Origin of the sequence: Paraburkholderia sp. EG304 (genome assembly GCF_046543485.1) — a bacterium.
Classification (GTDB): Bacteria; Pseudomonadota; Gammaproteobacteria; order Burkholderiales; family Burkholderiaceae; genus Paraburkholderia; species Paraburkholderia youngii.
In genome coordinates this window covers 1-55014 of record NZ_JBKGUA010000041.1, presented here as the reverse complement: position 1 = coordinate 55014, position 55014 = coordinate 1, and the positions used below count along the sequence as shown (strand labels likewise).

52 protein-coding genes, 2 tRNA genes and 1 pseudogene (1 of these 55 only partly in view) are annotated in these 55014 nt (G+C 65.3%); 35 read left to right on the top strand and 20 right to left on the bottom strand.

Annotation, left to right across the window (positions count from 1 at the left end; genetic code table 11):
- The 9 genes from ACLFKU_RS32650 to ACLFKU_RS32610 form a co-directional block, all read left to right on the top strand.
- Positions 1–1110, top strand: the 3' portion of a protein-coding gene (locus ACLFKU_RS32650; RefSeq protein ID WP_410851867.1) for an MFS transporter. It extends 156 nt beyond the left edge of the window; only the last 1110 of its 1266 coding nucleotides appear in the window; its start codon lies off the left edge, out of view; the stop codon is at positions 1108–1110.
- A 213-nt stretch (positions 1111–1323) separates the two neighbouring features.
- A complete protein-coding gene (locus ACLFKU_RS32645; protein ID WP_410851866.1) occupies positions 1324–2382 on the top strand; it encodes a MurR/RpiR family transcriptional regulator in 1059 nt (352 codons plus the stop codon).
- Positions 2379–3368 carry an isoaspartyl peptidase/L-asparaginase family protein gene (locus ACLFKU_RS32640; RefSeq protein WP_368584982.1) on the top strand — a complete coding sequence of 330 codons (990 nt, stop codon included), beginning with the start codon at positions 2379–2381 and terminating at the stop codon, positions 3366–3368. Before ACLFKU_RS32645 ends, ACLFKU_RS32640 begins: the two co-directional genes overlap by 4 nt.
- A 70-nt stretch (positions 3369–3438) precedes the next feature.
- Complete coding sequence (locus ACLFKU_RS32635) at positions 3439–5361, top strand: dipeptide ABC transporter ATP-binding protein (RefSeq protein WP_410851865.1); 1923 nt, start codon at positions 3439–3441, stop codon at positions 5359–5361.
- A 138-nt stretch (positions 5362–5499) separates the two neighbouring features.
- Complete coding sequence (gsiB, locus tag ACLFKU_RS32630) at positions 5500–7062, top strand: glutathione ABC transporter substrate-binding protein GsiB (RefSeq protein ID WP_368584980.1); 1563 nt, start codon at positions 5500–5502, stop codon at positions 7060–7062.
- Between the two features lie 79 nt (positions 7063–7141).
- A complete protein-coding gene (gene gsiC / locus ACLFKU_RS32625; protein WP_368584979.1) occupies positions 7142–8062 on the top strand; it encodes a glutathione ABC transporter permease GsiC in 921 nt (306 codons plus the stop codon).
- Between the two features lie 7 nt (positions 8063–8069).
- Positions 8070–8975 (top strand): glutathione ABC transporter permease GsiD, encoded by a 906-nt coding sequence (gsiD, locus tag ACLFKU_RS32620; RefSeq protein WP_368584978.1) that lies wholly within the window; start codon positions 8070–8072, stop codon positions 8973–8975.
- On the top strand, positions 8972–10057 hold the full coding sequence (locus ACLFKU_RS32615; RefSeq protein ID WP_410851864.1) for a P1 family peptidase: 1086 nt from the start codon (positions 8972–8974) through the stop codon (positions 10055–10057). Before gsiD ends, ACLFKU_RS32615 begins: the two co-directional genes overlap by 4 nt.
- The gene (locus ACLFKU_RS32610; protein WP_368584976.1) at positions 10054–10887 is read left to right on the top strand and encodes a M55 family metallopeptidase; all 834 of its coding nucleotides are present in this window, start codon (positions 10054–10056) and stop codon (positions 10885–10887) included. The genes ACLFKU_RS32615 and ACLFKU_RS32610 overlap by 4 nt, the downstream gene beginning before the upstream one ends.
- A gap of 40 nt (positions 10888–10927) precedes the next feature.
- Here the strand turns inward: ACLFKU_RS32610 and ACLFKU_RS32605 are convergent, their stop codons facing one another.
- Positions 10928–11758, bottom strand: coding sequence for an alpha/beta fold hydrolase (locus ACLFKU_RS32605; RefSeq protein WP_410851863.1), 831 nt, complete (start codon positions 11756–11758; stop codon positions 10928–10930).
- 261 nt (positions 11759–12019) lie between these two features.
- Between ACLFKU_RS32605 and ACLFKU_RS32600 the strand changes: the two genes are divergently transcribed.
- The 5 genes from ACLFKU_RS32600 (at position 12020) to ACLFKU_RS32580 (ending at position 17196) form a co-directional block, all read left to right on the top strand.
- On the top strand, positions 12020–13402 hold the full coding sequence (locus tag ACLFKU_RS32600; RefSeq protein WP_410851862.1) for an amino acid permease: 1383 nt from the start codon (positions 12020–12022) through the stop codon (positions 13400–13402).
- A 121-nt stretch (positions 13403–13523) separates the two neighbouring features.
- Positions 13524–14789, top strand: coding sequence for a glycosyltransferase family 87 protein (locus ACLFKU_RS32595; protein ID WP_410851861.1), 1266 nt, complete (start codon positions 13524–13526; stop codon positions 14787–14789).
- Between the two features lie 257 nt (positions 14790–15046).
- Positions 15047–15598 (top strand): hypothetical protein, encoded by a 552-nt coding sequence (locus ACLFKU_RS32590; RefSeq protein WP_410851860.1) that lies wholly within the window; start codon positions 15047–15049, stop codon positions 15596–15598.
- Positions 15599–15634: 36 nt separating this feature from the next.
- Positions 15635–16363 carry a hypothetical protein gene (locus ACLFKU_RS32585; protein ID WP_410851859.1) on the top strand — a complete coding sequence of 243 codons (729 nt, stop codon included), beginning with the start codon at positions 15635–15637 and terminating at the stop codon, positions 16361–16363.
- Positions 16364–16377: 14 nt separating this feature from the next.
- Positions 16378–17196 carry an ankyrin repeat domain-containing protein gene (locus ACLFKU_RS32580; protein WP_410851858.1) on the top strand — a complete coding sequence of 273 codons (819 nt, stop codon included), beginning with the start codon at positions 16378–16380 and terminating at the stop codon, positions 17194–17196.
- 20 nt (positions 17197–17216) lie between these two features.
- Here ACLFKU_RS32580 and ACLFKU_RS32575 read toward each other — a convergent pair.
- The 3 genes and pseudogenes from ACLFKU_RS32575 to hemN form a co-directional block, all read right to left on the bottom strand.
- Positions 17217–17370: pseudogene (locus tag ACLFKU_RS32575) on the bottom strand (integrase); the annotation flags it as partial.
- A 256-nt stretch (positions 17371–17626) separates the two neighbouring features.
- Positions 17627–17711, bottom strand: a tRNA-Leu gene (locus tag ACLFKU_RS32570).
- Positions 17712–17832: 121 nt separating this feature from the next.
- Positions 17833–19218: an oxygen-independent coproporphyrinogen III oxidase gene (gene hemN / locus ACLFKU_RS32565; RefSeq protein ID WP_410851857.1), complete on the bottom strand. Its 1386-nt coding sequence runs from the start codon at positions 19216–19218 to the stop codon at positions 17833–17835.
- Positions 19219–19397: 179 nt separating this feature from the next.
- Between hemN and ACLFKU_RS32560 the strand changes: the two genes are divergently transcribed.
- From ACLFKU_RS32560 to ACLFKU_RS32550, 3 genes are all read left to right on the top strand, one after another.
- Positions 19398–19700: a YkgJ family cysteine cluster protein gene (locus ACLFKU_RS32560; RefSeq protein ID WP_410851856.1), complete on the top strand. Its 303-nt coding sequence runs from the start codon at positions 19398–19400 to the stop codon at positions 19698–19700.
- 83 nt (positions 19701–19783) lie between these two features.
- On the top strand, positions 19784–20377 hold the full coding sequence (locus ACLFKU_RS32555) for a DUF1439 domain-containing protein (protein ID WP_018434505.1): 594 nt from the start codon (positions 19784–19786) through the stop codon (positions 20375–20377).
- A gap of 90 nt (positions 20378–20467) precedes the next feature.
- Positions 20468–21304: an undecaprenyl-diphosphate phosphatase gene (locus tag ACLFKU_RS32550; protein WP_410851855.1), complete on the top strand. Its 837-nt coding sequence runs from the start codon at positions 20468–20470 to the stop codon at positions 21302–21304.
- A 69-nt stretch (positions 21305–21373) separates the two neighbouring features.
- Here ACLFKU_RS32550 and trmB read toward each other — a convergent pair whose 3' ends face one another.
- Together trmB and ACLFKU_RS32540 are read right to left on the bottom strand one after the other, a co-directional pair.
- A complete protein-coding gene (gene trmB, locus ACLFKU_RS32545) occupies positions 21374–22180 on the bottom strand; it encodes a tRNA (guanosine(46)-N7)-methyltransferase TrmB (protein WP_410851854.1) in 807 nt (268 codons plus the stop codon).
- 126 nt (positions 22181–22306) lie between these two features.
- Positions 22307–22380 (bottom strand) — tRNA-Gly (locus ACLFKU_RS32540).
- Between the two features lie 224 nt (positions 22381–22604).
- Here ACLFKU_RS32540 and ACLFKU_RS32535 point away from each other — a divergent pair.
- Positions 22605–24329 (top strand): methyl-accepting chemotaxis protein, encoded by a 1725-nt coding sequence (locus tag ACLFKU_RS32535; protein WP_410851853.1) that lies wholly within the window; start codon positions 22605–22607, stop codon positions 24327–24329.
- Positions 24330–24462: 133 nt separating this feature from the next.
- Here ACLFKU_RS32535 and ACLFKU_RS32530 read toward each other — a convergent pair whose 3' ends face one another.
- The 3 genes from ACLFKU_RS32530 to ACLFKU_RS32520 form a co-directional block, all read right to left on the bottom strand.
- The gene (locus ACLFKU_RS32530; protein ID WP_368584966.1) at positions 24463–25026 is read right to left on the bottom strand and encodes a YggT family protein; all 564 of its coding nucleotides are present in this window, start codon (positions 25024–25026) and stop codon (positions 24463–24465) included.
- Between the two features lie 156 nt (positions 25027–25182).
- A complete protein-coding gene (locus ACLFKU_RS32525) occupies positions 25183–25503 on the bottom strand; it encodes an EthD family reductase (RefSeq protein WP_410851852.1) in 321 nt (106 codons plus the stop codon).
- A gap of 96 nt (positions 25504–25599) precedes the next feature.
- Positions 25600–26535 (bottom strand): Rossmann-like and DUF2520 domain-containing protein, encoded by a 936-nt coding sequence (locus ACLFKU_RS32520; RefSeq protein ID WP_410851851.1) that lies wholly within the window; start codon positions 26533–26535, stop codon positions 25600–25602.
- 216 nt (positions 26536–26751) lie between these two features.
- Here ACLFKU_RS32520 and ACLFKU_RS32515 point away from each other — a divergent pair, with 216 nt between their 5' ends.
- The 3 genes from ACLFKU_RS32515 to ACLFKU_RS32505 all read left to right on the top strand — a co-directional run bounded on the left by ACLFKU_RS32515 (position 26752) and on the right by ACLFKU_RS32505 (position 28842).
- Positions 26752–26967, top strand: coding sequence for a hypothetical protein (locus ACLFKU_RS32515; protein ID WP_368584993.1), 216 nt, complete (start codon positions 26752–26754; stop codon positions 26965–26967).
- A 387-nt stretch (positions 26968–27354) separates the two neighbouring features.
- A complete protein-coding gene (locus tag ACLFKU_RS32510) occupies positions 27355–27669 on the top strand; it encodes a hypothetical protein (RefSeq protein WP_368584963.1) in 315 nt (104 codons plus the stop codon).
- A 207-nt stretch (positions 27670–27876) separates the two neighbouring features.
- Positions 27877–28842 carry a threo-3-hydroxy-L-aspartate ammonia-lyase gene (locus ACLFKU_RS32505; RefSeq protein ID WP_410851850.1) on the top strand — a complete coding sequence of 322 codons (966 nt, stop codon included), beginning with the start codon at positions 27877–27879 and terminating at the stop codon, positions 28840–28842.
- Between the two features lie 71 nt (positions 28843–28913).
- Here ACLFKU_RS32505 and ACLFKU_RS32500 read toward each other — a convergent pair whose 3' ends face one another.
- Both ACLFKU_RS32500 and ACLFKU_RS32495 read right to left on the bottom strand, forming a co-directional pair.
- Positions 28914–29594, bottom strand: coding sequence for a LysE family translocator (locus ACLFKU_RS32500; RefSeq protein ID WP_410851849.1), 681 nt, complete (start codon positions 29592–29594; stop codon positions 28914–28916).
- Between the two features lie 47 nt (positions 29595–29641).
- Entirely contained in the window at positions 29642–31216 is a 1575-nt protein-coding gene (locus ACLFKU_RS32495) for a UbiD family decarboxylase (RefSeq protein WP_410851848.1), read from the bottom strand.
- A gap of 616 nt (positions 31217–31832) precedes the next feature.
- Between ACLFKU_RS32495 and ACLFKU_RS32490 the strand changes: the two genes are divergently transcribed.
- Positions 31833–33041 carry a transglycosylase SLT domain-containing protein gene (locus ACLFKU_RS32490; RefSeq protein WP_410851847.1) on the top strand — a complete coding sequence of 403 codons (1209 nt, stop codon included), beginning with the start codon at positions 31833–31835 and terminating at the stop codon, positions 33039–33041.
- A 96-nt stretch (positions 33042–33137) separates the two neighbouring features.
- Here ACLFKU_RS32490 and ACLFKU_RS32485 read toward each other — a convergent pair whose 3' ends face one another.
- From ACLFKU_RS32485 to ribBA, 4 genes are all read right to left on the bottom strand, one after another.
- Positions 33138–34334 carry a pyridoxal phosphate-dependent aminotransferase gene (locus ACLFKU_RS32485; protein ID WP_410851846.1) on the bottom strand — a complete coding sequence of 399 codons (1197 nt, stop codon included), beginning with the start codon at positions 34332–34334 and terminating at the stop codon, positions 33138–33140.
- A gap of 161 nt (positions 34335–34495) precedes the next feature.
- Positions 34496–34930 (bottom strand): transcription antitermination factor NusB, encoded by a 435-nt coding sequence (nusB, locus tag ACLFKU_RS32480; protein ID WP_013090229.1) that lies wholly within the window; start codon positions 34928–34930, stop codon positions 34496–34498.
- A complete protein-coding gene (ribH, locus tag ACLFKU_RS32475; RefSeq protein ID WP_368584956.1) occupies positions 34927–35439 on the bottom strand; it encodes a 6,7-dimethyl-8-ribityllumazine synthase in 513 nt (170 codons plus the stop codon). Before ribH ends, nusB begins: the two co-directional genes overlap by 4 nt.
- 48 nt (positions 35440–35487) lie before the next feature.
- Positions 35488–36621, bottom strand: coding sequence for a bifunctional 3,4-dihydroxy-2-butanone-4-phosphate synthase/GTP cyclohydrolase II (gene ribBA, locus ACLFKU_RS32470; protein WP_410851845.1), 1134 nt, complete (start codon positions 36619–36621; stop codon positions 35488–35490).
- Between the two features lie 268 nt (positions 36622–36889).
- Between ribBA and ACLFKU_RS32465 the strand changes: the two genes are divergently transcribed.
- From ACLFKU_RS32465 to ACLFKU_RS32420, 10 genes are all read left to right on the top strand, one after another.
- Positions 36890–38011 (top strand): enolase C-terminal domain-like protein, encoded by a 1122-nt coding sequence (locus ACLFKU_RS32465; protein ID WP_410851844.1) that lies wholly within the window; start codon positions 36890–36892, stop codon positions 38009–38011.
- Positions 38012–38039: 28 nt separating this feature from the next.
- Entirely contained in the window at positions 38040–39044 is a 1005-nt protein-coding gene (locus ACLFKU_RS32460; RefSeq protein ID WP_410851843.1) for a hypothetical protein, read from the top strand.
- Positions 39041–39706: a gluconate 2-dehydrogenase subunit 3 family protein gene (locus ACLFKU_RS32455; protein WP_368584952.1), complete on the top strand. Its 666-nt coding sequence runs from the start codon at positions 39041–39043 to the stop codon at positions 39704–39706. Before ACLFKU_RS32460 ends, ACLFKU_RS32455 begins: the two co-directional genes overlap by 4 nt.
- Positions 39696–41339, top strand: coding sequence for a GMC family oxidoreductase (locus ACLFKU_RS32450; RefSeq protein WP_410851842.1), 1644 nt, complete (start codon positions 39696–39698; stop codon positions 41337–41339). The genes ACLFKU_RS32455 and ACLFKU_RS32450 overlap by 11 nt, the downstream gene beginning before the upstream one ends.
- 31 nt (positions 41340–41370) lie before the next feature.
- Positions 41371–41568 (top strand): hypothetical protein, encoded by a 198-nt coding sequence (locus ACLFKU_RS32445; RefSeq protein ID WP_410851841.1) that lies wholly within the window; start codon positions 41371–41373, stop codon positions 41566–41568.
- Positions 41569–41771: 203 nt separating this feature from the next.
- Positions 41772–42908, top strand: coding sequence for a muconate/chloromuconate family cycloisomerase (locus ACLFKU_RS32440; protein ID WP_410851840.1), 1137 nt, complete (start codon positions 41772–41774; stop codon positions 42906–42908).
- 27 nt (positions 42909–42935) lie between these two features.
- The gene (gene catC, locus ACLFKU_RS32435) at positions 42936–43226 is read left to right on the top strand and encodes a muconolactone Delta-isomerase (RefSeq protein ID WP_410851839.1); all 291 of its coding nucleotides are present in this window, start codon (positions 42936–42938) and stop codon (positions 43224–43226) included.
- Positions 43227–43304: 78 nt separating this feature from the next.
- Positions 43305–44240 carry a catechol 1,2-dioxygenase gene (gene catA / locus ACLFKU_RS32430; protein ID WP_410851838.1) on the top strand — a complete coding sequence of 312 codons (936 nt, stop codon included), beginning with the start codon at positions 43305–43307 and terminating at the stop codon, positions 44238–44240.
- A 103-nt stretch (positions 44241–44343) separates the two neighbouring features.
- Entirely contained in the window at positions 44344–45600 is a 1257-nt protein-coding gene (locus ACLFKU_RS32425; protein ID WP_410851837.1) for a GTPase, read from the top strand.
- The gene (locus ACLFKU_RS32420; protein WP_410851836.1) at positions 45597–47180 is read left to right on the top strand and encodes a dynamin family protein; all 1584 of its coding nucleotides are present in this window, start codon (positions 45597–45599) and stop codon (positions 47178–47180) included. The genes ACLFKU_RS32425 and ACLFKU_RS32420 overlap by 4 nt, the downstream gene beginning before the upstream one ends.
- An 8-nt stretch (positions 47181–47188) precedes the next feature.
- Here ACLFKU_RS32420 and ACLFKU_RS32415 read toward each other — a convergent pair whose 3' ends face one another.
- The 5 genes from ACLFKU_RS32415 to ACLFKU_RS32395 all read right to left on the bottom strand — a co-directional run bounded on the left by ACLFKU_RS32415 (position 47189) and on the right by ACLFKU_RS32395 (position 52296).
- The gene (locus ACLFKU_RS32415) at positions 47189–48430 is read right to left on the bottom strand and encodes an energy transducer TonB (protein WP_410851835.1); all 1242 of its coding nucleotides are present in this window, start codon (positions 48428–48430) and stop codon (positions 47189–47191) included.
- Between the two features lie 81 nt (positions 48431–48511).
- Positions 48512–49147, bottom strand: a complete 636-nt coding sequence (locus ACLFKU_RS32410) for a riboflavin synthase (protein ID WP_368584947.1) — start codon at positions 49145–49147, stop codon at positions 48512–48514.
- 15 nt (positions 49148–49162) lie between these two features.
- Complete coding sequence (gene ribD, locus ACLFKU_RS32405) at positions 49163–50314, bottom strand: bifunctional diaminohydroxyphosphoribosylaminopyrimidine deaminase/5-amino-6-(5-phosphoribosylamino)uracil reductase RibD (RefSeq protein WP_368584946.1); 1152 nt, start codon at positions 50312–50314, stop codon at positions 49163–49165.
- Between the two features lie 63 nt (positions 50315–50377).
- On the bottom strand, positions 50378–51661 hold the full coding sequence (gene hemL, locus ACLFKU_RS32400) for a glutamate-1-semialdehyde 2,1-aminomutase (protein WP_410851834.1): 1284 nt from the start codon (positions 51659–51661) through the stop codon (positions 50378–50380).
- 158 nt (positions 51662–51819) lie between these two features.
- Positions 51820–52296 (bottom strand): hypothetical protein, encoded by a 477-nt coding sequence (locus ACLFKU_RS32395; RefSeq protein ID WP_176105314.1) that lies wholly within the window; start codon positions 52294–52296, stop codon positions 51820–51822.
- Positions 52297–52498: 202 nt separating this feature from the next.
- Here ACLFKU_RS32395 and ACLFKU_RS32390 point away from each other — a divergent pair, with 202 nt between their 5' ends.
- From ACLFKU_RS32390 to ACLFKU_RS32380, 3 genes are all read left to right on the top strand, one after another.
- Complete coding sequence (locus ACLFKU_RS32390) at positions 52499–53716, top strand: Bcr/CflA family multidrug efflux MFS transporter (protein ID WP_368584944.1); 1218 nt, start codon at positions 52499–52501, stop codon at positions 53714–53716.
- A gap of 215 nt (positions 53717–53931) precedes the next feature.
- Complete coding sequence (locus ACLFKU_RS32385) at positions 53932–54162, top strand: hypothetical protein (protein ID WP_410851833.1); 231 nt, start codon at positions 53932–53934, stop codon at positions 54160–54162.
- A 75-nt stretch (positions 54163–54237) separates the two neighbouring features.
- Positions 54238–54642, top strand: a complete 405-nt coding sequence (locus ACLFKU_RS32380; RefSeq protein ID WP_410851832.1) for a RidA family protein — start codon at positions 54238–54240, stop codon at positions 54640–54642.
- Positions 54643–55014: the final 372 nt, after the last annotated feature.

Genomic DNA, 55014 nt, shown 5'->3' with positions numbered 1-55014 from the left:
AACGCGCGCGATACCGGTCTGCTGCAAACCGCGCAGACGCTGCCGTTCCTGTTGCTGTCGATGCCGCTCGGCGTCTGGGCCGACCGCCGCTCGCGCCGCGTGCTGATGACGCTCGCCGAGAGCGTGCGAGTCTGCGCGATGCTGTGCGTGCTGCTGCTGGTGCTCACGCATGCGCTGAACCTGCCGCTGCTCGCCGCGCTTGGCTTCGTCGCCGCGACGGGCACGGTTGCCTACAACGTCGCGGCGCCTTCGCTGGTGCCGTCGATCGTGCCGCGCGAAGCCTTTGCAAGCGCGAACGGCCGGCTCGAACTGGCGCGCAGCGTCGCGTATTCGGCGGGTCCGGCGCTGGGCGGCGTGCTGGTCGGCTGGATCGGCGCGGGCTGGGCGTATGGCGCCGCGGCGGGATTGTCGGCGCTCGCCGTCGCGTTGCTCGCCGGATTGCGCAAGCCGCCGCGCGCGGCCGCGCCGCGGCGGCACTTCATGCTGGAGCTGCGCGACGGCACCCGCTTCGTGCTGCGCGATCCGCTGCTGCTGCCGATCCTGCTGACCGCCGTGTTCTTCAACCTCGGCTTCTTCATCCTGCAGGCGGTCTATGTGCCGTACGCGGTGCACCGGCTCGGGCTCGACGCATCGGCGGTCGGCGTGACGCTCGGCGCGTACGGCGTCGGCATGGTGTGCGGTGCGCTCGCGGCGCCCGCGGTCGCGCGGCGTGTCGCGTTCGGCCGTCTGCTGATCATCGGGCCGTCGTGCGGGCTGCTCGCGTCGCTCGTGATGGTCGCGACGCTCGTCGCGCCATCCTTCTGGCTCGCGCTCGCGAGTTTCTTCCTGCTCGGCGCGGGACCGATCCTGTGGGTCGTCGCCTCGACCACGCTGCGTCAGGCGATCACGCCCGAACGGATGATCGGCCGCGTGTCCGCGCTGATCAGCACGGCCACCTATGGCGCGCGGCCGGTGGGCGCATTGCTGGGCGCCGCGCTCAGCGCGCGCTGGAGCATCGACGTGTGTCTGGTTGCGGCGGCGTTTGCGTTTCTGGTGCAGGCGCTGATCATCGTGATGTCGCCGGTGGCGCGGCTGATGGACATTCCCGAGCGGAGCGCGGCGGCGTGTTGAGCGCGGCGCCAGGCGCGCGTTGAAAGCTTCCGGTCGCCCCGATGAAAATGCATTTTCCTCGGGGCGCAGCATATCGCGGATGTTGAACTCCTTGCCTGAAGGGCCTCGGTCGGTGAAAACCCTCAAATATGAAAATGAATTTTTTTCGGCGCGGGTTTCATGTAAATATGTTTTCATCGAGTCCACCTCGCAAAGCCGCGCCTGTCCGCTCGCATGATCCACCACCCGTCCGCTGTGTCGAACCCCGCCGAGCAGGCCATTGCCGCGCGCATCTCCGCCGCGCTGCCGACGCTCACGCCGATCCACCAGCGCATGGGCGAGTACGTGCTGGCCAACCTGTTCCGCGCGGCGACGATGCGCATCGACGAACTCGCGAGTGTGGTTGGCGCGTCGGTGGCGAGCGCGAATCGCTTTGCGCGCGCGCTCGGCTTCGACGGTTACCCGCAGTTTCGCGAGGCGCTCGTGCGCGGCTTCGAGGCGACGCTCGCGCCGGTCGAACGGCTGCGCAGCGCGCAGGAAACGCTCGCGGCCGATGACGACCTGATCGACGCGTCGCTCGAGCAGGCCGCCAATAATCTGCACGCAACGCGTACATCGATCGATCGCGCGACCGCCGATGCCGCCGTCGACGCGATCATCGCCGCGCGCCGCGTATTCGTGATCGGCTTCGGCGCCAGCGCGTTTCTCGCGAGCCTGATGGAGCACGGCCTGCTGCCGTATCACGACAACGTGCATTCGCTTGCGCTGAGCGGCGGGCCGTCGCATGCGGCGCGGCATCTCGTGCGTTCGGGCGCGGGCGATCTCGTGATCGGCATCGCGTTTCCGCGCTATGTCGAAGACACGATCGAGCTTGCGCGCCGCGCGTCCGAACGCGGTGCGCGCGTGCTCGCGCTCACCGACGGTCCACGCTCGCCGCTCGTGCGTTTCGCGGACCTGGCGCTGTATATCCGGACCGACCGGCGTCTCGCATCGAATGCCGATTCGGCCGTGCTCGCGGTCATCGAGGCGTTGTGCGACGCGGTCGCGTATCGCGCGCAACGCTCGGTCAAGGCGGCCGCCGAGGTCAGCGAGTTCGTGCTGCCGTGGCTGTTCGATCCGCAGTCCGGCGCGGCCGGCGCTGCGCAGGAACCGGCGCGCGCCGCGAGCAAAACCGCGCGCGCAAAGGCCGACGGCAGCCAGACCAAAGGCATCAAAGCAACGGATACCGAAGCAAAAGCCACCCCGGCAGTCCGCACTCCCCGAACCAACCGCACTCCACGATTCAAACGATGAACTCCAACGCAGTCATTGCCATTCACGGCGGGGCAGGGACGATCCTGCGCACGTCGATGTCGGCCAGCGCCGAAGCCGAATATCACGCGGCGCTCAACGCGGTACTGAGCGCCGGCCAGCGCGTGCTCGCCGACGGCGGCAGCGCGCTCGACGCGGTCAGTGAGGCGGTGCGGCTGCTCGAAGACTGCGCGCTCTTCAATGCGGGTCACGGCGCGGTCTACACGGCGGCCGGCACGCACGAACTCGACGCCGCGATCATGGACGGCCGCACGCTCGACGCGGGCGCGATCTGCTGCGTGAAGCGCGTGCGCAATCCGGTTCTCGCCGCGCGCCGCGTGCTCGAGCGCAGCGACCACGTGCTGTTCACCGGCGAAGGCGCGGAAGCTTTCGCGGCCGCGCAGGGGCTCGAGTTCGTCGATAACAGCTACTTCGATACCGACGCGCGCTATCGCCAATGGCAACTGGCACGCGAGCAGCAGCGTCCGATGCTCGATCACGACGCCGCGACGCTCGCGTCCGCGTCGCCGAACAACGACGACCCGATGGCGCACGAGCCGATCGATCCGAACCGCAAGTTCGGCACCGTCGGCGCGGTTGCGCTCGACCGTCACGGACATCTGGCCGCCGCGACCTCGACCGGTGGCGTGACCAACAAGCAGGTGGGCCGTGTCGGCGACACGCCGCTGATCGGCGCCGGCTGCTATGCGGACGACGCGACCTGCGCGGTGTCGACCACCGGCTCCGGCGAAATGTTCATGCGCATGGTCGCCGCCTACGACGTCGCTGCACAGATGGCCTATCGCCAGGTGTCGCTCGAACAAGCCGCGCACGACGTCGTGATGAACCGCTTGCCGAAGATCGACGGACGCGGCGGACTCGTCGCCGTCGACGTGCATGGCAACGTCACGCTGCCGTTCAATACCGAAGGCATGTACCGCGGCTTCGCGCGGTTGGGCGAAGCGCCGGTGACGGCGATCTATCGCTAGGCGCGGGCGCGTGTCGCCACACTGCTGAAGCTCCGTTAGCCGCGTTCGAATTCAAAGCAAAGGAATCACCGTGCCGACTTCCTCGCACACCGCCGGTCCGCTCATCGAAACCCTGCCGCCGCAGCGCGTGCTCGCGGTCGACGATCTGACGGTCGCGTTCCGCCGCGGCGACTCAACGTTCAACGCGGTGCGCAATCTGTCCTTTACGGTCGAGCGCGGCGAAACGCTCGCGATCGTCGGCGAATCGGGCTCGGGCAAGTCGGTCACGTCGCTGGCGCTGATGCGGCTGATCGAGCATGGCGGCGGGCGACTTGCCGGCGGCAGCATCGCGTTCCGGCGGCGCGACGGCAGCGTGCTCGATCTCGCGAAGACGTCTTCCGGCACGATGCGCACGGTGCGCGGCGCCGATATCGCGATGATCTTCCAGGAGCCGATGACCTCGCTCAATCCGGTGTTTACGGTCGGCGACCAGATCAGCGAGGCGATCGCGCTGTACCAGGGCAAGAGCCGCGAGGCCGCGCGCGCCGAAACCTTGCGTTTGCTCGAACTGGTGCGGATTCCGGAGGCGCGGCGCGTCGCCGCGCGTTATCCGCATCAACTGTCGGGCGGGATGCGCCAGCGCGTGATGATCGCGATGGCATTGTCGTGCAAACCCGCGCTGCTGATCGCCGACGAGCCGACCACCGCGCTCGACGTGACGATTCAGGCGCAGATTCTGCAACTGATCCGCGGCTTGCAGGACGAGATGAACATGGGCGTGATCTTCATCACGCACGACATGGGCGTGGTCGCCGAAGTGGCCGACCGCGTGCTCGTGATGTATCGCGGCGAGAAGGTCGAGGAGGGCGCATCCGATACGCTCTTCGCCGCGCCGTCGCATCCGTACACGAAGGCGCTGCTCGCGGCGGTGCCCCGGCTCGGCTCGATGCACGGCACCGATCAGCCCGCGCGCTTCCCGATCCTGAGCGTCGAGCAGGCCGGCGCGAACGGCGCCGATGCCGCGGTGCAGCCGGCCGCGGCCGTCGCCGAGGAGGCGCAGCCGCTGGTGCGCGACGACACGCCGCCGATTCTGCGCGTGCGCGATCTGGTCACGCGCTTTCCGGTGCGTAGCGGCCTGTTCGGCCGCATGACGGGCCGCGTGCATGCGGTCGAAAAAGTCAGCTTCGATCTGCGGCCCGGCGAGACGCTCGCGCTGGTCGGCGAATCGGGCTGCGGCAAGTCGACCACGGGCCGCTCGCTGCTGCGGCTCGTCGAAAGTCAGAGCGGCTCGATCGAATTCGCTGGCAAGGAAATCAGCTCGCTAAGTGGGCCCGCATTGCAGGCGCTGCGCCGCGATATCCAGTTTATTTTCCAGGACCCGTTCGCGTCGTTGAATCCGCGCTTGACCGTCGGCTTCTCGATCATGGAGCCGCTGCTCGTGCACGGCGTCGCGCAGGGTGCCGAAGCGCAGGCGCGCGTCGCGTGGCTGCTCGAGAAAGTCGGCTTGCCGGCCGAGGCCGCGCGCCGCTATCCGCATGAGTTTTCGGGCGGGCAGCGTCAGCGGATTGCGATTGCCCGCGCGCTCGCGCTGAATCCGAAAGTCGTGATCGCCGACGAGTCGGTGTCCGCGCTCGACGTCTCGGTGCAGGCGCAGATCGTCAATCTGATGCTCGATCTGCAGCGCGAACTCGGCGTCGCCTATCTGTTCATATCGCACGACATGGCGGTGGTCGAGCGCGTCAGTCATCGCGTCGCGGTGATGTATCTCGGCCAGATCGTCGAGATCGGCCCGCGCCGCGCGGTGTTCGAGGCGCCGCAGCATCCGTACACGAAGAAGCTGATGAGCGCGGTGCCGGTCGCCGATCCCGCGCGCCGTCACGCGAAACGCCTGCTCGCCGCCGACGATATTCCGAGCCCGATCCGCGCGCTGCACGACGAGCCGGTGGTCGCGCCGCTCGTCGCGGTGGGACCGGATCACTTCGTCGCGCAGCATCGCGTCGGCGGCGCTTATTGAGCGAAGCGCCGCCTCGCGTTGAAGCAGAAAGACCCGAAGCAAAGCCGCAGCACCGGCAACCGCAGCACAAAGCCACTGAAGCGCAAGCCAACCATAAAGACCGTGTCACACCCTTAACTCGCAGCCTGGAGCAATCTCATGAACCTGCTGTTCCCGTCCTCTCCGTTTCGTTTGCGCGCGCTCGTCAGCGGCGGCGCGGTGGTGTTCGCGATGCTCGCGGGCAATCTGGCGCACGCCGAAACCACGGCCGTGATGGCCGTCGCGTCGACCTTCACGTCGCTCGATCCGTACGACGCGAACGACACGCTGTCGCAGGCGGTCGCGAAATCGTTCTACCAGGGGCTGTTCGGCTTCGACAAGGACATGAAGCTCGTCAACGTGCTGGCCGACAGCTATGAAGCGAGCCCCGACGCGCGCGTCTATACGATCAAGCTGCGCCATGGCGTGAAGTTCCAGGACGGCACCGACTTCAATGCGGCCGCCGTGAAGGCGAACTTCGACCGCGTGACCGATCCGGCCAACAAGCTGAAGCGCTACAACATGTTCAGCCGCATCGAGAAGACCGAAGTGGTCGATCCGTACACGGTGCGCGTCACGCTGAAGGCGCCGTTCTCGGCGTTCATCAATGTGCTCGCGCATCCGTCGGCGGTGATGATTTCGCCGGACGCGCTGAAGAAGTACGGCAAGGACATCGCGTTTCATCCGGTCGGCACGGGTCCGTTCGAACTCGTCAAGTGGGACCCGGCCGGCGACCTGACCGTGAAGAAGTTCGGCGGCTACTGGAAGAAAGGCTATCCGAAGATCGACGCGATCGACTGGAAGCCGGTCGTCGACAACAACACGCGCGCCGCGCTGATGCGCACCGGCGAAGCGGACTTCGCGTTCCAGGTGCCGTTCGAGCAGGCCGCGCAACTGCAGTCGAGCCCGAAGGTCGATCTGATCGCGGCGCCGTCGATCATCGAGCGCTACATCAGCATGAACATGAACCAGAAGCCGTTCGACAACCCGAAGGTACGTGAAGCGCTGAACTACGCGGTCAACAAGGAAGCGCTGACGAAGGTCGCGTTCGCCGGTTACGCGACGCCGGCCGACGGCGTGGTGCCGGAGGGCGTCGACTATGCTGTCAAGCTCGGGCCGTGGCCGTACGATCCGGCGAAGGCGCGCGCACTGCTGAAGGAAGCGGGCTATCCGAACGGTTTCGAAACGACGCTGTGGTCCGCGTATAACTACTCGACCGCGCAGAAGGTGATCCAGTTCGTGCAGCAGCAGCTCGCGCAGGTCGGCATCAAGGCGAGCGTCGAGGCGCTCGAAGCGGGGCAGCGCGTCGCCAGGGTCGAAAGCGCGCAGGACCCGGCGACCGCGCCGGTGCGCATGTACTACGCGGGCTGGTCGTCGTCGACCGGCGAGGCGGACTGGGCGATCAGCCCGCTGCTCGCGGGCTACTCGATGCCGCCGAAGATGGTCAACACGTCGTACTACAAGAGCGACGCGGTCGACAACGATCTGAAGCAGGCGCTCGAAACCACCGACCGCACGCAGAAGGCCGCGCTCTACACCGACGCGCAGAAGCGCATCTGGGCCGACGCGCCGTGGATCTTCCTCGTCAAGGAGAAGGTCGTGTATGCGCGCAGCAAGCGTCTGTCGGGCGCTTACGTCGCGCCGGACGGCTCGTTCAACTTCGACGAGATCGCGATCAAGTGATGAGCTGACGAGGCGGCACACGTTTCGTCGTGGCCCGCCTCGTTTCACACATTCGCCGCTCATTTGCCGGACTGGTTTCATGCTGAACTTCCTCGTCAAACGTCTGCTAGGCCTGCTGCCGACGCTTTTCATCGTCGCCGTGCTGGTGTTCCTGTTCGTGCATCTGCTGCCGGGCGACCCGGCGCGGCTCGCCGCCGGTCCCGAAGCGGACGAAGCGACCGTCGCGCTGGTGCGCGCCGACCTCGGGCTCGACAAGCCGATGCCGCAGCAGTTCGTCCGTTTCTTCTGGCGCATGGCGCACGGCGACTTCGGTATTTCGACGCGCAGCAAGCGGCCGGTGAGCCAGGAGATCGCGGAGCGCTTTTTCCCGACGCTGTGGCTGACGATCGCGAGCATGGTGTGGGCGGTCGTGATCGGCATGGCGATCGGCATCGCCTCGGCGGTGTGGCGCAACCGCTGGCCCGATCGGCTGGGCATGACGCTCGCGGTGTCGGGCATTTCGTTTCCCGCGTTCGCGCTCGGCATGCTGCTGATGGAGATTTTTTCGGTGCAGTTGGGCTGGCTGCCGATCGTCGGCGACGGTTCGTGGCGCAGCTACGTGCTGCCGTCGCTGACGCTCGGCGCGGCGGTCGCGGCCGTGATGGCGCGCTTCACCCGCGCCTCGTTCGTCGAGGTGCTGCACGAGGACTTCGTGCGCACCGCGCGCGCGAAGGGCGTGCCCGAGCGGCTCGTGATCATCAAGCACTGCCTGCGCAACGCGCTGATTCCCGTCGTCACGATGATGGGTCTGCAGTTCGGCTTTCTGCTAGGCGGCTCGATCGTCGTCGAAGTGGTGTTCAACTGGCCGGGCCTCGGGCGCCTGCTCGTCGATGCGGTGTCGATGCGCGACTATCCGATCATCCAGGCCGAGGTGCTGTTGTTCTCGCTCGAATTCATCATCATCAATCTGATCGTCGACGTGATGTACGCGGTGATCAACCCGACCATCCGTTTCAAGTGAGGCCCGCATGAGCACCACTGCCACCGGGCCGAACGCGGCCAATCCCGCGGTCGCCGAACGCGCGATCCGCACGCCGTGGAGCGAGTTCTGGCGCAAGTTCCGCAAGCAGCATGTCGCGCTGGCCGCCGGCGTGTTCGTGCTGCTCTTGATCGTGATCGCGATCATCGCGCCGCATATCGTGCCGTACGACCCCGAGAACTTCTTCGACTACGACGCGCTGAACGCGGGGCCGTCGGCCGCACACTGGTTCGGCGTCGATTCGCTGGGCCGCGATATTTTCAGCCGCATCCTCGTCGGTTCACGCATTTCGCTCGAAGCGGGCTTTCTGTCCGTTGCGATCGGCGCGGTGATCGGCACGTTCTTCGGTCTGCTTGCCGGTTACTACGAGGGCTGGTGGGATCGCATCACGATGCGCGTGGCCGACGTGCTGTTCGCGTTTCCCGGCATTCTGCTCGCGATCGGCGTGGTCGCGATTCTCGGCAACGGCATGATCAACGTGATCTGCGCGGTCGCGATCTTCAGCATTCCGGCGTTCGCGCGGCTCGTGCGCGGCAATACGCTGATGCTCAAGCAGCTCACCTATATCGAAGCGGCGCGCAGCATCGGCGCGTCGGACTGGACCATCATCGTGCGGCACATTCTGCCGGGGACGATTTCATCGGTCGTCGTGTATCTGACGATGCGTATCGGCACCTCGATCATCACGGCGGCGAGCCTGTCATTTCTCGGCCTGGGCGCCCAGCCGCCGACGCCGGAGTGGGGCGCGATGCTCAACGAAGCGCGCGCCGACATGGTGACCGCGCCACATATCGCGCTGTTTCCGAGCCTCGCTATTTTCCTGACCGTGCTCGCGTTCAATCTGCTCGGCGACGGTCTGCGCGATGCGCTCGATCCGAAGCTGGATCGGCCATGAGCATGAGCAACGATCATTCGGATGAGCGCGCACCGCATATCGGCGGGTTGCCGGCCGGAGCGCTCGGCACGATCGCCGACGTGGACGGCGTCAGCGTCGGTCATTGCACGCTGGCCGAACGCGCGTTGCAAACCGGCGTGACCGTGATCCGGCCGCATCGCGGCGATCCGTTCGTCGACAAGGTGCCGGCCGCCGCGTCGGCGATCAACGGCTTCGGCAAGAGCGTCGGGCTCGTGCAGCTCGACGAACTCGGCACGCTGGAGACGCCGATCGCGCTGACCAATACGTTCGGCGTCGGTACGGTCGCGCAGGCGCAGATCCGCGCGGCGATTCGCGCGAATCCGCGCATCGGCCGCGAATGGTCGACGGTCAATCCGCTCGTGTTCGAATGCAACGACGGCTACCTGAACGATATTCAGGCGCTCGCCGTGACCGAACAGCATTTCAACGAAGCGTTCGATGCAGCAAGTACCAATGTCGCGAGCGGTGCGCTCGGCGCCGGGCGCGGCATGTCGTGCTTCGATCTGAAGGGCGGCATCGGCACTGCGTCGCGTGTAGTCAGCGCGTCGGGCCGTGACCATACCGTCGGTGCGCTCGTGCTGGCCAACTTCGGCCGTCTGCCGATGCTGACGATCGACGGCACGCCGCTCGGCCGCGTGCTGGCCGAACGCGCGGCTGCCGCTGATGCAAGCTCCGGCAAACCCGAGCAAGGCTCGATCATCATGATCGTCGCAACCGATGCACCGCTCGACGCGCGCCAGTTGAAACGCCTGTCGTTGCGCGCGGCGGCGGGTCTCGCGCGCACCGGCTCGGTGTACGGTCACGGCAGCGGCGATATCGCGTTGGCGTTTTCGACCGCATACACGGTGCCGCACGGCGCGGACTTCGTCGCGCTGCCGCCGCTCGTCGCCGATCATTGCCTCGACCCGCTGTTTCGCGCCTGCGCCGACAGCGTCGAACAGGCGATCGTCGATGCGTTGTGGAGCGCCGAGTCCGTCATCGGTCGCGATGGCCATCGGCGGCTGTCGCTGCGCGACAGCGTCCCCGACCTTGCCCAACTTCTGAGGAACTCCGCGCGATGAAAGTCCTGATCTCCACCGACATCGAAGGCATCGCCGGCGTGTTCCATGCCGAGCAGACGCGCGCGGGCAACGGCGAATACGAAGCCGCGCGACGCTGGATGACACTCGAAGCCAATGCCGCCATCGAAGGCGCGTTCGCCGGCGGCGCGACCGACGTATGGGTCAACGATTCGCACGGCGGCTTTCGCAACCTGCTGCCCGATCTGCTCGATCCGCGCGCGCAGGTCGTGCTCGGCAAGCCGCGCACGCTCGGCATGATGGCCGGGCTCGAATACGGCGCGGCACTGGTCTTCATGATCGGCTATCACGCGAAGGCGCAAACGCGCGGCATCCTCGCGCACACGATCAACAGCTTCGCGTTCGCGCGCGTCGCGTTCAATGGCGTGGAGCTCGGCGAAGCGGGGCTGTACGGCGCGCTCGCTGAAGAATATGGCGCACGTGTCGCGCTTTTATCGGGTGACGACGTGTTCGCCGAGGAAACCGCGCCGCGTTTTCCCGGTGCGCGTTTCGTCGTGACGAAAACTGCGACCGGCCAGGCAAGCGGCGTCACGCAGTCGCCCGCGAGCGTGCGCGAGGCGCTGCAAGCCGCCGCGCGCGACGTGGTGCGCCAGCATATCGAAGCGGGCCGCGCGCCTGCCGCGACGCGCGCGGAGCCGCGAGCAATTGACTGCGAACTGCGCGTGCAAACGAGCGGGCTCGCCGATCTGTTCTGCCAATGGCCGACGCTCACGCGGGTCGATGGCGTGACGTTGCGTTTCAGTGCGGCGTCGGCCGAGCATGCGGTGCGGATGCTGAACTGTCTGTCGGCGATGTCGTTCATGCTGCGCTGAGCCGCCGCTCGCCGAGCCGCTGACAGCTTATCGCGGTGACCTACTGCTGCTGCCGGCTCAACTCGCGCGCCGCGTGATCGATCGCGTCGGCCACGGCCCTGGCGTGCGACACCGGCGCAAGATGGCTCGACGAAACAGGCACCACTTTCGCGCCGATGCGCGCGGCGATCGTCTTCTGCAGTTCGGGCGACACCGCGTGGTCTTTAGTCGTCAGCACGTACCACGATGGTTTGTCTTTCCAGCCGATCTGATCGACCGGTTCGTCGAATGCGCTCGCGGCGATCGGCACCTGCGCGGCGGCGAGCACGCGGGTGACGGTCTCGGGCACGTCGGCGGCGAGGTCGGCGTGATAGCGCGCGCGGTCGATCCACAAGAATCCGTTCGCGTCCTTGCTGATGCTCTGGCCGGCCGGCATCGGCCCGCCGGCCTTCATCACGTCCATCGCCGATTCGTTCAACTGCGGCGCGAGCGCGGCGACATACACGAGCCCGGCAACGTTCGGCGCATTGCCGGCGACCTCGGTGATCACCACGCCGCCCCACGAATGCCCGACCAGCAGCACCGGGCCGTTCTCGCGATCCAGCACGCGGCGGGTCGCGGCAACGTCGTCGGCGAGCGACGTCAGCGGGTTCTGCACCGAGCTCACGTGATAGCCCTTTTGCTGCAGCTTCGCGACCACGCCGTTCCAGCTCGATCCGTCGACGAACGCGCCATGCACGAGCACGATGTTGCGCACCGGGCCGCCGAGGGCGGCGGCAGGCGGCGCGCTGGCGGTAGCGGGGCCGGCCGCCGTCTGGGCAAGCACGGACGTACCGACGCCCGCGAAACAGAGACACAACACAGCGGCGCAAAGCAAACGTTTGGGCAACATGTCGAAGCTCCGCAGCTTGAAAAGTGGACTCCGGCAACATACTCGCGTGCCATCCCCGTGACAATCACAATCCGCGCGCTTAAGTGCGGCGCACAACGAAGGCGGGCGGCTTCGAACGTCAGAGGAATATCGGTCGGGTAAAATTGTCGGTTTTGCCGGACCGGAACGTGCTTTCCGGCCGTGCAATCGGCCACAGCGCTGCCTTCGACGGCGTTCTACGCGCAGCGGCCACACGCAGCGATCTCCACACAGCAGGGCGTAATGAATAGTGCAAAGCAGCAAGAGGGCCTGAAGCGCGGGCTCAAGAATCGTCACATCCAGTTGATCGCGCTGGGTGGCGCGATCGGCACGGGCCTCTTTCTCGGCTCCGCCAGCGTGCTGCAGGCCGCGGGTCCGTCGATGATCCTCGGCTACGCGATCGGCGGCATCATCGCGTTCATGATCATGCGCCAGCTCGGCGAGATGGTCGCCCAAGAGCCGGTCGCCGGCTCGTTCAGCCACTTCGCATACAAGTACTGGGGCGATTTCCCGGGCTTCCTGTCGGGCTGGAACTACTGGGTGCTCTATGTGCTCGTCAGCATGGCCGAGCTGACCGCGGTCGGCACGTACGTGCATTTCTGGTGGCCGGGCGTGCCGACATGGCTGTCGGCGCTGGTGTGCTTCGCGATCATCAACGCTATCAATCTCGCCAACGTAAAGGCCTACGGCGAAACCGAGTTCTGGTTCGCGATCGTCAAGGTCGCGGCGGTGATCGGCATGATCGTATTCGGCGGCTATCTGCTGATCAGCGGTCACGGCGGCCCGCAGGCGACGGTCGCGAACCTGTGGAGCCACGGCGGCTTTTTCCCGCACGGCTTTCACGGCCTGTTCATGATGCTCGCGGTGATCATGTTCTCGTTCGGCGGCCTGGAGTTAATTGGCATTACGGCGGCCGAGGCCGCCGAGCCGCAGAAAAGCATCCCGAAGGCCGTGAACCAGGTGATCCTGCGGATCCTGATTTTCTATATCTGCTCGCTCGCGGTGCTGCTGTCGCTGTATCCGTGGAACGAGGTGGCGGCGGGCGGCAGCCCGTTCGTGATGATCTTCTCGCAGATGGGTTCTTCGCTGACCGCCAACGTGCTGAACGTGGTCGTGCTGACCGCGGCGCTGTCGGTGTACAACAGCGGCGTCTACGCGAATAGCCGCATGCTGTACGGTCTCGCCGAACAGGGCAACGCGCCGCGCGCGCTGCTGAAGGTCGACCGGCGCGGCGTGCCGTATCTGGCGATCGGTCTGTCCGCGCTCGCGACGTTCGCATGCGTGATCATCAACTACGTGATCCCGGCCGAAGCGCTCGGTCTGCTGATGTCGCTGGTAGTCGCGGCGCTGGTGCTGAACTGGGCGCTGATCAGCCTCACGCATCTGAAGTCGCGCAAGGCGATGGTGGCCGCGGGCGAGACGCTGGTGTTCCGCTCGTTCTGGTTTCCACTGAGCAACTGGATCTGCCTCGCGTTCATGGCGCTGATCCTCGTGATTCTGGCGCTGACGCCGGGCTTGTCGGTCTCGGTGTGGCTGGTGCCGGCATGGCTCGTGCTAATGTGGGGCGGCTACGTGATCAAGCGGCGTCGCGAGGTGGCGCGCGCTGGCGCCGGGGTTGCGAGCTGATCTTCACGCGCCGAAGTTCCCCGCATAGGTCGCTCCCGTGTGGGCGAGCGCACAGATCGTTTTTTGCGAACCGGTAATCTCTGTCCGGTCGTCCGGCACGAAGCCGGCACGGAGAGACACGATGTTCAACGCAGCTGCCGTACGGACCAGGTCGAACTTCGGCGCGGGCGCCGCGCTCCTTCTGCTGATTGCGGTAGCCTGCCTCGCGCTGCGCATCCTGCACGTCGTCGCGAAGTTTCGTGGCGACGTCCCCGACGCCTTCGGCGATTTCAATTTCTATCTGTACGCGTTCCACGTCGTATTGCATGACCCGGCGCGCCTGTACGACCACGACGCACTGATCGCGTTTTTGCAGGGCATCGGCGCGCGCTCGACCGGCGACGACATCTTCTACGCCTACCCGCCGCAGTTCTCGCTAGCGTTTGCGCCGCTCGCGCTGCTGACGCCGCTCGCCGCGAAAATCGTCTGGGTGAGTGCGTCGATCGTGTTGTTCGCGCTGGCTTTGTATCTCGTCGTCACGATGGCGTACCGCGGCACGGAGCGTAGCGTCAACCTGCTGCTGGTGGCGGTCGCGCTGCTGAGCTTTCCGCTCGTCGAAGACACCTACGACGGCCAGTCGAACGAACTACTGTTCTTCCTGCTGATTGCGACCTTCGCGCTGATCGAGCGTGGCAAAGGCTATGCCGCGGGACTCTTTCTCGGCTTCGCGATCGCGATCAAGCTCACGCCTCTCGCTGTCGCCGGTCTGCTGTTGCTGCGCCGCGAATGGCGCACGTTCGTGATGGCGAGCGTGGTTGCGATTGCCTTCACACTGATTACCGGAGCGCGGCTCGGCTTCGACGTTCTGTGGCACTACTTCGTGTCGGACATGCCGCGCCTGAACGGCATGGCAATGGCGATGAGCGGAGGCGGCGCGCCGATGAACAACGCCGTGCGGGGCGCATTGCAGACGCTATCGACGACGCTCGGCATGTCGGTGTCCGGTACGTTGCTGTCGATTGTGTCGCACGGGTTGGTGCTGGCAGCTTGCCTGTTGTCGGCATGTCTTGTGTTTCGCCGCCATCGGGACAGCCGCATCGACTACGCGCTCGCCTCGATGACGATGCTCGTGGCTTACCCGATCCTCGAGCCGATCCACATGATGCTCGCGTCGATCCCGTTGCTGATTCTGCTGGGCACCGCATTCGAAGCGCGCGACGGGCAACTGTCGGCACTCGGTCCGAGACTGGAGATGCTGCTGGTCGCGGTCGTCGTGGTCTTGCTGTTCTTTGCGGCGCGGTTTGTGTCGTACACGGTCGCGGCGCTCGTCATTTACGGACTCTGTGTTGCAAGGTACTTTCCACCGTCAGAAGTGGGATCGCGAGAGCGGGCTTACCAGCCTGGATGAACGATCCCGGTGTGGCGCGGCTCCTCATAAGGGCTTCGCATGAAGGTGCAATGGGTATCAGAGAATTGCTCGCGGAGCAGGATGCAAAGTTCGTGAGCCTGCGGGCGCGGAGCCTCCATGTTCTTGCGGGGGCTTTTCTGTTTCTTCGGAAGGCGGACATTTTGGGCGGTCGCCCATGTACGGACTGCCTGTCGCACGGTAATTATCTGACTGCTGCCAACTCCGGCAGCGACTTCAGATAGACCAACGACACACCCATGTCCCTGTCCGTATTTGAGATGCACTCAGTGGAGCTGTTCTGCCAGCGGCCACTGGGTGCCTGTTATGTCATCTGTGACGAGTGGCACTATAAAGCGTGCCTTGGCAAGGCAGCAGACCGTCAGAAGGCCAGGGCGGAGACCCGGGAATTTCTCGAGATTGCCGCACTGAATCACAGGAAGTGGGAGGAGGACCGGAAGCTGGTCAGGCGTATCCAGAAGACTGGCTGGCTGTTTTTCCATAGCGCGCGGTACCGTAACCCCGACACCGATGGATGGTGGGTCATCGTTGCTCTTCTCGAAGAGGTTCGCCGGGGCAAACTGCTTGCCATTAGAGGTCCGCGTAATGGCCTGTTTCCGTCACCTTACCGCAGCACGCCGCTAAGGAATCCCGTAGCGAGGACCGGCAGTCATCCGGACGGCGAACCCATTCGGTCCGTCGAGTATGATCCGGCCACCTGGCAAGCCCAGTTAGCCGCTGCGCGCGCAGCCAGGGCGACACCGCCACACATCGAGATACCACAGGCACTGACCAAGGCGCAGCGGTGGTAGACGCGCAAGGCGCTGATTGCGACGGGCAATGCGGCCATGTCCGGGCGCGTGCGGGCGGCGGCTGAACGGCTCGCACGCAACAATGTCGCGGCGGAGAAGGCCAGACTCTCCGATCAGGTCTACGAGCCGTCCGGGCCGGTGCCCGAAGGGTGGGCGAACCGCAGCGGGGATAGGGGATTTCTGGATCAATATCGACTTGATCCGCTTGATCTGAAAATAGAAGGTTCAAATTTCCGGGCGCAGCTATATGAACCCGATCCTGATGTCTTCGGCGGAGAGATGAAGCCCACACTCGCGTTCAAGGGAACCGAAATGACGAGCCTGAGCGACTGGTCGAACAACTTTAACCAGAGCGTGGATTGGAAATCGCCTTACTATGAGCGTGCCGTAGATATTGGATGGAAGATGCGCCGCACGCAGGCGCCAATTGATATTGCCGGACACTCGCTAGGTGGCGGTCTGTGCTCTGCCGCTTCTTTGGCCAGCGGCAAGGACTGCTGGAGCTTCAACGCCGCCGGTCTGCACCCGAAGACGGTCGAACACTACGGCGGCCAGGCCACGCCATCGAACATCAATGCCTACCATGTGAACGGCGACATTCTGACCGTCGCACAGACGTGGACGCCCCTGCCCGGTGCAGCCGGTACTCCCTATCTCCTTCCCGGCAGCGGCTCGCCCGTGTCGCGGCACTTCATCGCGCAGGCAATTGACGGCATCGAGCAGCAGAAGGCGGACGACATCACCGTACTTGAAACACTGTCATAGCGAGGCTGAAAGCGATGAAAACACTCAGCCGAATCCTTATCGTGCCGGTGCTGTTACTGGCGCTATCTCCTGTGGTTCATGCAATGAAAAAATTTCCCGCCACTGATTTTTTTAGCGGCCCGCAACTCGAACTGGCGCAGGCCATCGAACGCGGCGACATGGAGCAGGTCCGGCGACTGGCACCAACGACCGATCTGAACACGCCGGGACGCAAGAACATGACGATGCTGTTTTTTGCGTTTCAGGAAGCATTGCAGCGCGACCCGCATCGGCTTGCGGTTGCGTCGGAGGTGGTGAGGGCCGGGGCCGATCCTTTGCAGACCGTACCGGATTTTGGTAGTCCCCTCGGAGTGGTGCTCAACAGCTCGCACCCGGAATTCCTGAGCGCGATGCTGGACGGCGGGGTTGACCCCAACACCATGATCGAGGGCCGCAGACCCATCATTTTCTTTGTTGCAAGAGAGTCGACATCCGACTCACTCAAGCTGCTGGTCGAGCGTGGCGCGGATGTGCACCGACGCGATTCGTTGCGCAATTCAGTGCTGTATGAAGCGCTGGCAAATCGCGCACTGGATCAGATTGACTACCTGCTGGATCATGGGGCAAAGCCCAACACCTACAACATTAACGGCGAGTCATTCCCATTAGGGATCTGGGACGACCTTAATACCTTCGCGCCTGATTCACCGGCCTACAGGAAGCTGGTCCGAATTCGGGACCGCATCATCAGCATGGGCGTGAAATGGCCTCCCGAGACTCCGGAACAGATCAACGCACATTGGGGAGCCAATCCTCCGCGCCGGCTCGATGACAGCAAGCTTCCGCTGCCTTGAGGCAGGAACGGAAAGGGCTATTTCAGTTCTTCATGCAGGATCGTGCGCGCCATCGCCCGGAAGCGGTGGCCGGTGATCTTCCGTGCGCGCGTCGTAGCCAAGCCGCCGAAGCGCGGCATTGATAGCCGCTTCACTCATCGGGTGCTTGATATCGCGTGCGCTGGGGAACCCGTAGCTTTCCGGCAAAACGGTACTTGAAAATGCATCGCTTGTTGCTCGTTGGCGTGACGAGCAGCAGCCCGCCGCCGTACAGCTTCTGCAGTTTTTCACCCGGCTTCGTGTTACGGATCGTGGCAACGCGCCAAACGGCCCCTGATGGGGGTTGTAATCGCTGGTGAAACCTTGGAGACCACAGCAAACAAAAACCCCGCTCAGCGCTGGCTGTCGGGGCTTCGTGGGAACCGTTGAAACCGGTTGAAGAGTGTTTGTTTGGTGCCCAGGGCCGGAATCGAACCGGCACGCCTTGCGGCGGGGGATTTTGAGTCCCCTGCGTCTACCAATTTCACCACCTGGGCAGATACTGCGGCGCGCTTCAGAAGTTCAGCGCGCGAGGAAGACGCAGATTATGGCCGAAAATCGGTCGACGGGCAAGCCGATTACCTTCACCCGCCGCAGCGCGTGCGCGGCGAGCAGTGCTCAAACCGTGCGCGAGAACCGTGTGAGCGTCTGCTCGCCGAGATAGCGGTCGAATACCATCGCGAGATTGCGCACGAGCATGCGGCCGGCCATCCGCACTTCGAGCTTGCGCGCGCCGAGCGAGATCAGCCCGTCGTCCTCGAATGCACGCAAGCGCGCGAGTTCCGGCGCGAACGTGTCGGCGAAGCGGATGCCGTACGCCGCCTCGAATTCGTCGAAACGCAGTTCGAGGTTGCACATCAGCTGCGTGATCACGTCGCGCCGCAGACGGTCGTCGGCGGAAAGGCGGATGCCGCGCGCGATCGCGAGCCGGCCCGCATCGATCGCGTCGGTGTAGGCGGGCAGCTCTCGCGCGTTCTGCGCGTACACGTCGCCGACCTTGCCGATCGACGAGGCGCCGAAGCCGATCAGATCGCACTCGGCCCGCGTGCTATAGCCCTGGAAATTGCGATGCAGCGTGCGCTGCGCCTGCGCGCGCGCGAGATCGTCGGTGGGCAGCGCGAAGTGATCCATGCCGATGTACACATAACCCGCCTCCGTCAGCCGTTCGACCACTCGTTGCAGCAGCGCGAGCCGCTCCTCGCTCGACGGCAGCGTCGCGGCATCCATTTGCCGCTGCATCTTGAAGAGCTGCGGCATGTGCGCATACGCGAACACCGACAGCCGGTCCGGCGCGAGTTCGAGCATCGTGTCGAGCGTGCGGCTGAAGCTCGCGACCGTTTGATGCGGCAGGCCGTAAATCAGATCGACGCCGATCGAATGAAAACCGTGTGCGCGCGCCGCTTGCATCACCGATGCGGTCATCTCGAACGGCTGGATGCGATTGATCGCCTGTTGCACGCGCGGATCGAAGTCCTGCACGCCGAGGCTCAGCCGGTTGAAGCCGAGATGGCGCAGCAGCGCGATCGTGTCGGGCGACGCCTCGCGCGGATCGACCTCGATCGAATATTCGGCTTGATCGTCGGGCAGCAGATTGAAGTGCTCGCGCGTTGCGGCCATCAACTCGCTCATCTCATGATGCGACAAAAACGTCGGCGTGCCGCCGCCCCAATGCAGTTGCGACACGGGCCGCTGCGTATCGAAACACGCTGCCTGAAAGCCGATTTCGCGTTTGAGCCGCTCGAGGTACGGCCGCGCATGCGCGCGATTTTTCGTCACGACCTTGTTGCAGCCGCAGTAGAAGCACACGGTGTCGCAAAACGGAATATGGAAGTACAGCGACAGATCGGTCGACGCGGCGCCCGGGTCGGCGGCGGCGCGGCGGTAGTCGGCGGTGTCGAACGATTCGCGGAACTGCGGCGCGGTCGGATAGGACGTATACCGGGGACCATTCGCGCTGTAGCGCGCGAGCAGGTCGGGGCGGAACAGGGTGTCGGCTAGGGACATGAGCGGTATCGGACGGTGGGCGGCGCTCGCGGCGTATCGCGTGTGCATGGCCATTCGGTAGTTTTCAGTTTAAGTGCGCGTCTGCGGGCTCCGTTCGTGTAAAAAGGTCGCACAGACACGCAGTGGCACAATGCGGGTCTGGCAACGCGTTGCCAAGGTTTGAGTTCAGGAAAGATGACGTGGATCAAAGGTTGAACAGCGCACCAGTGGACGATCACGCGTGCCGTCCCGATTGCGGCGCGTGCTGTATCGCGCCGTCGATTTCGAGTCCGATTCCGGGCATGCCCAACGGCAAGCCTGCGGGCGTTCGCTGCGTGCAACTCGGTGACGATCTGCGCTGCGCGATCTTCGGCCGGCCGGAGCGGCCCGCATGCTGCTCGGGTCTGCAACCGCAACAAGAGATGTGCGGCGCGAATCGCGGTGAAGCGCTCGCGTGGCTCACGCAACTTGAGGCGCAAACACAGCCGGCATCGCATCCATGATGCGCGGCATGCGATAAGCGCCATCACCCACCTCACAGCCAACGCAAGCCGATGTCCGCAAGGGCTTCCACAGGAGATTTCGCATGACCCGACCCGCAGCGCCGGCCCGGCGCCGCTTTCTGCGCGCCGCGCTGACCGGCTGCAGCGTGCTTGGCATCACTGTGTCGCTCGCGGCGTGCGCGAGCCCGACTTTTCCGTTCATGCCGTCGCAATACACGTTCTCGCAGAAGCAGGTGCAGGAGGCCGTGCAGCGCAAATTCCCGTATCAGCGCACGGTGTCGCAGGTGTTCGACGTCGCGCTGAGCAATCCGGTGGTGGGCATGTTGCCCGATGCGAACCGCGTGCAGGTGAAGCTCGACGCGCGTTTCGCGAGCCCGTTCCTGCAAGAGCCGGTCGATGGCGTGTTCACTTTGTCGAGCGAACTTGCCTACGACGCGGCGAGCCGTTCGGTGATCCTCAAGTCGCCAAGTGTCGATAACGTCAGCGTGAGCGGCCAGGCGCAGATGTACACGCAGCAGATCAACGCGGCCGCGGCGCTGCTCGCGACCCAATTGCTGACCAACTATCCGATCTACACGTTCAAGCCCGAGCAACTGCAATTTGCCGGCGTCCATTACGAACCCGGTACAATCACCATCCTTTCAAACGGCATACGCGTGCAGATCGTCGAAAGATGACGTGCACGTGCGGCCACGAGGGCCGCGCATGCCAGTCATGACCGTGCAGGCCCATTTCGTTGCGACAACCAACTGCGATAAGGGGCACGGATGGACTGGCTACTGGCTTGCAAAGCGCTGATTCTCGGCGTGGTCGAGGGTTTGACGGAGTTCCTGCCGGTGTCGAGCACCGGGCATCTGATCGTCGTCGGCAGTCTGATCGATTTTTCCGACGAGCACGCGAAGACCTTCGATGTCGTGATCCAGCTCGGCGCGATTCTCGCCGTGTGCTGGGAGTTTCGCCGCCGCATCGGCAACGTGATCGTGGGTCTGCCGAACCGGCCGGAAGCGCGCCGCTTCGCGCTGAACGTGATCATCGCGACGATTCCGGCGATCGTGCTGGGCCTGCTGTTCGAAAAGTCGATCAAGGAGGCGCTGTTTGCGCCGGTGCCGGTCGCGTTCGCGCTGGTTGCGGGCGGCGTCGTGATCCTGTGGGCGGAGGCGCGTCAGCGTGCGCGCGGCGACGCGGCGGTGCGGGTGCGCAGCATCGACGACCTGAGCCCGCTCGATGCGCTGAAAGTCGGCCTCGCGCAGTGTTTCGCGCTGATTCCGGGGACTTCGCGCTCGGGCTCGACGATCATCGGCGGCATGCTGTTCGGCATCGAGCGCCGTGCCGCGACCGAGTTTTCCTTCTTTCTCGCGATTCCGATCATCTTCGGCGCGACCGCCTACGAGCTGTACAAGGACTGGCATCTGCTCACCACCGACGCGCTCGGCAGCTTCGCGCTCGGCTTCGCGGCTGCGTTCGTCAGTGCGTTCATTTGCATCCGCTGGCTGCTGCGCTACGTCGCGTCGCACGACTTCACGGTGTTCGCGTGGTATCGCATCGGCTTCGGTCTGCTGATCCTGCTGATCGGCTATAGCGGCGGGTTGAGCTGGGCCGATTGAGGTTGGCCGTGCGATGAAAAAAGGTCCGCAAATGCGGACCTTTTTTCGTTGGCTTGCCGTTTTGTCGCTTCACGCGGCGGCGCGCTTGCGGAACACCAGGTCCCACACGCCGTGGCCGAGCCGCAGGCCGCGCCGCTCGAACTTCGTCACCGGACGATAGTCGGGCCGCGGTGCGTAGGTGTCGGCGGTGTTTTCTAGCAGTGGATCGGCGCCGAGCACTTCGAGCATCTGTTCGGCGTAGTTCTGCCAGTCGGTCGCGCAATGCAGATACGCACCGGGCTTCAGGCGCGACACGAGCAGCGCGACGAACTTCGGCTGGATCAGCCGGCGCTTGTGATGACGCGCCTTGTGCCACGGATCGGGGAAGAAGATGTGCACGCCGTCGAGGCTGTCGGGCGCAATCATGTGCTCGAGCACTTCGACCGCGTCGTGCTGGATGATGCGGATGTTCGTCAGCGACTGCTCGCCGATCAGCTTCAGCAGCGCGCCGACGCCGGGCTCGTGGACTTCGACGCCGAGGAAGTCGTCGCCGGGACGTTGCGCGGCGATCTCCGCGGTGGTCGCGCCCATGCCGAAGCCGATCTCCAGCACGCGCGGCGCTTCGCGGCCGAACACGCCGGTCCAGTCGGGCTGCTGCGGCGTGTAGGGCACGACGAAGCGCGGGCCGAACTCATCGAGCGCGCGGCGCTGGCCGGTCGACACGCGACCCGCGCGCGTGACGAAGCTGCGGATGCGGCGGTGATGAAGCGTGTCTGCCGGCGCCGCACCGGGCGTACCGTCGACGTGGTTCGTCCCGTCGCGGGTGGAGTGGTCTGCGGCGCTGGTGGGAGTCGGGGAGTCGTCCGGGAGACCGGAGTCGTTTGGATCGTGGATCATCGTCGATGCTGCTGCAAGGGTGAGGGCTGCGCGGCTTGCGCGCTGTGCCGGGCCGTTGCCACTACAAAAAAGCCGCCTTCAGGGAGGCGGCTCTTGCTAGCTTCCGCTGAATTCTCAGCAGGAAAGTGGAGCGGGCGATGGGAATCGAACCCACGGCTCTAGCTTGGGAAGCTAGGGTATTACCATTATACGACGCCCGCGGAACTCGCGATTTTACAGGCTTTTGGGCGGTTTGGGCAGGGGTATGGTTCGCGCGCACGAACGGCCGCCTCGTCTTTTCGCGTCGACGGTCAGAACGGCGCGCGTCTTCAGATGGCGTGTGCACCTGCCGTTAACCCGAATGCTGCCCAACATCGTGCGCTTGCGCACCGGCAAGCCGTCACGCTCGCGGCGCTCCCCATCCTGTTCAAGAGACTTTCCCAAGATGCAGTGGTTTTCCAATCTGAAACTGAGCCACAAGCTGGTCGGCTCGTTGATGCTGTGCGCGTTCGTGACGGCCATCGTCGGCACGGTCGGTGTGCTGAAGGTGCGCGAAGTCGCGACGATGCAAACCGAAATGTACGACCGCGAATTCGTGCCGGTGCGCGACGACGGCACCGCCGCGTGGCAGGCGGCCTCGCACTTCCGTCGCCTCTATTCGTACATCCTGAATCCGGAGCCGGCCGGCCGCGCCGATACGGTGCGCCTGAATCACGGCGGTGAAGCGGCGATCCTGGCGGCGTTCGACTACGAGCGCAAGCACGCGACCACGGACGCGCAAAAGCAATTGCTGAGCGACTTCGACGCCGCCTATCCGGCCTATATCAGTTCGGTCGCGAAGGTGATGGCGCTAGCCGACCAGGGCGATCAGACCGGCGCGCTCGCCGAACTCAAATCGACCACCGACCCGCTGCACGTCAAGCTGCGCACGCTGATGATCAAGCTGTCGGACGTGCGGGATGAGTTGGCCAGACAGCGCGTCGCCAACGGCGTCGACATGGTTCGCTCGGTGACGTGGTGGATCGCGAGCTGCGCGGTCGTCGGCGTTGCGATTGCGATCGGCTTGGGGCTGCTGGTGACGCGGGCGGTCGTGCGGCAGATCGGCGGCGAACCGGCCGAAGTCGCGAAGGTCGTCGAGCAGATCGCGGGCGGCGACCTGAGCCAGCGCCTGCACACCGGCGCCGCCGACGAGCGCAGCATCCTGCGCGCGGTCGCACACATGCAGGAGCGTCTGGCGTCGACGATCGGCTCGATCCGCGAGAGCGCCGAGTCGGTCAGCATCGCTTCGCAGCAGATCGCGAGCGGCAACATCGATCTGTCCGCGCGTACCGAAGAGCAGGCCGCTTCGCTCGAACAGACCGCGGCGAGCATGTCGGAGTTGACGCAGACCGTCGGCCGCAACAGCGACAACGCGCGCAACGCGAGCGCGCTCGCGACTCAGGCGGCACAGGTCGTCAACACCGGCAACACGGCGGTCGAGGGCATGGTGCGCACGATCGGCGAGATCAGCGGCAGCTCGACGAAGATCTCGGAGATTACCGGCGTGATCGAGGGCATTGCGTTTCAGACGAATATTCTTGCGTTGAACGCGGCCGTCGAGGCGGCGCGCGCGGGCGAGCAGGGGCGCGGCTTCGCGGTGGTCGCGAGCGAGGTGCGCAATCTGGCGCAGCGTTCGGCTAGCGCGGCGAAGGAGATTAAGGAGATGATCACGACGTCGGTCGCGATCATCGAGGGCGGCACGCAGCAGGCGGCCGAAGTCAGCACGACGATGGCGGATATCAAGGACGCGATTCATCGCGTGTCGGACATCGTCGGCGAGATCGCGACGGCCTCGGAAGAGCAGAACCGCAGCATTCACCAGGTCGGCCAGGCCGTCACGCAGATGGACGAGACCACGCAGCAGAACGCGGCCCTCGTCGAACAGGCCGCGGCGGCCGCGCAATCGCTCGAAGCGCAGGCGCGCAAGATGAAGCAGACGGTGTCGGTGTTCCGGACCGCGGAGAGCCGCGGTTTTGCGGCGGCCGTGTCGAAGCCGGCGCGGGCGTCGACTCAGGCGCCGGCGCGCGTGCGTGTCGACCAGCCGGCGTTGCCGCGACCCGCGGTGGCCGTGCCAGCGCGCGAGCGCGTGGCGGCGACCGCGGCTGCGGAGGGCGACTGGAGTACGTTCTGATCCACGGCTCGCGACCGAGCCTGGCGATCCGAAAATTGACCGCCTGAGGCGGTCGAAGCCGCCACAACGATCAGCAGACACGAAAACGCCGCCGCGTGCGGTCGCAAGCGGCGGCGTCTCCAACGCGATCAGGTCAGATCACAAAATAAGTCAGTTGAACCGCCGCGCGCGTGACGACCATCTGCAGCACTTGCACGATCACGAACAGCAGGATCGGCGACACATCGATACCGCCGAACTTCGGCAGCACGCGGCGCAGCGGATTCAGAAACGGCGCCGTCAGCTGATACAGAATCGGCATCGCCGGCGAGCGCGGATTGAGCCACGACAGCAGCGCCATCAGGATCGTCATCCAGATGATCAGATTGAGCGCCCATTTGATCGCAGTGAGTACCGCGACGATCAGCAGCGTCGGCACCAGCGTCAGCGGATCGGCACCGGTCATCACGATCATCAGGAGGACGTAGATAATCGCGGCGATCAGCGTCGCGGCCACGCTCGCCCAGTCGATCCTGCGCGTGCTCGGCAGAATGTGCCGCAACGGCAGCACGATCCAGTTGGTCGCCTGCAGCACGGCATTCGAGACCGGGTTGTACGGCGGCAGGCGCACGACCTGTAGCCACGCGCGCAACAGCAGCGCCGCGCCGAACAGCGTGAAAATGGTATTGAGCAGAAAACGGGCGATATCGCCAAACATCTCGTGTCCTTATGCTTCTGATAACGGCCACCGGCGGGCCGCGGGCTGCCGGCGTCGCCCGATCGGTGCGCGCCAGCGGTTTTCTGGATTAACTCGTTAGCCAACCGGAGGTTCGACGCCATTGCGCACCGCCTACCAGTGGTTGTCTGTCCGGCATCACACGGAAATCCGGACCTCGCTGATCAGGATCGTGCCGTTGCCGCCGTCGGTGTAGTTCGGGATATCCGCCAATAGTTGCTCGGACGCGGGCTTGAACACTTCATAGAAGTCGTCCGCGCTATCGAACAGGAAGTGACCCGCTGCCACGTAAGGCGGCGGCGTGCCGGGCGGTCCGGCGTTCAGGCCCGCGTCGACCGACCAGCTTTTCAGCGCCGACCCGAACAGTTTCGCCGCGAGCGGCATATGGGTCGCGCAGTAGTAGTCCATGTCGAAGCGGCCATTTTCCCGGTACGGGTAGAGGATGCTGACCTTGATCATTGTGCGTTCTCGTCTGTTGATCCCGAGGCGCGGCGCGGGTCGTCGCGTGATTCGCGTCTGCTTCGCCCGGCGCGCCGGACGTCACATTATCACGGCTTACTTGACGCTTGCACCTGCTGCCGCCTGATTCAGCGAGCGGCCCAGCGATTCTTCCACAGCTTCGGAGATCGCTTCAATCGTCGCGGGCGGCGCGGCGCGCCGTCGCGCGAGGTTGACCGCGCGGCGCGTCAGCAGACCGTACAGCGCGGCATGGTCGCCGTCGAAGCTTTCGAGCAGCGCCAGCTGCTTCTCGACGACACCGGTGTCGCCGCGCGATACCGGCCCCGCGAGCGCGTTCGGCAGGCCCTTGTCGCGCGCGGTTTCGATCGTGCCGGCGAGCATCGGCAAGAGCGCGCGCAGCGCGTCGTCTTCGGCAAAGCCGAGCGTGCGCCACAACGCGACGCATTCGGCGAGGCTGCAGAGCGCAAAGCTCGCCGCGTAGTGCGCGGCGGCGTGATACAGCATGCGGCCACCCGGCGGAATCGACAGCGGATGGCAGCGCAGCGCGAGCGCGAGCGCGGTCAGCGTCTCCTTCAGTTCGCCGTCGGCTTCGATCGTCACCGAACAGCCGGCGATCCGCTCGAGATCGGCGAGCTCGCCGCTAAATAGATACAGCGGATGAAAGCCGCCGATCGCCACGCCCTGATCGCGCGCCGGCGCCAGTAATTCGACCGGCGATGCGCCGCTGCAGTGCACGAGCGCCTTGCCGGGGTGGCTTGCCGCATCGCCGCCAAAGCGGAGTGTGTGCGCTGTCGTACCGATGCTGTCGTCGGGAACGGCTAAAAAAACGATATCGGCGGCGTCGACGACCTGTTGCGGGTCGGTTGAGGCCGCGCAGTGTGCGATCTGGGCGGCGAGCCGGCGCGCGGAATCGGCCGAGCGGCTCGCCACCGCGGTGACCGGGTAGCCGGCGCGCGCAAACGCGAGCGCGAGACAGCGCGCAAGCCGCCCCGCGCCGATGAAGCCGACGCGCGGCAAGGAAGACTGGGACATGGTCACCTGCTCCAGACGGATCGTGTGAACGGGAAAGCAGCAGTATCTCGCATCCGGCGCAGCGCGAGCGCGATCCGGCCCTCGGGTCGACACCTGTCGTCGGATGAGTTTGCGGGCGATATGGCGCCAACGGTCGGTCATCGGGTGGCGCGACGCCCATGGGTGTGAAAACTGCTCACAATCGTAGTGACAGGAACAGTGGTCGATGAGCCGGTTTTGACCGTCGTATTTTCGTACTTCGTTCGCAGTCAGAAAATCGGGAGGGTAGCGATGAGTATTTTTTCTTACCGAAAACACTTGCGGTTCCTGACGCACGCCCAGCGCCGTCGCTGGTGGGATCAGAAAAAACGCCTGACGCCGCGCGTGCGGATCAGCGGCGCATACGTGCCGCCCAATGTGTCCCGCGAATTCGTTTACGTGAAGGTCGGCTAGTCGCGCGGTCTTCACAGGTGAGAAAATGCCCGGCTCGAGCCATTGAGCCGGGCATTTTTTATTGGGAAATTCCTCCGGGCTGTCAGGATTGAATCGAATTTGTAATTAAAGTTTACCGATGCGCGAACTTTAGCCCCTCGCGCTCGATCAGACCTATGACACGCGGTCCGTCGCTCGCGTGCAACCCCTTGATTCACGGCTGATTTCGCGGTCGTCGCGGCGGCGCGTAGGCGCGCTCGTGCGGCGCCCGGCCAAACGCTTCGGCTCGCCCTTGCAATTTGCAACAAATGCGAACAGTTCGGCCGGGGCTTTTTAGATACATTGATTCCGCAGCATGCGAGGCATGCGCAGTCGGCGACCTTGGCAGGCCGCGCTAGGAGAATAGAAGTGAAAAAGATCGTTCCGTTTGTCGTTGCAGCCGCACTCGGCTTGGGACTTGCCGGGGCTGCTGAGGCAGGTGTTTCCGTCGGTATCGGCCTTGGGGTGCCGATCGCGCCCGCCTATCCGGTCTATGCGGCGCCGCCGCCCGTCTATTACGCGCCGCCGCCTCCGCCGGTGTATGCGCCGCCGGTTGTGGTCGCACCGGCTCCAGTGGTGGTCGGCGGCTATTACGGCTATGGCCACCCTTACTATCGCGGCTACTACCACGGCTACCGTGGCTACTATCGCGGCGGCTACGGACACCCGTACTATCGTCATTAAGAAGCGCGGGCGCGCATGACGCGCGCGGGAACGTCGACGGCGTAACGCAGGCTTGTGCCGGGTTACGCCGCTTCTATTTGTATCGCTGGATTTTTGCTTTCCGCAGGGTTCCTCGCAGGCGTCGCGCGCTCCCGCAAGCACCATTCCAAAGCATCGATGAAGCTGGGAGAATGGCTGCTTCGCCACCGCTTCAGGAGAGCTTCGCCGATGCAAGCGCTTCCCGCTCCCACCTTCGATGACGTCCTCGACGCCGCCACGCGTCTCGAAGGCGTCGCGCACCGCACCCCCGTTCTGACATCGAGCACGTTCGACGAGCGCACTGGCGCGTCGGTGTTCTTCAAGTGCGAAAACTTCCAGCGCATGGGCGCGTTCAAGTTCCGCGGTGCGTACAACGCGATTTCGCATTTCGACGCGGAGCAGCGCAAGGCGGGGGTGCTGACCTATTCGTCGGGCAATCACGCGCAGGCGATCGCGCTGTCGGCGCGCCTCGCCGGCATTCACGCGACGATCGTGATGCCGCACGACGCGCCCGAGGCCAAGGTCGCCGCGACCAAAGGCTACGGCGGTGAAGTGATCACGTACGATCGCTACAAGGAAAATCGCGAGGAAATCGGCCGGCGCCTGGCCGAGGAGCGCGGCATGACGCTGATTCCGCCGTACGACCATCCGCACGTGATCGCCGGGCAGGGCACCGCGGTCAAAGAGCTGATCGACGAAACCGGCCCGCTCGACATGTTGTTCGTGTGCCTTGGCGGCGGCGGGCTGATCAGCGGCAGCGCGTTGTCGGCTGCTGCGCTGAGTCCGGCTTGCACGGTGATCGGCATCGAGCCCGAAGCGGGCAACGACGGCCAGCAGTCGCTCGCGCGCGGCGAGATCGTCCATATCGACACGCCGCGCACGATCGCCGATGGCGCCGCCTCGACGCATTTGGGCCATTACACGTTCGCGGTCATCCGTCGGCTGGTCGCGCGAATCGAAACGGTCAGCGACGCGCAACTGATCGAGACGATGCGCTTTTTCGCGCAGCGCATGAAGATCGTCGTCGAACCGACCGGTTGCCTCGCGGCGGCGGCGGTGCTGAATGGCATCGTGCCGGTGAAGGGCAAGCGCGTCGGCGTGGTGGTGAGCGGCGGCAACGTCGATTTGCCGAAGCTCGCGCAGTACCTCGCCTGAGCGACTGACGCCGAGACGCATGAAGAAAAAACGGCTCGCCGATGCGAGCCGTTTTTTTATTCTGGATCGCTTCAGCTTGCCACTTGTGCGGTGCTCTGTACGATCAGGTCGTGGTACCCGTTGACGATCACGCTGTACGAGAAATACGCGAACAGCAGCGCTGACAGAACGTGACACGCCCGCAGCAGACCGGCACCCGCGCGCTTGCGTCCGTGGCTGCCAAGGCCGCAGATAAAAAGCGTCCAGCACAGGCCGCCGAGAAAGAAGCCGCCGAGGAAGATCAGAGCAGTCGTCGGGCTCGTTGCGCCGGCTTTCGCGATCAGCGCGCCGCCGACCGCCGCGAACCACAGGATCGCTGAAGGCGACGACACCGCCAGCAGCACGCCACGCAGGAAGCCGCGCCATGGCGACTGATGCGGCGCAGTAGCGTCGCCTTCGCCGGCTACGGCGGGTGCCGTGGCCGGGAATATCGCTTCGCGCGCCATCTTCCAGGTGAGAAACAGCAGGATCGCCGCGCCGCCGATCCACACGACCCAGCGCACCGATTCGAACTGCAGCAGCGCGGCCATGCCCGCGAGCGCGAGCGCCGCGTAAATGAGATCGCCGACGCACGAGCCGAGGCCGAGCCAGAAGCCCGGCCGGAAGCCGTGCGACAGCGTCAGGGAAATGATCGCGACGTTGACGAGACCGATATCGAGGCACAGCGACAAGGACAGAAAAAAACCGTCCGACATCATTGAAAAAGCGTGCATCCGCGCAAGCGCTCCATCCGTTATTAGTTGTGTTGTTTGGCGCGCGTTCAGAGGCCGAGGCCCAACTCATTCCACAAGCTGTCGATACGCTGCTTGACCGCCTCGTCCATCACGATCGGGCGGCCCCATTCGCGGTCGGTTTCGCCCGGCCACTTGTTGGTCGCGTCGAGCCCCATCTTCGAGCCGAGACCGGCTACCGGCGACGCGAAATCGAGATAGTCGATCGGCGTGCGGTCGACGAGCACCGTGTCGCGCGTCGGATCCACTCGCGTGGTGATCGCCCAGATCACTTCGTTCCAGTCGCGGATATTGACGTCCTCATCGACGACGACGATGAACTTCGTATACATGAACTGCCGCAGGAAGCTCCACACGCCGAACATCACGCGCTTCGCGTGGCCGGGGTAGCTCTTCTTCATCTGCACGATCGCCATGCGGTAGCTGCAGCCTTCGGGCGGCAAATAAAAGTCGGTGATCTCGGTGAATTGCTTCTGCAGCAGCGGCACGAACACTTCGTTCAGCGCGACGCCGAGTACCGCGGGCTCGTCGGGCGGTTTGCCGGTGTAGGTGGAGTGATAGATCGCGTCGCGGCGCATCGTGATCCGCTCGACCGTGAAGACGGGGAACCACTCCTGTTCGTTGTAGTAGCCGGTGTGATCGCCGTACGGGCCTTCGAGCGCGTGTTCGTAGGTTGCCGACGCACCCTTCGACGGACGCGGCGGCGCGCCGGCCGGAGCGGGCGAGGGCTCTCCTTCCTGTGGATAGATGAAGCCTTCGAGCACGATCTCTGCGCGCGCGGGCACCTGCAAACCGTCGACGCCCGGCGTGATGCACTTCGCGAGCTCGGTGCGTCCGCCGCGTAGCAGGCCGGCGAACTGGTATTCGGACAGCGTGTCGGGCACCGGCGTGACCGCGCCGAGGGTCGTCGCCGGGTCCGCGCCGAGCACGACGGCCACCGGATACGGCTTGCCGGGATTTTTCAGCGCGAACTCGCGGAAATCGAGCGCGCCGCCGCGATGCGCGAGCCAGCGCATGATCAGTTTGTTGCGCCCGATCAGTTGCTGGCGATAGATACCCAGGTTTTGTCGGCTCTTGTTCGGCCCTTTCGTGACGGTCAGGCCCCAGGTGATCAGCGGCCCGGCATCGCCCGGCCAGCAGGTCTGAATGGGCAATTTGCCGAGGTCGACGTCGTTGCCTTCCCAGACGATTTCCTGGCAGGGCGGCGCGCTGACCGTCTTCGGCGCCATGTCCCACACGGCCTTCGCTAGCGACAGCAGCTTGCCGGCGTCCTTGAGCCCTTTCGGCGGCTCGGGTTCCTTCAGCGCGGAGAGTAGCCGGCCGACATCGCGCAGCGATTCGAGCGCCGCCTGGTCGCCGGCGCCCGCTTCTGCATCGATGCCCATGCCGAGCGCGACGCGGCGCGGCGTGCCGAACAGATTGCCGAGCACCGGGAAGGCGTGGCGCTCGGTGTTCTCGAACAGCAGAGCCGGACCGCCCGCGCGCAACACGCGGTCGCACAGTTCGGTCATTTCGAGATTCGGCGACACGTTTTGCGAAATTCGGCGCAATTCACCGATCGCCTCGAGGCGGCCGGTGAAATCGCGCAAGTCTTTGTATTTCATCTGTGACGGTTCAGGGCCGCATGCACGGCGCATAGGATTGGGGGCGCAGAAGGACCGACGGATGTACGTGTCCGGCGCAAAAAACGATTGTCGATTTTACCTGCGTTAGCTAGCGCACGTAGATCAACCAAATGGTCTATCCGGAACAGCCAGGGTCGGATCGCCTAAAACGCACACAGAACAGGGCTTTCGGCCAACTGAACACTGTTTATAATTACAAATAGTTATAGATATTGCATTCTATAGTGTTGACGATCTATAAAACCGTGCATAGAATCCGACCACATTGGTTGCAGGGCGTTAACCTTTTTACCGTCGCCCCCGGTCCTCAGACGCAACGCGTCACCGTTTTACTTCCCTGCAGGGTAGAACGGCATTATTGAAGTCCCTCACCAGCGTCCACAACGCTGGTTTTTCGCGTGGGAGCCAAGCCCGATGCACATTGAATATGTGTGGGCTGTTTTTGAGATGGCTCCCCGAAACGGTATTTGTTGCCGTTTTCCCGACGTCGCTGCTGCCCAACCAGAGAGCACGCGATGTCTTGACTCTGCGAGCGCGCTGTACCGCCTGATTTGACCCGGCGGAGTTCGCGGATCATGCAAGATGGGAGATCTGAATGAACGCCTGGTTATCGTGGCGTCCTGATGAGCGTATTGCGCAGGTTGTGCGCGGTGCGCTGCGCCGCGGGACGCGACTGAGTCATCACCTGTTCAGCATTGTCGGCGGGATCGCCGTGGTGCTGGCTCTCGCACTATGGCTGATGCCAACCTGGCGCGGCGCGTTGGCTGCGCGTCTGATGCCGGTCATTTCCGCCGCCGTGCAAGCGGGCCCCGCCCGCCTACTGCAAGGCAACCCGTTGCCGGCCATCGGACCGACCAGAAATGCCGGTGCATCCTCCGACGAATCGCTGTCGGCCAATTCGCCGAACTCGCCGAGCCCCGCCGATGGGTCGAGCGACGGCAGCATGACCCTGACCTCGTCGACCACCAGCTTCGACGGCGCGTTCGACAACGCTGGCACGTCGGGCACCAGCACCGTCGCGCTCAATGGCCTCGATCCGCGTACGATGCAGGGCGTCAGCGCGCTCGCGCGTCTGATTCCGCAGCAACGCGTGTCCGCCGATGCGCGCGACGACCGCGTGCTCGTGTCGAGCCACGAGCAGGACCTGGTCGCGTCGTACCTTGCGCGGCGTTATCGCGTCGCTCAGGAGCCCGTCAGCGAGCTCGTGAAGGCCGCGTTCGACACCGGCCGCGAAGTCGGCCTCGATCCGCTGCTGCTGCTCTCGGTGATAGCGATCGAATCGGGCTTCAATCCGTACGCCGAGAGCGGCGTCGGCGCACAGGGCCTGATGCAGGTGATGTCGAAGGTGCATTCGGACAAATTCCAGTATTTCGGCGGCCAGAGCGCTGCGCTCGAACCGCTCGCGAACATCAAGGTCGGCGCACTCGTGCTGAAGGATTGCATCGCGCGCGGCGGCTCGCTGCCGGGTGGCCTCCGACTGTACGTCGGCTCGAGCACGCCGGACGACGGTGGCTACGGCGCGAAGGTGATGGCCGAGCGCGGTCGCCTGCGCGATGTCGCGCGCGGCCGCAAGGTGCCGATCAATGCGCCGCAGGCTCCAGTGCTGACCGCGTCGACGACGCCGGCGCCGGCCGCCTCGACGAGCGGCGGCAACGGCAAGCGCGTCCAGGTGACATTGCAGGCCGGCCACGCGCTGAGCCCGGCGACTCCGGCGGCGCACTCGCAGCCGGCCGATCAGCAGGACGACGCGAGCGCCAATTCGGCGACGCGCCATGTGGCGTCGGCGTCGGAGCTGGGAGCTTGAGTTAGACGTTTGCCAGGCGCATGAATAAAAAAGGACACCCGAGGGTGTCCTTTTTTGCGTCTGGCAGGCCGGTCGCCGGCGGCTCAAAGCCTCACATCAATGCCGCCCGAACAGCTTCGCCAGCCGCTCGACAGCCTCTTCGAGCTTCGGATACGCGGTCGCATACGACAGCCGGATGTAGTCCCTCGGCGCGTGCGTGCCGAAGTCCATGCCCGGTACCAGCACGACGCCGGCATCGTGCAGCATCGCCTTCGTGAGCGCCGCGCTGTCGCCGGCCGCGGGATGCGCGACGCCGCGGCAGTCCGCGTAGACGTAGAACGCGCCGTCGGGCATCACCGGCACCGAGAAGCCGAGCGATTCGAGCGCCGGCGCGATGAAGTCGCGGCGTCGCTTGAATTCGAGGCGCCGCGCTTCGTAGATCGCGATCGTCTCCGGCTCGAAGCAGGCGAGCGCCGCGTGCTGCGCCAGTGCCGACGCGCAGATGAACAGGTTTTGCGCGAGCTTTTCGAACGCGCTGACCATCGCGGGCGGCACGACGAGCCAGCCGAGTCGCCAGCCAGTCATGTTGAAGTACTTGGAGAAGCTGTTGACGGTGACCACGTCGTCGCCGAACGACAGCGCCGACACGGGCTTCGCGTCGTAGCTGAGGCCCTGGTAGATCTCGTCGACGATCGTGAAGCCGGCGCGCGCACGCACGGCCTTGACGATCCGCTCGAGTTCGGCCGGCTCGATCGACGTGCCGGTCGGATTCGACGGCGATGCGAGCAGCACGCCGCGGGTGCGCTCGCCCCACAGGCGTTCGACGTCGTCGGCGGTCAGCTGGATGCGCTCGGCCGGCCCGCTCGGCACCATCACCGGCTTGCCTTCGGCGGCGATCACGAAATGTCGGTTGCACGGATAGCACGGGTCGGGCATCAGCACTTCGTCGTCGCGATCGACGAGCGCCGCGCACGCGAGCAGCAGCGCCGCCGACGCGCCCGCCGTGACCACGATCCGCGCCGGATCGACGTCGATGCCGTAGAACTCGGCGTAATGCGCGGAAATCGCGTCGCGCAGCTCGTGCACGCCGAGCGCGTTCGTGTATTGCGTGACGCCGCGGCGCAGCGCGCTCGCGGCCGCCTCGATGACCGGCTCGGGCGCGGTGAAATCCGGCTCCCCGATGCCCATGTGAATGATGTCGCGCCCGGCTCGTTCGAGCAGCGCGGCCTCCTTGGCCAGTTCCATCACGTAGAAAGGCTGGATGGCATCGACGCGCGCGGCGAGCCGCACGAGAGGTTCGGTCACGGAGTTCATACGGTCAGATCCAATTCAGAAGCAGGGGACGGCGCCCACGCATCAAATGATGCGCTCATCGAAGCGCGCGGCGGTGTCCTTGCGGGCGCTCGAGGTGCTTCGCCCTGTGCAGTGCGGCGTGGCGGGAACCGATGCGCGGCATAGCCCCGCCCGCACAGCGCTCAGCCCTTGCGAGCCGCCTGCGTTTCGGCGGCGCGCAGTTGCGCCGAGAGCTTGTCGAGTACGCCGTTCACGTACTTGTAGCCATCCGAGCCGCCGAACGTCTTGGTCAGCTCGACCGCTTCGTTGATGACCACGCGATACGGAATGTCGACGTGATTCTTCAGTTCGAACGCGGCGACCAGCAGCACCGCGCGCTCGACCGGCGACAGCTGATCGATCGGACGATCGAGGCACGGCGCGATCGCGGCGGACAATTCCTCGGAATCGCGCATCACGCCATGCAGGATTGCGTCCAGATGCTCGTGGTCGGCCTTGTCGTAACCTTGCGCGCCGCGCAGTTGCGCGTCGATCTCACCGCCGGGCGAGCCCGACAGCAGCCACTGGTAAAGCCCCTGCGTGGCCAGTTCGCGGGAGCGTCGGCGTGCGCTCTTCATGCCTCTTCCTCGTCGTCTTCGTCATCGTCTTCGTCGTCATCGCCGCCGAGCTGTTCGAGCGCGACCGCGAGGTTCGCCATTTCGACAGCCACGCGCGCGGCGTCGCGACCCTTCTCGGTCATGCGTGCGACGGCCTGCTCGTCGTTCTCGGTGGTCAGCACCGCGTTCGCGACCGGAATGCCGAAGTCGAGGCCGATGCGCGTGATGCCCGCGCCGCTTTCGTTCGACACGAGTTCGAAGTGGTACGTCTCGCCGCGGATCACCGCGCCGAGCGCGATCAGCGCGTCGAATTGCGCGCTTTCCGCGAGCTTTTGCAGTGCGAGCGGGATTTCCAGCGCGCCTGGCACCGTGACGAGCAGCACGTCTTCGCCGGTCACGCCGAGGCGTTCGAGTTCTTCGATGCAGGAGTCGGCGAGGCCGTTGCAGACGGGTTCGTTAAAGCGCGCCTGGACGATGCCGATGCGCAGTCCGTCGCCGTCGAGATTCGGTTGGTATTGTCCGATTTCCATGTGAATTCCGTAGTGTTTGAGTGGGCGCGAGGCGCGTGAGTGGCCGGATCAGACTTGCGGGGCTTGCGTTTTGCTGCCGGGCATCGGAATGAAGCCCGTCACTTCGAGACCATAACCCGACATGCTGCCGAGCTTGCGTGGGTTCGACAGCACCTGCATCTTGCCGACGCCGAGTTCGCGCAGAATCTGTGCGCCGACGCCGTAAGTCTTGAAGTCGACCGGGCGGCGCTTCAGCGCCTCCGCTTTTTCCTTCGAGTCGAACGCCTTGAAGACGTCGATCAGATGGTCTTTCGAGTCGCCGCAGTTCAGCAGCACGACCACGCCGAGATCGCGTTCCGCGATTTCTTTCATGGCCGCATCCAGCGTCCACGAGTGCGTGGATTCGCCGACTTCGAGCAGATCCAGCACCGACAGCGGTTCGTGCACGCGCACCGGCGTGTCGCGATCGGGCGACGGCGTGCCGCGCACCAGCGCGATATGCGGCTGGCCGCTCGGCTGGTCGAGATACATGACCGCGCGAAACGCGCCGTGCGCGGTTTGCATCGTGCGTTCGCAAATACGCTCGACGATCGATTCCGTGCGGCTGCGATAGTGGATCAGATCGGCGATCGTGCCGGTCTTCAGGCCGTGCTCCTTGCCGAACTCGAGCAGGTCCGGCAGACGCGCCATCGTGCCGTCGTCCTTGATCACTTCGCAGATCACCGCGGCCGGCGTGAGGCCCGCGAGCCTCGTGAAGTCGCAGCCGGCCTCGGTATGGCCGGCGCGCACCAGCACGCCGCCCGGCTGGGCCATGATCGGGAAGATATGGCCGGGCTGCACGATGTGTTCGGCTTTTGCGTCCGGCGCGACCGCGGCGGCGATCGTGCGGGCGCGGTCGGCTGCCGAGATGCCGGTCGTCACGCCTTCGGCCGCTTCGATGCTGACCGTGAACGCAGTGCCGTACTGCGTGCCGTTGCGGTAGGTCATCAGCGGCAGGTTCAGCTGTTTGCAGCGGTCCTGGGTCAGCGTCAGGCAGATCAGGCCGCGGCCGTAGCGAGCCATGAAATTGATCGCTTCCGGAGTGACAAACTCGGCGGCGATCACGAGGTCGCCCTCGTTTTCGCGGTCTTCTTCGTCGACGAGGATCACCATCCGACCGGCTTTCAGTTCGGCGATGATCTCTTGGGCGGAGGCGAGCGTCATGTTGGCGAGTTTTTCGGGAAAGCGCGTATTTTACGCCACGCGCGGGCCCAAGTCGCCTCCGCCAGACGACATAGGCGGTTTGGCCGATTGACAAAGAGCTGGGCGTGCTCGCCATCGCCGCCCCGCTTTACGGATTGCAATAGTGCGGAACGGTACTTGCGGCGCAGCAGGCAGCTTCGTCTCACTACGATCCGGAGACTGCGATGTCGGGGACCGTCGGCTATTGCATCGCTGCAAGGCGTCACGCGCACGCGCAAGGAGCGCGGCCATGAAGCGCGGCGTCACCAATGGGGGCTCGTCGCAGGCGCCCGTCACCGCGCTGCGCGCGAGCGCGTACCGGATTCCGACCGACGCGCCGGAAGCCGACGGCACGTTCGCGTGGGACGCGACCACGCTGGTCGTCGTCGAGGTCGACGCGGGCGGCGGCACCGGCATCGGTTACACGTACAGCGACGCCTGCATCGTCGCGCTGATTCAGGGCGCGCTCGCCACCTGCGTGCTGAATCACGACGGCCTGGACGTCGGCGCCCATTGGCAACGGCTTCAACGCCAGGTGCGCAATCTCGGCCGCGCCGGACTGGCCGCCACCGCCATTTCCGCGATCGACTGCGCGCTGTGGGACCTGAAGGCGAAGCTGCTCGGCGTGCCGCTCGTCGGCGTGCTCGGCGCGCTGCGCCCGACCGTGCCCGTCTACGGCAGCGGCGGCTTCACCACGTACACGAACCAGCGCCTGCAGCAGCAGTTCGCCGGCTGGGTCGCGCAGGACGGCTGCCGGTGGGTCAAGATGAAAATCGGCAGCGAGCCCGACAAGGACCCGGCGCGCGTCGCGGCGGCGCGCGAGGCGATCGGCGGCGCGGGCCTGTTCGTCGACGCCAACGGCGCGTTCACGCCACAGCGGGCGCTGTACTACGCGCAACGCTTCGCCGAGCACGAGGTGAGCTGGTTCGAGGAGCCCGTGTCTTCGGACGACGAAGCGGGCCTGCGCAACGTACGTGAGCACGTGCCGGCCGGCATGGAGATCGCCGCCGGCGAATACGGCTACACGCTCGACGATTTCCGCCACCTGCTCGCGACCGGTGCCGTCGACGTGCTGCAAGCCGACGCGAGCCGTTGCGGCGGCATCACCGGCTTTCTGCAGGCCGCCGCGCTGTGCGACGCGTATCACGTGCCGCTGTCCGCCCACTGCGCGCCGGCGCTGCATCTGCACGTCGCGTGCGCCGCGCCGCGCTTGCGCCATCAGGAGTGGTTCCACGACCACGCCCGGATCGAAGCGATGCTGTTCGACGGCGCGCCGCGTTTGCGCGATGGCGAGATGGAGCCGGACCTGTCGCGGCCCGGTTGCGGGCTCGAATTCAAGCAGGGCGACGCCGCGCGCTACCTCATCAAATAAAGCAGGCCGGAACAGGGAAGCGATATCGATGAGCTCTTCAAGCGTACCCGGATTGCTGTACACGGCGGCGGCGGTCGCGGCCGTCGCGACGTTGGCCGCGCGCGGCGCGCGAGGACCCGAGCCGCATCGCGAACCACGCGGCAGCGGCCTGCGACAGCGCGAGCGTCGAGCCCCCGTGACGTTCCGGGCGCGTGTACACACGAGAAAACCCGCTGGCGAGGTCCAGGCACACGTCGAAGCGGCCCGCACCTTCAACCATAGCTCCGCGCTGCTCGCGCTGTCGGTGCTCGCCGACAGCGCGATGGAGCACTACCGCGGCTCGTTCGACAACCCCGCGATGTTCGCGCCGCTCGTCAGCGCGAGTCTGTCGCTCGCCGCGGGTCTGCATGGTGGCGCGGATCGTCGCGGCCAAACGCATCGCGCGCGCCATGCGATCTATCTGGGCGCGGCGGCGACCGGCATCGCCGGCACCGGTTTCCATCTCTACAACGTGATGAAGCGCCCGGGCGGCTGGAGCTGGAACAACCTGTTTCACGCGGCGCCGCTCGGCGCGCCGATCGCGTTGCTGCTGTCGGGCGCGTTCGGTGCCGTCGCCGAACGGCTGCGCGACCAGCCCGCCGCCGACCCGCGACTGCTCGGCATGCCGGCCGGTCAGGCGCTCGGTCTGCTGGTCGCGGCCGGTCTCGTCGGCACCGTGGGGGAGGCCGCGCTGCTGCATTTTCGCGGCGCGTTCCAGCATCGCGCGATGTACGCGCCGGTCAGCATTCCGCCCGTCACCGCGGCGCTGCTCGCGCATGCCGCGCTGGCTGCTCCGCGCGAGCGCTGGCACACGCGGCTGTGGTTGCGCATCACGACCGCGCTCGGCTTTGTCGGCGCGGGTTTTCACGCGCGCGGGATCGCGCGTCGCCAGGGCGGCTGGCGCAACTGGAGCCAGAACCTGTTCGACGGGCCGCCGCTGCCTGCGCCGCCGAGCTTTTCCGCGCTGGCGCTCGCCGGACTCGCCGCGCTGCGTCTGCGGGAGACTGAAAAATGACTCACGAACCACGCTCGACCCGAGCCACCCGCTATCCCGGCTACGACGTGCTCGACAAACGCTCGACGCCGTCGTGGGACGCTCACACCCGCGCGGTGATCGCCGAACGCCTCGCGACACCGCTCGAGCCGCGCTTTTTCAGCGCCGTCGAATGGCTCGCGGTCACGTCGCTGTGCGCGCGCATCGTGCCGCAAGCGAACGCGCAACCGGTGGTGCCGCTCGCCGCGCTGCTCGACGCGCGCCTCGCCGGCAACAGCAATGACGGCTACCGCGACGCCCGTTTGCCGCCGATGCGCGACACCTGGCGCATCGGCCTCGCCGCGCTCGATGCCGAATCCCGCGAGCGCGGCGGCCTGCCGTTCGCGAGTCTCGCGCAGGACGCGCAGATCGCGCTGCTCGGCGACATGCAGCGCGGCGAACTGACGAACCCCGCGTGGCGCGGCATGCCGTCGAAGCTGTTCTTTAGCGAGCGCGTGCTGCACGACATCTGCGGGCTCTACTACTCGCATCCGCACGCGTGGAGCGAGATCGGTTTCGGCGGCCCGGCGAATCCGCGCGGCTACGTGCGCATGTACCTGAACCGGCGCGATCCGTGGGAGGCGGTCGAAGCAACGCCCGACACGCACGAAGAGGCCGCCAGGGAGAACCGCCGTGTCCGATGATGCGCAGCAACGGCCGCGCGGCAAGGACGGCCGCGCCCCGGATGTGTTCCAGCGTGGCGACTGGGTGCCGATGCGCACGTACCCCGACGGCGAGGAGGTCGATTTCGCGATCGTCGGCACCGGCGCCGGAGGTGGCACGCTCGCGTGCCGGTTGGCGGAAAAGGGCTTCAAGGTCGTCGCGTTCGATGCCGGCGCATGGTGGCGTCCGCTCGAGGAGTTCGCGTCGGACGAGGCGCATCAGGAAAAGCTGTTCTGGACCGACGAGCGCATCTGCGACGGCGACAATCCGCTGAAGCTCGGCCACAACAACAGCGGCAAGGCGGTCGGCGGCAGCACGGTCCATTTCGCGATGGTGTCGCTGCGTTTTCGGCCCGAGTGGTTCAAGTCGCGCAGCGTGCTCGGCTATGGCGCCGACTGGCCGCTCGACTGGCGCGAGATGTGGCGCTACTACGGCGAGGTCGAGGAGGCACTGAAAATCTCCGGACCGGTCAACTATCCTTGGGGCCCGAAGCGGCCGCGCTATCCGTATCGCGCGCATGAGCTGAACGCGGCGGCGCTGGTGCTTGCGCGCGGCGCCGAAGCGCTCGGCATCGACTGGTGCCCGACGCCGCTCGCAACCATCTCCGCGCCGCGCGGCCACGCGCATCCGTGCGTGTACCGCGGCTTTTGCGTGTCGGGCTGCGCGACCAACGCGAAGCAAAGCGCGCTCGTCACGTGGATTCCGCGTGCGCTGCGTGCCGGCGCCGAAGTACGCGATCTGGCGATGGTCGGCCGCGTCGTCACCAACGACGCGGGGCTCGCCACCGGCGTCGAATATCTGCGCGAAGGGCAATGGCGATTCCAGCGCGCGAAGCACGTGGTGGTGGCCGGCTACGCGATCGAAACGCCGCGCCTGTTGCTCATGTCGGCCAACAGCCGCTTTCCGGACGGACTTGCGAACAGCTCGGGACTCGTCGGCAAAAACCTGATGGCGCAGTCGAACCAGGCCGTCTACGGCACCTTCGACGAAGACATCCGCTGGTACAAGGGACCGCCGTCGCTCGCGCTCACCGAGCACTGGAACTACGAAGACAAGGGCAAGGATTTTTTCGGCGGCTACTGCTACATGAGCCAGGGGCCGCTGCCGAACGGCTGGGTCGCGGTGCAGAACGGCCGTGGCTTGTGGGGTGACGCGCTCGGCGCGGAGATGCTCAAGTACAACCACCAGGCGGGGCTGAAGATCGTCGGCGAAATGCTGCCGCAGCAGCGCAACCGCGTGACGCTTGCCGACGAGAAGGACCAGTACGGGCTGCCGATCGCGCGCGTCACCTATTCATGGTGCGACAACGACAAGCGGCTCATCGCGCATTCGCTGGACTTCATGGAGCAGGCGCTCGCGGCGGCCGGCGGCAAGGAGATCTGGCGCGAGACCGACGACACCTGCCACCTGAACGGCACCGCCCGCATGGGCGACGATCCGGCGACGAGCGTCGTCGATGCGGACTGCCGCAGCTGGGACATCCGCAACCTGTGGGTGTGCGACGGCTCGGTGTTTCCGACCGTCGGCGGCGTGAATCCTTCGCTGACGATCCAGGCGATCGCGTGCCGCACTGCTGACCGTATCGCGGCGCTGGGCGTGCGCGGCGAGCTATAGCTTTCGCGTCGTTCGCCGGATGGAGGCTTGAATGAAGCGTACCCGGACGATCATCGGCGTCGACGACGTGGCTCGCAGCTTCGGCTGGTATCAGCAGCTATTCGGTCAGCCGCCGACGTCGCCCGCTCACGACGTACTACGTGATGGTCAGGGCGCTGTCCGCGGTGTGAGGCCTTATCGCCAGTCACACCTACCGCGCACAACATGCTCTACGAGCATCGAAGCTTGACGCAGGTCAATGTTCGCGGCGAGAAAACGGGCTCTTTTTCAATGCGCGACATGCATGGTGCGATGCAAAATCCATAGAAAGGCCGGGGTTGTGCGGGTCACCATACCTTGAAGGTATGAAAAAGGACAAGAAAAGTATTGGACGGCCCAAAAGGGCGAGGGGTATAAAAACATCCAATGAACTCACTTCTCGCCGTAGCCGCCATGACCCACGCGACCATCGAACGTATCGAAACCCGCCTCGTCGATCTGCCGACGATCCGTCCTCACAAGCTGTCGGTCGCCACGATGTACGGGCAGACGCTGATGCTGGTCAAGGTGTACTGCAGCGACGGCATCGTCGGGATCGGCGAAGGCACCACGATCGCCGGCATGGCCTACGGCCCGGAAAGCCCCGAGGCGATGAAGCTCGCGATCGACGCCTACTTCGCCCCGGCGATGATCGGCAAGGACGCGACGCAGATCCAGGCGCTGATGGCGCACCTCGGCAAGCTGGTCAAGGTCAATCATTTCTCGAAGAGCGCGCTCGAAACCGCGCTGCTCGACGCGCATGGCAAGCGCCTCGGCGTGCCGGTGAGCGAGTTGCTCGGCGGCCGTCGCCGTGAGCGCCTGCCGGTTGCGTGGACGCTCGCGTCGGGCGATACCGCGAAGGACATCGCCGAAGCCGAGCACATGCTCGACGTACGCCGCCACAAGGTCTTCAAGCTGAAGATCGGCGCGAAGGAACTGAAGACCGACATCAAACACGTCGCCGACATCAAGAAAGCGGTCGGCGAGCGCGCCGCGGTGCGCGTCGACGTGAACATGGCGTGGAGCGAGACCCAGGCCGCCTGGGCGATTCCGGCGCTCGCCGACGCGGGCTGCGATCTGGTCGAGCAGCCGGTTGCATCCGCCGCCGCGCTCGCGCGCCTGATGCGCCGCTTCCCGGTCGCGCTGATGGCCGACGAAGTCCTGCAAGGTCCGGACAGCGCGTTCGAGATCGCGAAGAACGGCGGCGCCGATGTGTTCGCGATCAAGATCGAACAGAGCGGCGGCCTGTTCGCCGCGCAGCGCGTGGCCGCGATCGCCGATGCCGCCGGCATCGAGCTGTACGGCGGCACGATGCTCGAAGGCGCGTTCAGCACGGTGGCGTCGGCGCATCTGTTCGCGAGCTTCGCGAATCTGCAATGGGGCACCGAGCTGTTCGGCCCGCTGCTGATCACCGAAGAAATTCTGACCACGTCGCTCGATTACAGCGACTTCGAACTGACCGTGCCGAATGGCCCGGGTCTCGGCATCGAACTCGACGAGGCGAAGGTCAAGCGATTCACTCGAGACGGGCTGATGAAGGTGACCCGCTAGACGGATTCAGATCAAGAGGAGTCAACGATGCTTTTCCATGTGCGAATGGACGTGAACCTGCCGGTCGACATGCCGGCCGAAGTGGCGAACGAAATCAAGACCCGCGAGAAGGCTTACTCGCAGGAACTCCAGCGTAGCGGCAAGTGGCGTCATATCTGGCGCCTCGTTGGCGAGTACGCGAATTACAGCATCTTCGATGTAGAGAGCAATGCCGAACTTCACGACATTCTGTCCGGTTTGCCTCTGTCCCCGTACATGAAGATTTCGGTGACGCCTCTGTGTCGTCACCCGTCGTCGATTCGGGACGACGACATCTGAGCCCAGGGGCCAGGCGCATTTCAAGGCGAGCGCATCCAAAGCCATCTTTTCCCCCTATACCAACTGGAGACAGTCATCGTGAGCGTCAAAGTATTTGAAACCAAAGAAGTGCAGGATCTGCTGAAAGCCGCTTCCAACGTCGATGCCGGTAACGGCAACGCACGTTTCCAGCAGATCGTCTTCCGTCTGCTGGGCGACCTGTTCAAGGCAATCGATGACCTCGACATCACGCCCGACGAAGTCTGGGCCGGAGTCAACTATCTGAACAAGCTCGGCCAGGACGGCGAAGCGGCGCTGCTCGCAGCCGGCCTCGGTCTCGAGAAGTACCTCGACATCCGCATGGATGCCGAGGACAAGAAGATCGGTCTCGAAGGCGGCACGCCGCGCACGATCGAAGGCCCGCTGTATGTGGCCGGCGCGCCGGTGCGCGACGGCGTGTCGAAGATCGATATCAACGCCGACGAAGACGCGGGCCCGCTCGTGATCCGCGGCACGATCAAGGATCTGGACGGCAAGCCGGTCGCCGGCGCGCTCGTCGAGTGCTGGCACGCGAACTCGAAGGGCTTCTATTCGCACTTCGATCCGACCGGCGCACAGACCGAGTTCAACCTGCGCGGCGCGGTAAAGACCGGCGCCGACGGCAAGTACGAGTTCCGCACACTGATGCCGGTGGGCTATGGCTGCCCGCCGCACGGCGCGACGCAGCAGCTGCTGAACGTGCTGGGCCGTCACGGCAACCGTCCGGCGCACGTGCACTTCTTCGTGAGCAGCGACGGTCATCGCAAGCTGACCACGCAGTTCAACATCGAAGGCGATCCGCTCATTTGGGACGACTTCGCGTATGCAACGCGCGAAGAGCTGATTCCTCCGGTCGTCGAGAAAACCGGCGGCGCGGCGCTGGGCCTGAAGGCCGATGCGTACAAGGACATCGAGTTCAACTTCACGATCACGCCGCTGGTCCAGGGTAAGGACAACCAGCTCGTCTATCGTCTGCGCGCTTCGGCCGAAGCGTGATCGCACGAGGCGGCGCCGTGGCGACACGGCCGCCGCCTTTCGTTGCCAACGGCCGGCAGTCCTGCCGGCCGGATCAATCCCCTGAAGCGTCGAGGAGTTGACGGTGTCGAGCAAACTTCGTGAGCGCGCAGCGCACGATGTCGCGTCCGTGCTGCCCGAGCGGGCCCACGATCTGGCGCGCCTGCTGATTCTGATCGACGACAGTGAACCGGTCGTCACCGTCGTCGGCAAATACAACTACGGCAAGAGCAGCCTGCTCAACGAGCTGTTGGGCCGCGATGCGTTCGCGGTGTCGGACCGGCGCGAAACGGTGCGCCTGTCCGACAGCGTGCATCAGGGTGTGCGCTGGCTCGACGCGCCGGGACTCGACGCCGACGTCGGCAGTGAAGACGACCGCGAAGCGTTGCGCGCCGCGTGGCTGAAATCCGACATTCGCCTGTTCGTGCACGCCGCGAAAGAGGGCGAGCTCGACGCGAAGGAACTGACGCTGCTGACCGAGCTCGACGCCGACCGCGTCAGGACCGGCCGGCAGACGCTGTTCGTGCTGTCGCAAGTCGACCAGCTCCCCGACGCCGCCGCGGTGCAGAACGTCGGCGCAGCGATCGACCGGCAGATGCCCGGCATCGCGTTGAACGCGGTGTCGTCGATGCGCCATCGCAAGGGGCTCGACGGCGGCAAGAAACTGCTGCTTGAAAAGAGCGGCATCCCCGCGCTGCATGCCGCGTTGCGCGCTGAACTCGCGCGTGTGCCGGATGCGCGCGCTCACGAAACCACGCTGCTGATCGGCGAAATCCGCGACGAACTGCAACGGCTGCGCGCGGCACGGCAGACGTCGCTGGACATTCTGCGCACCACGCAGCAACAACAAAAGCAGGCCTTCGATCGGAGCCTCGCGGCCGTCATCGACAAGGTCGGCAGCGACATCGACGCGATGTTGAATGCGCTCGGCACCGATCACGCGAGCGTGCCCGATACCGCGAAAGACGCCTACGCGATCACCGCGGGCAAACTGGAGCGCGCGCATATCCAGATCGCGTACTCGCGCGCGTGCATCGAGATCGATGCGATGCTGGCCGGGCACGGTGTCATCGGTCTGCCGGCGGAGCAGCACACCGCGGCGAAAAGCCTGAACTCGGTGATGATCGCGGTGATGGGCGTGTCGGTGAAGTTCCGCAAGGATCTGCGCCGCATGTTCTGTGAAGCGGCGGGGCGTGAGCGCATGCAGCGCGAATTCACGCACTACTACGAGCTGTCTGCCGACCGCAAGGCGCTGGCCGCGCAGATCGTCGATACGCAAGCGGCGCTCGTCGCATCGGACGACGCGGCCGCCGCAATGCGGATACTGGTGGCGCGCGCATGAAAGCCGACGCGAGCCACGAGCAACGATTCATCGCCGAGGTCGATGCGTTCGACTTCATCGCCGAGGAAACCGACGCGCTGCTGCATGCGCTGAGCGACTGGCTCGCGAAGCTGAGCGCCGATCTGCAAAACGACTGTTTGAAGTGCGACGGCTTGCACGCAAACAGCGCACTGGCCATTCAGGCCGACACGATCAGCACGCTGCTGCGCGACAGCGTGCAAACGTCGATGCAACAGTGGTCGAGCCTCGAAGCGGCCCAGCACCTCGCCGATCATTTCGAGGATCAGGCGTTGCTGCTCGTGTTCGGCAAGTTCAACGCGGGCAAGAGTTCGTTCTGCAATTTCCTCGCCGAGCGCTTCGCCGCGCACGGGCGCAGCGTGCAGTATTTCCATGTGGATGGGGGCCGCGTCGTCGAAACGTCGGAGCCCTTTAGCGAAGGCGCGACCGAAACGACCTCGCGGCTGCAAGGGGTGCGCCTCGGCGCAAAGCTGGTATTGCTCGACACGCCGGGATTGCATTCGGTGACGCCGGAAAACGCCGCATTGACGCAGTGCTTCATCGATACCGCCGACGGTGTGTTGTGGCTGACCAGCTCCACCTCGCCGGGCCAGGTGCAGGAGCTCGACGAGCTCGGCCGCGAATTGCATCGGAACAAGCCGCTGCTGCCGGTCGTGACTCGTAGCGACGAGTACGAGGAAGACGAAGTCGACGGCGAACTCGTCAAGTGTCTGTGCAACAAGAGCGCGCCGCGTCGCGCGCTGCAGGAGCACGACATCAGGATGCGAGCGGCAGACAAGCTCGTGGCGATGGGCGTCGACACGGCGCTGCTGAAACCGCCGGTGTCGGTCTCAGCGCATGTGGCGCGCGAGGCGGGGCAGACCGCCGCGGCGGCCATGAGTGACGCGGGCTTCGAGCGGCTGTATGCCGCGTTGCTCGACATCACCGGACCGGCGCTTGCGTATAAACGGCGCAAGCGGGCCGAGGTGCTGCTGCATCATCTGGAAGAGAACGCGCTCGGCAAGCTGCAAAGCGAGGTGCTGCCGTTACTTGCCGAACTTGGCGAGTCGTCGCAGGCGGCGCTCGAGCGGCTCGAGCAACAGCAGGAGCAGCTTGCCAACGCGGTGTGGCGCGGCATCGTGCCGACGCTGCCCGCGTTGCTCGATGCACATGCTACGACGCATGACGTGATCGGGCTGTGCAATGCGCTGTCGCAATCGATATTCGAGCTGTATCGGCGCGAGGCAGACAGGCTGCTGGGCGATTATGTGATCGAGCCCAACGCTTCGCTCGCACGCGTGGAGCTGGCTGACGATGCCGGTTTCGACGATATCGTCGTCGAGCGAACGAGTGCAGATGGACCGGTGCGCGAAGTCGCGGGTGTCGACCATGGCCGCCTTCACGCCGCGCTAAGCCGCGCGATTCGCGAGTGCGTGCTGAGTCTGTCAGGCCATGCCGCGCAACGGTGCCGCGCGTCGATCACTCGGTTGACCACGCTCGCGCGGCGTTTTGAAGCGTCGTTAGCGACGCATGAGGAAAGCTTGCTCGATCTGAAGTCGCAGGTGCGGTCGGAATCTGTCTGATGCGCCGTTCAAACGCCCGGCGTCAGCGTGATCGTGAACGATCGCGGGGTGTCACCGTTTTCATCGCGCGGCATCGGATCGGAGCGCTTGACCGCCTCGACGGCGGCCTTGTCCCACGCCCGGTCGCCACTCGATCGAACGATCTTGACCGACTCGAGACTGCCTGACGACGTGCAGTGCACTTCGACCACGGTTTCCCGATGCCCCGGCTTGCCATTCCAGACGATGTTGGGCTGCACGCGCTGCCGGACCAGTTCCGCGTAGTCGAATACTTTCGGCGCGGAGGCCGGTTGGCGAGGCGCGCCCGAAGCGAAGTTTTTCAGCGCGGTGATCAGTAACACCGCCGAACGTCTGCTGCTGTCGAGTTCGGCCAGCGTGATCCATTCGCGCGCTTGTTGCGGCGTCTTATCGAACGCCTGGCGGTAAAGGCGCATCGCCTTGCACCACGCTTCAGGCGAAAGCTCGCCTTGGCGGCCACTCGTCAATAGCCCCAGATCATCCGCATCGTCAGGGTTGCGATTCAGCGCGTCCGCGAGCGACGCCGACAGCGCCAGTTGCCCGCGCAGCCGTTGTCCGGGCGTGACTTGCGGCAGCGGCGTGGTTTGCGTCGACTGTTTGATGAGGTTGAACAGCGCTTGCAGCTGCGCCTGCAGTTCCGCGTCGGTTTCCTTGTCCATCGACAGATAGCGCGACGTGATCAGCTGCAGATTCTTCAGGCCGCCGCAATCGGGCGGCGCGTTGTTCAGCGCGTGCGTCGTTAGGCCCATCAACTGTTCACGGTCCTGCTGCGAGATGCGCGCCATGCCGTCAAGCACGCCTAGCGCGCGAGCGAGCGGGGCGGGGCCCGCCGTGGCCGGATTGCTGTCGGACGAAAAGTAATAGCGTTGAATGTCCGGATCGGCTGTCAGTTTCTGCGCCCAGTCCGCGAGCAGCTTCGCTTTGGACGAGTCGGCCGTGATGCCTAAGTGGTTGGCCAGTTCCGCCGCATCGAGCGGTTTGCCGGGCAGAAATGGCAACGCGCTCGACAGCATCGAGGGAGCGCTCGCGCCCGACGCAAAAGACGGCAGACGGGTGGCGCTCGCGTTGCTCGCTGGCGTCGCGGCATCGGCGCGCGGCGAACTAAAAACGAGGTTCGACGCGACCGTGGCACCGGCGCCGCTCATGCCGACGATGCAGGTGACGATCAGCGACGCTTTCACCAGGCGGACAGGCCGAGAATTCCAGCAACCGTGCAGGCGCGGCATTTTCATGGTCCTGATCGGATTCGGATCGTGCGCGCGCTGCGCCACGGCTCTGGATTCGCTCAGCGGAGCGATTCGCCCCGAACGTGATTATTTCAACGGTTGATCGCCATCGCGCGGCGCATTGAGCATGCGCTCGACATAGCGCGCAATCAGATCGATCTCCAGATTCACTTTCACGCCATCGCGCAGATGCTTGAGCGCCGTCACCTGCACGGTATGCGGAATCAGATTGATCGAAAACTCGCAGCCGTCGTCGCGATCAGCGACGGAGTTCACGGTCAGGCTCACGCCATTGACCGTAATCGAACCTTTGTACGCGAGATAGCGGCCGATGTCGCGCGGCGCGAGAATGCGCAGCTCGTGCGATTCGCCGACCGGCGCGAAACGCGTGACGGTACCGAGCCCGTCGACGTGTCCGGAGACGATATGTCCGCCGAGCCGGTCATGCGCGCGCAGCGCTTTCTCGAGGTTGACCTCGCCGGTTTCGCCGAGACCGGCGGTGCGGTTCAGGCTTTCGCGCGATACGTCGACTTCGAACGAATGAGCAGTCTTTGCGACCACCGTCATGCAGGCGCCCTGGATCGTGATGCTGTCGCCGAGCTGCACGTCGGCGAGGTCGAGCCCGCCGGCTTCGACGTTCAGGCGTACACCCGCGTCGCCGCCCGTACCGAGCGGCTTGACTGATTCGATGCGGCCCACTGCCGCGACGATTCCTGTAAACATCGTGCTAATCCTTGATCATTGCGAAACGGTGGGGGACACGGCGTCGGTCCCGGGTACGGCTGCCTGTGCGAAGCGCGCGAGAATTCGCAGATCGTCGCCGATCCGCTCGACCGTGTGGAAATTGAGCTTCACGCGGTCTTCGAGCAGGTCGGGCGAGTCCAGATTGAACATGCTCATCGAGTCAATGCCGAGCAGGCTCGGTGCGAGATAGACGAGCAGTTCGTCGACGCAGCCTTCGCGCAGCAGCGAGCCGTTCAGCTTGTAGCCGGCTTCGACGTGCAATTCGTTCACGTTGCGCTCGCCGAGCACGCTCAGCATGCGCGGCAGATCCACCTTGCCGAACGCGTTCGGCAGCGGCACGATCTCGGCGCCGCGCTCGCGCAGCGCAACCGCGCGTTCTTCAAGACGCGCATCGAGTTCGCCGCAGAAGATCAGCGTCGGCGCGCCGGCCAGGATCTGCGCGTCGAGCGGCACGTCGAGCTGGCTGTCGATCAGCACGCGGTGCGGCTGGCGCGGCGTATCGACTGCGCGCACGGTCATGCGCGGATTGTCTTCGCGCACGGTGCCGATGCCGGTCAGGATCGCCGATGCGCGCGCACGCCACGCATGACCGTCGGCGCGCGCGGCCGCGCTCGTGATCCACTGGCTCTCACCTGACGGCAAGCCGGTGCGGCCATCGAGCGATGCCGCCACTTTCATGCGCACCCACGGACGGCCGCGCGTCATGCGCGACACGAAGCCGATGTTCAGCTCGCGCGCTTCGTTCGCGAGCAGCCCGCAGCGCACTTCGATACCGGCTTCGCGCAGCATCGCGAGTCCGCGGCCGGAGACCTGCGGATTGGGATCTTCCATCGCCGCGATCACGCGGCCGATCTGCGCTTCGATCAGCGCGTTCGCGCACGGCGGCGTGCGGCCGAAATGGCTGCACGGTTCGAGCGTCACGTAGGCGGTCGCGCCGCGCAGGTCGTGGCCGCGCGAGCGTGCGTCCTTCAGCGCGCGAATTTCCGCGTGATCCTGGCCGGCAGGCTGCGTGTAGCCTTCGCCGATCACCTCGCCGTTTCTGACGAGCACGCAACCGACGCGCGGATTCGGGTCGGTCGTGTACATGCCGCGCTTCGCGAGCGCGAGCGCGCGTTCCATATGGACGAAATCGGTTTGCGAGAACATCGGTGTCCGTTGTGGTGCGGTGTCTGGGTCGTGCGGGTTGCGGCTTTTGCGTGAAATCCGGCTTCAGCCCTTCAACGCTGCGAACGCGCCGCGCGCGGCGTCGATCGTCGCGTCGATCACTGCGTCGTCGTGCGCGCTCGACACGAAGCCCGCTTCATACGCGGACGGCGCGAAGTACACGCCGGCGTCGAGCATCTTGTGGAAGAACGCGTTGAAGCGCGGCACGTCGCTTTTCGTGACCTCGGCGAAGCTCGTCGGGATCGATTCGCGGAAGTAGATGCCAAACATGCCGCCGAGCGCATCCGCGGCGAACGGCACGTTTGCTTCGCGGGCGACCCGCGCGAGCCCTTGCGCGAGACGTGTGGTGCGTGCGGCGAGCGTGTCGTAGAAGCCGGGCGCCTGGATCAGCTGCAGCGTTTTCAGGCCGGCCGCGACCGCGATCGGATTGCCCGACAGTGTGCCCGCCTGATAGACGCCGCCGAGCGGCGCGAGGTGAGCCATGATGTCGCGCCGTCCGCCGAACGCCGCCGCCGGCATGCCGCCGCCGATCACCTTGCCGAGGCACGTAAGGTCCGGCGTGATGCCGTAGAGCTGCTGCGCGCCGCCGAGCGCAACGCGGAAGCCGCACATCACTTCGTCGAAAATCAGCACCGAGCCGTACTCGGTACAGAGGCGGCGCAGCGCCTGCAGGAATTCGGGGGTCGCGCGCACGAGGTTCATGTTGCCCGCAACCGGCTCGACGATCACCGAGGCGATCTCATTGCCGAACGCCTTGAACGCTTCTTCGAGTTCGGCGACGTTGTTGTATTCGAGCACGGTGGTGTGCTTCGCGATATCAACCGGCACGCCCGCCGAGGTCGGATTGCCGAAAGTCAGGAGGCCCGAGCCAGCCTTTACGAGCAGGCTGTCCGCATGGCCGTGATAGCAGCCTTCGAACTTGACGATGCGGCTGCGGTTCGTGAAGCCGCGCGCGAGACGCAGCGCGCTCATCGTCGCCTCGGTGCCGCTCGACACCATGCGCACCTGTTCGATCGACGGCACCAGCTTGCAGATTTCCTCGGCGATCTGGACCTCCGACTCGGTCGGCGCGCCGAACGAGAAGCCATTCACGAGCACGCGCTGCACGGCTTCGAGCACTTCGGGGTGAACGTGGCCGAGGATCATGGGACCCCACGAGCCGATGTAGTCGGTATAGCGCTGGCCGTCCGCATCCCAGAAGTAGGGGCCTTGCGCGCGCTCGATGAAGCGCGGCGTGCCGCCGACGGAACGGAAAGCGCGCACCGGCGAATTCACGCCGCCGGGGATCGTGCGTTGCGCGCGTTCGAAGAGGGTTTCGTTTCTGGACATGGCGATGGCTGGAATAGGGAGCAAGGGTTGCGCAGCGGCGTAAAGGGCCTCGGACGATTCCCGCGGACACTTCGCGCAATGCTGGGATGGATCGAGAAATTGTACCGGACTCGGCGCCGGCGGGCTGTGCGGGCGGGCGGCCGCGGCGGCGGGTGTTTTCAGGCCCGGCTGCCTGGCGCGGGCAACGCCGGCGGCTTGCGCTTGCCGGTCAATTCGGCCCAGCGCTTCTCCAGCGCGCCTTCGGCGATCGGCTTGATGATCGTGCCCGAGCTTTGCGCATCCCACGTCTGCACCGAGAACGGATGCACGCGCAGCTGATCGCGCGGGATGACCGGCGCGTGATGCGCATCGACGAGCCAGTCGTAGACGAAGTCGATGCACAGCCGGTAGCCGCGTTTGGTCGACGCGTCGGGGACTTCGTACGGCGCGCGCGTCACGTAGCCCGAGCCGAAGATGCCCTTCGGCTCCTGCGCGACGCGATGCAGGAACACGCGATCGCCGGGCAGGATGCCGCGCGCGAAGCCGCAGCCCCATGCGTCGGTCACCGCTTCGCCGGCCGCCACCCGTTTCGCGATGTCGGGCAGTTCGGGCCACGGCCATTTTTTGGGGCTCCAGATCAGCAGGAAGGCGGTCATCGCGGGTTCGAACGGGATCGGGGAAGGGGATGGATATGCAGGCGGCAGCTTAACCGATCGACGCTGTTTGCGCCGCGCGGCGCTGCTTCGCGCACAGTCAACGGGTTAACCGTCGCGTACAATCGAGCCGGTCAACTGATGGCCGTTCCCGCTTCACCCGTTCCGCTGCCGATGCCGGCGCGGCGTTCCATCCGGATTTCCCATGTCTCACGTCGTCAAACGCCGGCCCGATGGCCGGCTGATTTTGTTGCTCGGCGCGCTGGCCGCGTGCGGGCCGATTTCCATCGACATGTATCTGCCGAGCCTGCCGACCATCGCGCAGGCCTTCGCGGTCGGCACGGGCGCCGCGCAATCGACGCTGACGAGCTTCATGTTCGGCTTTTCGATCGGCATGCTGTTGTACGGTCCACTGTCGGATACGTATGGTCGCCGGCCGATCCTGCTCGGCGGCATCGTCATGTATGCGCTCGCGAGCATCGCCTGCGCGCTGTCGATCTCGATCGGCTCGCTGGTCGGCTTTCGCTTCGTGCAGGCGTTGGGCGCGGGGGCGGCGTCGGTGCTGGCTCGCGCGATCGCGCGCGACGCGCACGAGCCCGGCGATGCGGCGCGCGTACTGTCGATGATCGCGATCGTCACGGCGATCGGTCCGCTGCTCGCGCCGCTGATCGGCGGACAGTTGCTGCTGCTGGGCGGCTGGCGCGCCGTATTCGTCGCGCTGACGCTGTTCGGGGCCGTGTGCGCGGTGACCGCATTCCTGAAGGTGCCGGAGACGTGGCCGCGCGAGATGCGCGCGCAGTCGGCGCTGCTGAAGTCGTTCGGCGCGTATGGCACGCTGCTCCGCGATCCGGTCGCGTGGGGGCATATGCTGTGCGGCGGCATGGCGTTCGCGTCGATGTTCGCGTACATCACGGCGACGCCGTTCGTGTACATCGAGTATTTCCACGTGTCCGCGCAGCACTATGGCTTCCTGTTCGCGCTGAATATCGTCGGCATCATGTTCGGCAATTACCTGAACACGCGGTTCGTCGGCCGGCTCGGGCCGGTGCCGATCATCTCGTTCGCGGCGACCGTGAGCTTCGTTGCGTCGCTGTTCGTGTCCGTCGTATCGCTGACGGGGTGGGGCGGCTTGTGGTCGATCGTGTTTGGCCTCTTCTTCGTCGTCAGCGTGGTGGGCGTGTTGTCCGCCAACTGCACGACCGATCTGATGCATCGCTATCCGGTCAACGCAGGTGCCGCGGCGGCCGTGTTCGGCGCGGTGCAGCTCGCGCTGGGCGCGTTGTCGAGCCTCGCAGTCGGGCTGTGGCAGGACGGCACGCCGAAGGGCATGGGTATCGTCGTCGGCGTGGCGGGCTGCCTGTGCTTTGTCGGACGCAGGCTCGTGATGCGCTGGCACGGGACGTCGCCGGTTGCGGCTGTGTAGCGTGTGCTGTTTGGGTATTGAGGTCGAGCACTGCACGGGCGCTGTGAAAACGGCGTGAAAGCCGTATGACGCTCGTGCTGCACGGGCCGCGGGCATTGACCGACGCGTGAGTTCACCGGGCGGGTCTCCGGAAAACACCTGGTGTTGCGCGCGCACCACCGTGCGTCGCGGTTTGCATTGCTATGATGAAGTCACTGTTCCTCGGAGCGGCAATCATGGCGATCAAAGACCTGATGAACGGCGAACGGCAATTTGCCGCATTCGCCGAGGCGCAACGGCTGGCCGACAGCGGCGCTTACTACGATTACACCGACATCGAATATGTCTTGCGCTTTGATCAGGGGTTGACTGATGTATCGGCTTTGCTCGATAGCCAGCTGATGCATCGCGATCTGAATCGTCGTTGTGCCGATGCGCGCGAGAAGCTCGAGATGGTGGATGCGTGACGCGCAGTGTGCGGGTTTGCGCTGAATGAAGCACGGCGATGAACCGCTCCGGCAATTTCACTTCTGGAGTGGTTGATGACCGATAGCACGCACGCCCCACGTTTGCCTCACACCCACAATCCCGCCGCGCTGGCGAAACCCGGCGGTCACTACAGTCATGTGGCGGTCGCGAATGGCTTCGTCTTCGTGTCCGGGCAACTGCCGATCAATGCCCAAGGCGAGAAGCTCGCCGATGCGTCATTCGACGCGCAGGCCGAACAGGTTCTGCTCAACTTGAAGGCGGCGCTCGAAAGCGTCGGCAGCAGCGTCGCGCAACTGGTGCAGGTGCGCGTGTATGTCGTCGATGTCGAACATTGGGCTAGCTTCAATCAGATCTACGCGCGCTGGGCCGGTGAGGCAAAACCGGCTCGCGCGGTCGTGCCGGTGCGGCAGTTGCACTATGGGTTCAAGATCGAGGTTGAGGCGGTGGGGGTGGTTTAGTTCGGGATGGTGCAAGCGAGTACCTGAGGCTCCGCAGGCTTTTCTCGTTTTCACGATCACATCCTGCCGAAGCACGCGGCAAAGGTCGAGCATCAACCGGCGATGCCGTGGCGCGACCCTTGCCGCACGGGCGCTTGCGCATACTGTGTCGAACAAGGTTGAGGCGGCCTATCACCGCACCAATTCGGTGGAACAGCGCCGCCCGATGATGGGAGCGTGGGCCGTGCATGTTCGCGGCATAGAGGATTAGGCAGTATGACTTTCCGTGATGTGGTGGCTGGCCCGCCGTGAGAAACCAGACGCGGGTTAGCATTGCTGCCAGAGCCGCATGGTGTGCACGAGGGCGACACCCGGCGATTTCCAGCACGGAGG

Excerpts from the sequence above, each read along its gene's own strand:
- ACLFKU_RS32645 (WP_410851866.1), top strand. The coding sequence starts at position 1,324 with ATGATCCACCACCCGTCCGCTGTGTCGAACCCCGCCGAGCAGGCCATT.
- ACLFKU_RS32640 (WP_368584982.1), top strand. The coding sequence starts at position 2,379 with ATGAACTCCAACGCAGTCATTGCCATTCACGGCGGGGCAGGGACGATC.
- gsiB (WP_368584980.1), top strand. The coding sequence starts at position 5,500 with ATGAACCTGCTGTTCCCGTCCTCTCCGTTTCGTTTGCGCGCGCTCGTC.
- gsiC (WP_368584979.1), top strand. The coding sequence starts at position 7,142 with ATGCTGAACTTCCTCGTCAAACGTCTGCTAGGCCTGCTGCCGACGCTT.
- gsiD (WP_368584978.1), top strand. The coding sequence starts at position 8,070 with ATGAGCACCACTGCCACCGGGCCGAACGCGGCCAATCCCGCGGTCGCC.
- ACLFKU_RS32615 (WP_410851864.1), top strand. The coding sequence starts at position 8,972 with ATGAGCATGAGCAACGATCATTCGGATGAGCGCGCACCGCATATCGGC.
- ACLFKU_RS32610 (WP_368584976.1), top strand. The coding sequence starts at position 10,054 with ATGAAAGTCCTGATCTCCACCGACATCGAAGGCATCGCCGGCGTGTTC.
- ACLFKU_RS32605 (WP_410851863.1), bottom strand. The coding sequence starts at position 11,758 with ATGTTGCCCAAACGTTTGCTTTGCGCCGCTGTGTTGTGTCTCTGTTTC.
- ACLFKU_RS32600 (WP_410851862.1), top strand. The coding sequence starts at position 12,020 with ATGAATAGTGCAAAGCAGCAAGAGGGCCTGAAGCGCGGGCTCAAGAAT.
- ACLFKU_RS32595 (WP_410851861.1), top strand. The coding sequence starts at position 13,524 with ATGTTCAACGCAGCTGCCGTACGGACCAGGTCGAACTTCGGCGCGGGC.
- ACLFKU_RS32590 (WP_410851860.1), top strand. The coding sequence starts at position 15,047 with ATGTCCCTGTCCGTATTTGAGATGCACTCAGTGGAGCTGTTCTGCCAG.
- ACLFKU_RS32585 (WP_410851859.1), top strand. The coding sequence starts at position 15,635 with ATGTCCGGGCGCGTGCGGGCGGCGGCTGAACGGCTCGCACGCAACAAT.
- ACLFKU_RS32580 (WP_410851858.1), top strand. The coding sequence starts at position 16,378 with ATGAAAACACTCAGCCGAATCCTTATCGTGCCGGTGCTGTTACTGGCG.
- hemN (WP_410851857.1), bottom strand. The coding sequence starts at position 19,218 with ATGTCCCTAGCCGACACCCTGTTCCGCCCCGACCTGCTCGCGCGCTAC.
- ACLFKU_RS32555 (WP_018434505.1), top strand. The coding sequence starts at position 19,784 with ATGACCCGACCCGCAGCGCCGGCCCGGCGCCGCTTTCTGCGCGCCGCG.
- ACLFKU_RS32550 (WP_410851855.1), top strand. The coding sequence starts at position 20,468 with ATGGACTGGCTACTGGCTTGCAAAGCGCTGATTCTCGGCGTGGTCGAG.
- trmB (WP_410851854.1), bottom strand. The coding sequence starts at position 22,180 with ATGATCCACGATCCAAACGACTCCGGTCTCCCGGACGACTCCCCGACT.
- ACLFKU_RS32535 (WP_410851853.1), top strand. The coding sequence starts at position 22,605 with ATGCAGTGGTTTTCCAATCTGAAACTGAGCCACAAGCTGGTCGGCTCG.
- ACLFKU_RS32530 (WP_368584966.1), bottom strand. The coding sequence starts at position 25,026 with ATGTTTGGCGATATCGCCCGTTTTCTGCTCAATACCATTTTCACGCTG.
- ACLFKU_RS32525 (WP_410851852.1), bottom strand. The coding sequence starts at position 25,503 with ATGATCAAGGTCAGCATCCTCTACCCGTACCGGGAAAATGGCCGCTTC.
- ACLFKU_RS32520 (WP_410851851.1), bottom strand. The coding sequence starts at position 26,535 with ATGTCCCAGTCTTCCTTGCCGCGCGTCGGCTTCATCGGCGCGGGGCGG.
- ACLFKU_RS32505 (WP_410851850.1), top strand. The coding sequence starts at position 27,877 with ATGCAAGCGCTTCCCGCTCCCACCTTCGATGACGTCCTCGACGCCGCC.
- ACLFKU_RS32500 (WP_410851849.1), bottom strand. The coding sequence starts at position 29,594 with ATGCACGCTTTTTCAATGATGTCGGACGGTTTTTTTCTGTCCTTGTCG.
- ACLFKU_RS32495 (WP_410851848.1), bottom strand. The coding sequence starts at position 31,216 with ATGAAATACAAAGACTTGCGCGATTTCACCGGCCGCCTCGAGGCGATC.
- ACLFKU_RS32490 (WP_410851847.1), top strand. The coding sequence starts at position 31,833 with ATGAACGCCTGGTTATCGTGGCGTCCTGATGAGCGTATTGCGCAGGTT.
- ACLFKU_RS32485 (WP_410851846.1), bottom strand. The coding sequence starts at position 34,334 with ATGAACTCCGTGACCGAACCTCTCGTGCGGCTCGCCGCGCGCGTCGAT.
- nusB (WP_013090229.1), bottom strand. The coding sequence starts at position 34,930 with ATGAAGAGCGCACGCCGACGCTCCCGCGAACTGGCCACGCAGGGGCTT.
- ribH (WP_368584956.1), bottom strand. The coding sequence starts at position 35,439 with ATGGAAATCGGACAATACCAACCGAATCTCGACGGCGACGGACTGCGC.
- ribBA (WP_410851845.1), bottom strand. The coding sequence starts at position 36,621 with ATGACGCTCGCCTCCGCCCAAGAGATCATCGCCGAACTGAAAGCCGGT.
- ACLFKU_RS32465 (WP_410851844.1), top strand. The coding sequence starts at position 36,890 with ATGAAGCGCGGCGTCACCAATGGGGGCTCGTCGCAGGCGCCCGTCACC.
- ACLFKU_RS32460 (WP_410851843.1), top strand. The coding sequence starts at position 38,040 with ATGAGCTCTTCAAGCGTACCCGGATTGCTGTACACGGCGGCGGCGGTC.
- ACLFKU_RS32455 (WP_368584952.1), top strand. The coding sequence starts at position 39,041 with ATGACTCACGAACCACGCTCGACCCGAGCCACCCGCTATCCCGGCTAC.
- ACLFKU_RS32445 (WP_410851841.1), top strand. The coding sequence starts at position 41,371 with ATGAAGCGTACCCGGACGATCATCGGCGTCGACGACGTGGCTCGCAGC.
- ACLFKU_RS32440 (WP_410851840.1), top strand. The coding sequence starts at position 41,772 with ATGACCCACGCGACCATCGAACGTATCGAAACCCGCCTCGTCGATCTG.
- catC (WP_410851839.1), top strand. The coding sequence starts at position 42,936 with ATGCTTTTCCATGTGCGAATGGACGTGAACCTGCCGGTCGACATGCCG.
- ACLFKU_RS32420 (WP_410851836.1), top strand. The coding sequence starts at position 45,597 with ATGAAAGCCGACGCGAGCCACGAGCAACGATTCATCGCCGAGGTCGAT.
- ACLFKU_RS32415 (WP_410851835.1), bottom strand. The coding sequence starts at position 48,430 with ATGAAAATGCCGCGCCTGCACGGTTGCTGGAATTCTCGGCCTGTCCGC.
- ACLFKU_RS32410 (WP_368584947.1), bottom strand. The coding sequence starts at position 49,147 with ATGTTTACAGGAATCGTCGCGGCAGTGGGCCGCATCGAATCAGTCAAG.
- ribD (WP_368584946.1), bottom strand. The coding sequence starts at position 50,314 with ATGTTCTCGCAAACCGATTTCGTCCATATGGAACGCGCGCTCGCGCTC.
- hemL (WP_410851834.1), bottom strand. The coding sequence starts at position 51,661 with ATGTCCAGAAACGAAACCCTCTTCGAACGCGCGCAACGCACGATCCCC.
- ACLFKU_RS32395 (WP_176105314.1), bottom strand. The coding sequence starts at position 52,296 with ATGACCGCCTTCCTGCTGATCTGGAGCCCCAAAAAATGGCCGTGGCCC.
- ACLFKU_RS32390 (WP_368584944.1), top strand. The coding sequence starts at position 52,499 with ATGTCTCACGTCGTCAAACGCCGGCCCGATGGCCGGCTGATTTTGTTG.
- ACLFKU_RS32385 (WP_410851833.1), top strand. The coding sequence starts at position 53,932 with ATGGCGATCAAAGACCTGATGAACGGCGAACGGCAATTTGCCGCATTC.
- ACLFKU_RS32380 (WP_410851832.1), top strand. The coding sequence starts at position 54,238 with ATGACCGATAGCACGCACGCCCCACGTTTGCCTCACACCCACAATCCC.